40 protein-coding genes, 1 tRNA gene and 1 pseudogene are annotated in these 44,463 nt (G+C 63.4%); 27 read left to right on the plus strand and 15 right to left on the minus strand.

The window, feature by feature from the left end:
* Positions 1-194: 194 nt before the first annotated feature.
* Positions 195-815, minus strand: coding sequence for an invasion associated locus B family protein (locus AC0YKC_RS30280; RefSeq protein WP_320295623.1), 621 nt, complete (start codon positions 813-815; stop codon positions 195-197).
* A 294-nt stretch (positions 816-1,109) separates the two neighbouring features.
* On the opposite strand from AC0YKC_RS30280, the gene AC0YKC_RS30285 reads away from it, so the two are divergent.
* Both AC0YKC_RS30285 and AC0YKC_RS30290 read left to right on the plus strand, forming a co-directional pair.
* On the plus strand, positions 1,110-2,930 hold the full coding sequence (locus tag AC0YKC_RS30285) for an extracellular solute-binding protein (protein ID WP_488513698.1): 1,821 nt from the start codon (positions 1,110-1,112) through the stop codon (positions 2,928-2,930).
* Between the two features lie 107 nt (positions 2,931-3,037).
* The gene (locus tag AC0YKC_RS30290) at positions 3,038-3,718 is read left to right on the plus strand and encodes a DsbA family oxidoreductase (RefSeq protein WP_488513699.1); all 681 of its coding nucleotides are present in this window, start codon (positions 3,038-3,040) and stop codon (positions 3,716-3,718) included.
* 82 nt (positions 3,719-3,800) lie between these two features.
* On the opposite strand, the gene AC0YKC_RS30295 is transcribed toward AC0YKC_RS30290, so the two are convergent.
* The gene (locus tag AC0YKC_RS30295; RefSeq protein WP_488513700.1) at positions 3,801-4,235 is read right to left on the minus strand and encodes a hypothetical protein; all 435 of its coding nucleotides are present in this window, start codon (positions 4,233-4,235) and stop codon (positions 3,801-3,803) included.
* 157 nt (positions 4,236-4,392) lie between these two features.
* On the opposite strand from AC0YKC_RS30295, the gene AC0YKC_RS30300 reads away from it, so the two are divergent.
* The 3 genes from AC0YKC_RS30300 to mgtE all read left to right on the plus strand — a co-directional run bounded on the left by AC0YKC_RS30300 (position 4,393) and on the right by mgtE (position 8,870).
* Entirely contained in the window at positions 4,393-4,890 is a 498-nt protein-coding gene (locus AC0YKC_RS30300; RefSeq protein WP_488513701.1) for a DUF6252 domain-containing protein, read from the plus strand.
* A 356-nt stretch (positions 4,891-5,246) separates the two neighbouring features.
* Positions 5,247-7,136, plus strand: coding sequence for an ABC transporter ATP-binding protein/permease (locus AC0YKC_RS30305; RefSeq protein ID WP_488513702.1), 1,890 nt, complete (start codon positions 5,247-5,249; stop codon positions 7,134-7,136).
* Positions 7,137-7,505: 369 nt separating this feature from the next.
* The gene (mgtE, locus tag AC0YKC_RS30310) at positions 7,506-8,870 is read left to right on the plus strand and encodes a magnesium transporter (RefSeq protein ID WP_488513703.1); all 1,365 of its coding nucleotides are present in this window, start codon (positions 7,506-7,508) and stop codon (positions 8,868-8,870) included.
* Between the two features lie 53 nt (positions 8,871-8,923).
* Here the strand turns inward: mgtE and gor are convergent, their stop codons facing one another.
* The 3 genes from gor to rpiA form a co-directional block, all read right to left on the minus strand.
* Entirely contained in the window at positions 8,924-10,312 is a 1,389-nt protein-coding gene (gor, locus tag AC0YKC_RS30315) for a glutathione-disulfide reductase (protein WP_488513704.1), read from the minus strand.
* A gap of 117 nt (positions 10,313-10,429) precedes the next feature.
* The gene (locus tag AC0YKC_RS30320) at positions 10,430-11,047 is read right to left on the minus strand and encodes a DUF2059 domain-containing protein (RefSeq protein WP_488513705.1); all 618 of its coding nucleotides are present in this window, start codon (positions 11,045-11,047) and stop codon (positions 10,430-10,432) included.
* Positions 11,048-11,068: 21 nt separating this feature from the next.
* Positions 11,069-11,764, minus strand: coding sequence for a ribose-5-phosphate isomerase RpiA (rpiA, locus tag AC0YKC_RS30325; RefSeq protein WP_320295632.1), 696 nt, complete (start codon positions 11,762-11,764; stop codon positions 11,069-11,071).
* A 177-nt stretch (positions 11,765-11,941) separates the two neighbouring features.
* On the opposite strand from rpiA, the gene AC0YKC_RS30330 reads away from it, so the two are divergent.
* The gene (locus tag AC0YKC_RS30330; protein WP_488513706.1) at positions 11,942-12,622 is read left to right on the plus strand and encodes a phosphoglycolate phosphatase; all 681 of its coding nucleotides are present in this window, start codon (positions 11,942-11,944) and stop codon (positions 12,620-12,622) included.
* Between the two features lie 128 nt (positions 12,623-12,750).
* Positions 12,751-12,825, plus strand: a tRNA-Val gene (locus tag AC0YKC_RS30335).
* A 90-nt stretch (positions 12,826-12,915) separates the two neighbouring features.
* Here the strand turns inward: AC0YKC_RS30335 and AC0YKC_RS30340 are convergent.
* From AC0YKC_RS30340 to AC0YKC_RS30350, 3 genes are all read right to left on the minus strand, one after another.
* The gene (locus AC0YKC_RS30340; protein WP_320295634.1) at positions 12,916-13,086 is read right to left on the minus strand and encodes a hypothetical protein; all 171 of its coding nucleotides are present in this window, start codon (positions 13,084-13,086) and stop codon (positions 12,916-12,918) included.
* A 99-nt stretch (positions 13,087-13,185) separates the two neighbouring features.
* Positions 13,186-14,712, minus strand: coding sequence for an MBL fold metallo-hydrolase (locus tag AC0YKC_RS30345; RefSeq protein WP_488513707.1), 1,527 nt, complete (start codon positions 14,710-14,712; stop codon positions 13,186-13,188).
* Positions 14,705-18,208 (minus strand): S8 family serine peptidase, encoded by a 3,504-nt coding sequence (locus AC0YKC_RS30350; RefSeq protein ID WP_488513708.1) that lies wholly within the window; start codon positions 18,206-18,208, stop codon positions 14,705-14,707. The genes AC0YKC_RS30345 and AC0YKC_RS30350 overlap by 8 nt, the downstream gene beginning before the upstream one ends.
* Positions 18,209-18,960: 752 nt before the next feature.
* Between AC0YKC_RS30350 and AC0YKC_RS30355 the strand changes: the two genes are divergently transcribed.
* Positions 18,961-19,644 carry a Crp/Fnr family transcriptional regulator gene (locus tag AC0YKC_RS30355; RefSeq protein ID WP_320295637.1) on the plus strand — a complete coding sequence of 228 codons (684 nt, stop codon included), beginning with the start codon at positions 18,961-18,963 and terminating at the stop codon, positions 19,642-19,644.
* Between the two features lie 127 nt (positions 19,645-19,771).
* On the opposite strand, the gene AC0YKC_RS30360 is transcribed toward AC0YKC_RS30355, so the two are convergent.
* Complete coding sequence (locus AC0YKC_RS30360; RefSeq protein ID WP_488513710.1) at positions 19,772-23,998, minus strand: cytochrome P450; 4,227 nt, start codon at positions 23,996-23,998, stop codon at positions 19,772-19,774.
* Positions 23,999-24,118: 120 nt separating this feature from the next.
* Positions 24,119-25,900: an adenylate/guanylate cyclase domain-containing protein gene (locus tag AC0YKC_RS30365; RefSeq protein WP_488513711.1), complete on the minus strand. Its 1,782-nt coding sequence runs from the start codon at positions 25,898-25,900 to the stop codon at positions 24,119-24,121.
* A gap of 420 nt (positions 25,901-26,320) precedes the next feature.
* Between AC0YKC_RS30365 and AC0YKC_RS30370 the strand changes: the two genes are divergently transcribed.
* The 3 genes from AC0YKC_RS30370 (at position 26,321) to AC0YKC_RS30380 (ending at position 27,985) form a co-directional block, all read left to right on the plus strand.
* Positions 26,321-26,578 (plus strand): PepSY domain-containing protein, encoded by a 258-nt coding sequence (locus tag AC0YKC_RS30370; RefSeq protein WP_320295640.1) that lies wholly within the window; start codon positions 26,321-26,323, stop codon positions 26,576-26,578.
* 91 nt (positions 26,579-26,669) lie between these two features.
* A complete protein-coding gene (locus AC0YKC_RS30375; protein ID WP_488513712.1) occupies positions 26,670-27,398 on the plus strand; it encodes a lysozyme inhibitor LprI family protein in 729 nt (242 codons plus the stop codon).
* Between the two features lie 137 nt (positions 27,399-27,535).
* Positions 27,536-27,985 (plus strand): hypothetical protein, encoded by a 450-nt coding sequence (locus AC0YKC_RS30380; RefSeq protein ID WP_430699248.1) that lies wholly within the window; start codon positions 27,536-27,538, stop codon positions 27,983-27,985.
* Positions 27,986-28,049: 64 nt separating this feature from the next.
* On the opposite strand, the gene AC0YKC_RS30385 is transcribed toward AC0YKC_RS30380, so the two are convergent.
* Both AC0YKC_RS30385 and AC0YKC_RS30390 read right to left on the minus strand, forming a co-directional pair.
* The gene (locus AC0YKC_RS30385; protein WP_488513713.1) at positions 28,050-29,933 is read right to left on the minus strand and encodes a L,D-transpeptidase family protein; all 1,884 of its coding nucleotides are present in this window, start codon (positions 29,931-29,933) and stop codon (positions 28,050-28,052) included.
* Positions 29,934-30,154: 221 nt separating this feature from the next.
* Positions 30,155-30,440: pseudogene (locus AC0YKC_RS30390) on the minus strand (SDR family oxidoreductase); the annotation flags it as partial.
* Positions 30,441-30,672: 232 nt separating this feature from the next.
* On the opposite strand from AC0YKC_RS30390, the gene AC0YKC_RS30395 reads away from it, so the two are divergent.
* A complete protein-coding gene (locus AC0YKC_RS30395; protein WP_434722651.1) occupies positions 30,673-31,074 on the plus strand; it encodes a rhodanese-like domain-containing protein in 402 nt (133 codons plus the stop codon).
* 37 nt (positions 31,075-31,111) lie between these two features.
* Complete coding sequence (gene plsY / locus AC0YKC_RS30400) at positions 31,112-31,801, plus strand: glycerol-3-phosphate 1-O-acyltransferase PlsY (protein ID WP_488513714.1); 690 nt, start codon at positions 31,112-31,114, stop codon at positions 31,799-31,801.
* 9 nt (positions 31,802-31,810) lie between these two features.
* Here plsY and AC0YKC_RS30405 read toward each other — a convergent pair whose 3' ends face one another.
* Entirely contained in the window at positions 31,811-32,719 is a 909-nt protein-coding gene (locus AC0YKC_RS30405; RefSeq protein WP_488513715.1) for an alpha/beta hydrolase, read from the minus strand.
* A 47-nt stretch (positions 32,720-32,766) separates the two neighbouring features.
* Between AC0YKC_RS30405 and AC0YKC_RS30410 the strand changes: the two genes are divergently transcribed.
* The gene (locus tag AC0YKC_RS30410) at positions 32,767-33,219 is read left to right on the plus strand and encodes a MarR family winged helix-turn-helix transcriptional regulator (protein WP_320295647.1); all 453 of its coding nucleotides are present in this window, start codon (positions 32,767-32,769) and stop codon (positions 33,217-33,219) included.
* Positions 33,220-33,379: 160 nt separating this feature from the next.
* Here AC0YKC_RS30410 and AC0YKC_RS30415 read toward each other — a convergent pair whose 3' ends face one another.
* Together AC0YKC_RS30415 and AC0YKC_RS30420 are read right to left on the minus strand one after the other, a co-directional pair.
* A complete protein-coding gene (locus AC0YKC_RS30415) occupies positions 33,380-33,991 on the minus strand; it encodes a pyridoxamine 5'-phosphate oxidase family protein (protein ID WP_488513716.1) in 612 nt (203 codons plus the stop codon).
* A 93-nt stretch (positions 33,992-34,084) separates the two neighbouring features.
* Positions 34,085-34,438, minus strand: a complete 354-nt coding sequence (locus AC0YKC_RS30420) for a gamma-butyrobetaine hydroxylase family protein (protein WP_320295649.1) — start codon at positions 34,436-34,438, stop codon at positions 34,085-34,087.
* Positions 34,439-34,635: 197 nt separating this feature from the next.
* Between AC0YKC_RS30420 and moaA the strand changes: the two genes are divergently transcribed.
* The 13 genes from moaA (at position 34,636) to AC0YKC_RS30485 (ending at position 44,318) form a co-directional block, all read left to right on the plus strand.
* The gene (gene moaA, locus AC0YKC_RS30425) at positions 34,636-35,631 is read left to right on the plus strand and encodes a GTP 3',8-cyclase MoaA (protein ID WP_488513717.1); all 996 of its coding nucleotides are present in this window, start codon (positions 34,636-34,638) and stop codon (positions 35,629-35,631) included.
* A gap of 95 nt (positions 35,632-35,726) precedes the next feature.
* The gene (locus AC0YKC_RS30430; protein ID WP_488513718.1) at positions 35,727-36,194 is read left to right on the plus strand and encodes a hypothetical protein; all 468 of its coding nucleotides are present in this window, start codon (positions 35,727-35,729) and stop codon (positions 36,192-36,194) included.
* 88 nt (positions 36,195-36,282) lie between these two features.
* Positions 36,283-36,642 carry a hypothetical protein gene (locus AC0YKC_RS30435; RefSeq protein ID WP_434722656.1) on the plus strand — a complete coding sequence of 120 codons (360 nt, stop codon included), beginning with the start codon at positions 36,283-36,285 and terminating at the stop codon, positions 36,640-36,642.
* A 119-nt stretch (positions 36,643-36,761) separates the two neighbouring features.
* Complete coding sequence (locus AC0YKC_RS30440; RefSeq protein ID WP_488513719.1) at positions 36,762-37,682, plus strand: DMT family transporter; 921 nt, start codon at positions 36,762-36,764, stop codon at positions 37,680-37,682.
* Between the two features lie 4 nt (positions 37,683-37,686).
* On the plus strand, positions 37,687-38,319 hold the full coding sequence (mobA, locus tag AC0YKC_RS30445; RefSeq protein ID WP_488513720.1) for a molybdenum cofactor guanylyltransferase MobA: 633 nt from the start codon (positions 37,687-37,689) through the stop codon (positions 38,317-38,319).
* A complete protein-coding gene (gene mobB, locus AC0YKC_RS30450) occupies positions 38,316-38,831 on the plus strand; it encodes a molybdopterin-guanine dinucleotide biosynthesis protein B (RefSeq protein WP_320295655.1) in 516 nt (171 codons plus the stop codon). The genes mobA and mobB overlap by 4 nt, the downstream gene beginning before the upstream one ends.
* A gap of 151 nt (positions 38,832-38,982) precedes the next feature.
* A complete protein-coding gene (locus AC0YKC_RS30455; protein ID WP_320295656.1) occupies positions 38,983-39,768 on the plus strand; it encodes an ABC transporter substrate-binding protein in 786 nt (261 codons plus the stop codon).
* 77 nt (positions 39,769-39,845) lie between these two features.
* The gene (locus AC0YKC_RS30460) at positions 39,846-40,562 is read left to right on the plus strand and encodes an ABC transporter permease (protein WP_434722659.1); all 717 of its coding nucleotides are present in this window, start codon (positions 39,846-39,848) and stop codon (positions 40,560-40,562) included.
* Positions 40,559-41,383, plus strand: coding sequence for an ABC transporter permease (locus AC0YKC_RS30465; RefSeq protein WP_434722660.1), 825 nt, complete (start codon positions 40,559-40,561; stop codon positions 41,381-41,383). The genes AC0YKC_RS30460 and AC0YKC_RS30465 overlap by 4 nt, the downstream gene beginning before the upstream one ends.
* A 179-nt stretch (positions 41,384-41,562) precedes the next feature.
* Positions 41,563-42,432: an NAD(P)-dependent oxidoreductase gene (locus tag AC0YKC_RS30470; RefSeq protein ID WP_488513721.1), complete on the plus strand. Its 870-nt coding sequence runs from the start codon at positions 41,563-41,565 to the stop codon at positions 42,430-42,432.
* A gap of 6 nt (positions 42,433-42,438) precedes the next feature.
* Entirely contained in the window at positions 42,439-43,143 is a 705-nt protein-coding gene (locus tag AC0YKC_RS30475; RefSeq protein ID WP_488513722.1) for a DNA alkylation repair protein, read from the plus strand.
* On the plus strand, positions 43,103-43,681 hold the full coding sequence (locus tag AC0YKC_RS30480; RefSeq protein WP_320295661.1) for a GNAT family N-acetyltransferase: 579 nt from the start codon (positions 43,103-43,105) through the stop codon (positions 43,679-43,681). The genes AC0YKC_RS30475 and AC0YKC_RS30480 overlap by 41 nt, the downstream gene beginning before the upstream one ends.
* 64 nt (positions 43,682-43,745) lie before the next feature.
* Positions 43,746-44,318 (plus strand): DUF3299 domain-containing protein, encoded by a 573-nt coding sequence (locus AC0YKC_RS30485; RefSeq protein ID WP_434722663.1) that lies wholly within the window; start codon positions 43,746-43,748, stop codon positions 44,316-44,318.
* The last annotated feature ends 145 nt before the right edge of the window (positions 44,319-44,463 follow it).

A 44,463-nucleotide genomic window follows, 5' to 3' on the forward strand; every position in this document is an offset into this window, starting at 1 on the left:
GATCTTGCGAAGCAGATGATCAGCCGGAACCAGCTGATCCAACGTTACCATCTCAAGCGCGGTCTGTTCGGGGGCGGGTCGCTTCAACATGACCCAGGGAATCAAAAACCCCCGGCTAACGCCAGGGGTTTGTCAGCAGTCTGAAGCGGGGCATGTGCCCCGCTTTTTGTTTTCCGAGAAACGCGCTGACGCGATCAGTTCGCGGTCTTGGCCTTGTCCTGCTCGTCCTTGAGCTTCTTGGCGAAGTCCTGGTTGTTCTTGGCGACGAAGTCCTGCAGCTTCTTCTGCCGGTCCTCGATGTCCGACTGCTGCAGCGGCGGGCCGTCATAGGCGCCGCTGAAGCCGCTGAGCGCGATCTTGATTGGGTTCGGCTGGTTCTGGAAGTTGATCGAGGTGAGCGTGATGCCCTGCCCCTTCTTGAAGGAAGCGACGAGCTGGTCGCTCAGCGGCACTTCCGCCACGCAACGGTCCGGGAAGCAGATCACATAGTCGAGCTTCTGCGCCTTGCCGGCATCGATCTGCAGCGCAATGCCGGGAGGCACGAGGCGGCCGGTCGGGACCGTGACCTGGAAGACCTTGCGGTTCACCTTGCCCTTGAGCTCGATCAGGCTGACGCCGGTGACGAGCTGGCCGTTGCCGGCCGTGACGATGTTCTGCACATTGCAGATGTCGACGTCTTCCTGCTTGGTGCAGGCCTTGAACCAGCCCTGAGGAATCTGCGGCTGCTGTTGGGCCGAGGCGGTGACAAGCCCGGCGCCCAGAACGCCGACCACGCCTGCGGCCAGCACCGAAAGGCGGTACGCGTTGATCGTCATATGGTGCACTTTCCTCTCAAATGATCCCGGGGACCGGCTTCTTCGCGCCGTGTGGTCCAGCTACCTGTTGCCCAAATGAGGCAACAGGATGACTTCGGAGCGCGTGTTACACTGCCAGCGGCGCCGAATCCAGCCCGGTTTCCGCGATTTCTTCGCGGTTCCTCTCCCAATGGCGAGCGTCGGTCAGCGCGGGAGCGGCTGAACCCGATTCCCATTCAGGCACCGATTCAATCGGGTAAGGAAATGCTCTACGGTGCATGGCGAATCACAAAGCCGCCCGGCAAGGAGACGGTCATGGACCGCGTTCTCGTTCGGCTGATCGCCGCGACCTCGTTTCTGGCTCTTTCGCTCCTTCCGTCACAGTCGGAGCCGAAGCACGGCATAGCCATGCAAGGCGAGCCGGCACTGCCGCCCGACTATCAGCATTTCGACTACGTCAATCCGGACGCGCCGAAAGGCGGAAGCGTCACTTATTGCGTCGTCGGCTCGTTCGACAACCTCAACCCCTTCATCCTGAAAAGCCTGCGCACCACGGCGCGCGGCATGATCGACACCGTTTACGGCAATCTCGTCTTCGAGCCGCTGATGCAGCGCAGCTATGACGAGCCTTTCAGCCTCTATGGGCTGCTTGCCGACAGCGCCGACATGGATCCGGAGCGCAAGAGCATCGAGTTCCATCTCAACCCCAACGCAAAATGGTCGGACGGGCAGCCGGTGACGCCGGAGGACGTGCTGTTCACCTATGACGTCTTCACCGACAAGGGCCGCCCGCCCTACAGCGACCGCATGAGCATGATCGCCAAGCTGGAGAAGACCGGCGACCACAGCGTGAAATTCACCTTCAACGACAAGGCCAACCGAGAATTCCCGCTGATCGTCGCGCTGACGCCGATCGTCCCGAAGCATGCCTTCGACAAGGACACGTTCGACAAGACCACGCTGAAGCCGCTGATCGGCAGCGGGCCCTACACCGTGGACAAGGTGCTGCCGGGGCAGCGCATCGTCTTCAAGCGCAACCCGGGTTATTGGGGCAAGGACACTCCGTCGAAACGCGGCTTCGACAATTTCGACCAGATCACCATCGAGTATTTTCTGAACGCCAACGCCAAGACGGAAGCGTTCAAGAAAGGAATCTGCGCCCTCGACGACGAGACCGATCCGGTCAAGCGTGAGCGCGACATCGACTTTCCGGCCTTCCGAAGGGGCGACGTTAAGGAAGAATATTTCAACACCGGCATCCCCCCGGTGGTGACCGGCTTCCTGTTCAACACCAGGCTGCCGAAGTTCGCCAACCCGGTCGTGCGCCGCGCCCTCGGCATGCTCTACGACTTCGAATGGGCGAACAAGAACCTGTTCGGCGGCAAGTTCAACCGCACCATGAGCTACTGGCAGAATTCCGAGCTGTCCGCGCTCGGCCACCCGGCCGACGACCGCGAAAAGGCGCTGCTTGCCCCCTATCCAGGCCGCGTGCCGCCAGATGTGATGGACGGCACCTGGCACCCACCCGTGACCGATGGTTCGGGTCAGGATCGCAAGGTGCTCAAAGCCGCCTTCGAATTGTTGAGGAGCGCCGGCTTCCGTGTGCAGGACGGCAAGATGCTCGACCCGCAGGGAAACCCCTTCAACTTCGAGATCCTGACCTCGTCGCAGGATGAGGAGCGGCTGGCTTCCATCTATCAGCGCACCCTGGAGAAGATCGGCATAGGCGTCGGCATCCGCACCCTCGACGGCGACCAGATCCAGTCGCGCAAGCAACGCTATGACTTTGAGGTACTGATCGGCACCAGCGGCTTCAGCAATTCGCTGTCGCCCGGCAGCGAGCAGCTCGGCCGTTGGGGATCGGTCGCCGCGAAGACGGAAGGATCGTTCAATCTCGCTGGCGTCGCCGATCCGGCTATCGACGCCGCGATCGACGCCATGTTGAACGCCCGCACCAAGGAAGACTATGTCGCGGCGGTGCGCGTGCTCGACCGGCTGCTGATCTCAGGCAACTACATCGTGCCGATGCAATACAACACGCAGCAATGGCTCGCCTACTGGAGCTATCTGGAACATCCGCAAAAGACCCCCATATTCGGCTATCAGCTGCCGACCTGGTGGCGAAAGCCCAACTGACGCCAGAGCGTGATGCCGAAAAGTGTGAAGCGGTTTTCGGACGACATCATGCTTTATATCTCTTTGATTGAGAGCCGAGCCCAATCGGGACCGAACAGGAGACGAGCATGAGCGCCGAGAACTCCATCACCGTCGATGTCGTGTCCGATGTCGTCTGCCCCTGGTGCTTCATCGGCCAGAAGCGGCTGGACAAGGCCATTGCTTCCGCGAGCGATATCGACGTGCATGTCCGCTGGCGGCCGTTCCAGCTCGATCCGACCATCCCGCCTCAGGGTATGGATCGCCGCCAATACATGCTCGGCAAGTTCGGCAGCGAGGAACGCATCCAACAGATCCACGCGCGCATCGAGCCGCTCGGCGAGGCCGAGGGCATCCATTTTGCCTTTGGCGCCATCAAGGTCGCTGCCAACACGCTGGACGCTCATCGCGTCATCCGCTGGGCGGGCGCCGCGGGTGAAGATGTGCAGAACCGGCTGGTGCGCCGCCTCTTCCAGCTGAATTTCGAGGAAGGCGTGAACATCGGCGACCATGCCGTGCTGGTGAAGGCTGCTGGCGAGGCCGGCATGGATGCGTCGGTGGTCGAGACGCTGCTGCCGACCGATGCCGATGTCGAGGCAGTCCGCAACGAGATCGCCACCGCTTCGCGCATGGGCATCACCGGCGTGCCCTGCTTCCTGCTCGAAGGCAAATACGCGGTGATGGGCGCGCAGGATGCCGACACGCTTGCCGACGCCATCCGCCAGGTGGCCCAGGCCAAGGCGCGCGGCGAGCTGGAAACCGCGAGCTGAATGTTCAGTCAGCGCAATCGGGACGGAGGGTTACGGCGAAGCCACCGTACCTGACGCCATGCGCTTTCCTGGAATCGTGCTCCTACTTCGCGGTCGCTTTGGCCTTGCTCAGGAAGAAGCCGTGGCCACCGCCGCCCGTGCAGCTTAGCCCCTTTGTCGACGACTGGCAGGAAAACGGCCCCCTGCTCCAGCTGTTGCCGTAGCCAAGCTTGGTTACGTCGCCGCAACAGCCCTGCTCGCCGGGATTCTTGATCAGTGTCGCCGGTCCTTTAGGCCCCAATATCACGGTCACGTAGCTCGGTTCGACGCGCGAGCAGGAAAGCTCCGGCCCGCCATCCCGCGGCCGGTAGGTGCTGGTGCCGCCCTTCGGCGTATAGATGCAGCCAATATTGCCGGACGGGGTGTTGAACTCGATCTGGCCCCCGGCGCTTGCCGGAATGCTCTGGCTGGCGGCATGTGCCGCGGACACCCAGGTGAAAACGGTGAGCAGCGCGGCCGCAACTGAACGTGCAGGCATGTCATCCCCCTCCGACATAGACCAACATCTGGCAGGTTCGGCCCGCTGGGCCGCGTTGTCAAACCCCGTTCCGTCTCGAAACACGATCTGGTGAATCGCCTTCTACGCCGCGCTGAGCTAGAATCGCGTGGGTTTAGCTGATTTGAGGGGGCGCTGAATGGCCGTCAGGCGTCGCGCATTGTTGCTGCTGTGCTTGCCTTTCGCCCTCGGGCTGCCGCTGGCATTGCAGCGCGTGTCCGCCGAGGAGGCCGTCATGTCGGCCACCTTCGAAGGCAAACCCTGGACAGCGTCCTTTACCTTGGCCCAGACGATGCAGATGGGCGGCAAGCCGATGCTGAACCTGTCGGGGACGGAACAGGGCTCGCCGACCATGACCTTCAATTCTATGCTGGTCTTGAAGGATCCGAACGACCTTGCCGGCAGCTATGCGCTCAAGGCCGGCTCAGCCGCGAATAGCGCCAACTTCAACATCCTCGATTCCGGCGCCATGGTCGGCCATGTCCGTTTCGGCAGCGGCGAGATCGTCATCGACAGATACGACGCTGCCAGCAAGACCATTTCCGGCCACTTCAACGCCTCTGGAAAAGACGAATCGGGAAAACCTGAAGAGCTCAATGACGGTAAGTTTTCGGGCATTCCGGTCACCGCGCAGTAGCCATTTCGGCTGATCGGCGCCTCTTTTTCGTTCACAAACCCGTGTTTTTCGCTTCCGTAAGGGAAGCTTTTCGCCAGCTGACGCACTCACTGTTAACGCGCTGGAATAAAAGACGAAATCGGCGCGATCGATGGTCAATCGGCGTTGCCTTCCTGTTGCCATCGCGCCACGGCAGGTAACCCTGTTCACATTGCCCGGCAGAAAATTAATGGAAAATGATCAATTGGTGTTACCCTGTGTAACAAAACTAGAAAGGTTTGGGCGGGATCGTGACTGGGGTCGGTAGACCGCGACGTACAGTACCGGAGCAAACATCCAACGAGGCAAGGACCTCGTCCCTGACGCCGGTATCGTCGATGCGTACATTCTGGGGGCTGATGCGAGCCTACTGGTTCTCTGACCGGTGGAAGGAAGCCTGGACACTCACCATCGTCATCGCGCTGCTGACGGCATTGTCCAGCAAGGCTGGCGTCTGGTTTGCCGTGGCGCTGGGCGAGCTGGGCAATTCGATCGCCTTCCTCCACGACGCCGCCAACACCCATCCGTTGCAGACCATCCTGACCAATGCCGGCATATTGGTGCTGCTGGTCGTGCTGAAGGATGCCGTCTTCACCGGCGTGCGCAATCTCGTTTCAACGACCTTGCACCGCAAATGGCGGGGTTGGCTGAACAATCAGTTCAACCAGGCCCTGCTCGACGGCAACCACACCCATTTCCATGCCCAGCACGGTTCGGCCGCCGGCGGCATCGTCGCTCCGGACAACATCGACCAGCGCATCCAGGAATCGATCAAGGATATGACCGGCGGCGCGATCGGGCTTGCCATGGGTGTGCTGGGTGTCGCGACTTCGCTCTATTTCATCGGCGAAAACCTGATCGGGTCCTCGGTGGAGGTCAAGGGCCTGGAATTCCTGGGCAGCTACGGCACCGCCGTGCTGGCTTTCCTCGCCGTCGCCATCTACGTGCCGCTGAACACCTGGATCGCGGTCAAGCTCGGCCGCCTGCTCGAGCGGCTCAATGTGCGCATGCAGCAGGCCGAGGGCAGCTACCGCAGCGAGCTGACGACATTCCTGCGCCGCAGCTTCCACGTCGCCGCCTCGCATGGCGAGGGCGTGCAGAAGTCGATGCATGACCGGCTCTATGTCGACATCGACAAGACATGGGGGCGGCTCAACGTCGTCAACACCAGCTACACGTCGTTCGAGCTGATCTACAATTTCGTCGGCGCCCGCATCGTTGCCTACGCGCCGGGCCTCGTGTCGTTCATCCACAACCGCCTTGACTACAAGGGCTACATCACCGGCTCCGAAATGGTCGCCCAGTTGATCAGCCAGTGCTCGTGGTTCATCCATGTGATGCCGGCGATCGCGACGCTCAGGGCCAACAGCCAGCGCGTCACCGAACTCGCCAACGCCATCGAAAGCGTCCAGCATCCGCGCGAATTCTATCAGCAGACCGGCCGCTCGGACTTCAGCTACGCTGCCCAGAACCCGGTGTTCGGCCTGACCATCCAGAAGCTGGAGCTGGCGCATCAGGGCGAGGACGCGACGCCATTCCTCAGCGCCGCCAATTTGCGTTTCCGCCGCGGCGAATGGACCTTCCTTAAGGGCGAGTCCGGCTGTGGCAAGACTTCGCTGATCAAGGCGATCAACGGCCTGTGGCCATATGGCCGCGGCACCGTCGTCTTTCCGGAGGGCGTGGCGAGCTTCTACGCCGCGCAGGAGGTCAAGCTGCAGCAGGTTTCGCTGAAGCAGCTCGTCTGCCTGCCGGGCTCCGAGAACGACCATAGCGACATGCAGGTCGCGGCCGCCCTGCACAAGGCCGGCCTCGGCGACTTCATCGAACATCTGGCCGACGAGAGCCGCGAGGGCAAGATCTGGGATCAGGTGCTTTCGGGCGGCCAGAAGCAGAAGCTGGTGGTCGCGCGCATCATCCTGCAGCAGCCCGGACTTCTCTTCCTCGACGAGGCAACCGGCGCGCTCGATCCCGAAGGCAAGGTCGCCTTCCACCAGGCGATCAAGGACAATTGTGCGAACGTCACCGTCATCAGCGTCATGCACGAGGCTGTGGCTCCGCGCTCGCTTTCCGGCGAGGAATTCTATCACAGCGTGGTTTCGATCGCCGACGGCGTCGCCACCAAGAAACCGCTTGCGCCCAGCCTGCCGCGCGAGCTCACCACCATTCTCGCGCAGCCGCGGCCTGTCGAGGACAAGTGGCTTCGCTTCCGCCGGCTGAAGCAGAAATAGCAATCATACCAAGTCTTTGGGCGAGACGATGTCTACGCCGATCACAGTCTCGCGATCCAGCGCTATCCGCGTGCGTTTTCCAATGTTCCGCGATTGACTCGGCAAAAACCGCTCCTATGTTGCGCCCGCTTGCAGAATTCAACCTACAGCCCCGCGCGTCACTTGGACGCGCAAAGGACGCTGTAGAAACTTAGAATTTGCGCATGATCCTTTCCGAAAATCGAAAGCCGATTTTCGGGATCATGCGCGAAGCCGGCGAGCAGAAAGGTCAACCCGCCATGCCTGGCGACAGTCACAGTCGAACGCAACCGCCGTCCGCCCTGACGTGACCTGACGGCTCACGTCCTGCCGGACGGCAAGGAGTGAGCCATGAACGAATTCGCACCCGTACTGGACGACGAAGCCGTCGCCGTCGCCCGTGTTCTTGCCAACGATCACGTCGCCGACGTCGTCGAAGCCCTCAACCGTGAGCCCCGCGAGACAGCCATCGAGCTGCTCTGCGCCGTGCCGTTCGAGCGGCTGGTCGAGATTTTCGACCAGCCGGAGCTCGAAGCAGCGCCGGAACTCGCCGAAGCCCTGCCCCGCCCGAAGGCAAGCAAGCTTCTGACCGCGATGTCGGTCGACCGTGCCGCCGACATTCTGCGCGAGCTGGACGAGCCGGCCCGCTCGGAACTGCTCGGCGCCTTGGCGCCGCCGCTGCGCGCGACGCTGCTGTCCATCCTGGGATATCCCGAAGGCAGCGCCGCCTCGATCATGACGACGGAATTCGTCAGCGTGCCTTCGGACTGGACGGTCGGGCGCACGCTCGACTACATCCGCAAGGTCGAGCGCACGCGCGAAACCATCTACGCCATCTACATCGTCGATCCGGAGACGCAGCTCCTGCTGCGGGCGACCGGATTGCGCCGGTTGATCACCGGCAATCCGGAAGATCCGATCCTGTCGGTGGCGCCCGATCGCGTGCCGGTGACGGTGACGCCGCTCACCGATCGCGAGAACCTGGCGCAGACCATCTCGAAATACGACCTGCTCGCCTTGCCGGTGGTCGACCATGGCAGGATCCTCGGCATCGTCACCGTCGACGACATCATCGATACGATGATCGAGGAGACGACCGAGGACGTGCATCGTTTCGGCGGCATGGAGGCGCTCGACGAGCCCTATATGAAGATGAGCTTCCTCGCCATGATCCAGAAACGCGCCGGCTGGCTCTGCGCGTTGTTCCTCAGCGAGATGCTGACCGCCAACGCCATGCAGAGCTATGAGGGCGAACTGGAGAAGGCGATCGTGCTGACGCTTTTCATCCCGCTGATCATGAGCTCCGGCGGCAATTCCGGCTCGCAGGCGACGTCGCTCGTCATCCGCGCGCTGGCGCTGCGCGAGATCGGGCCGCGCGACTGGTGGCGGGTGGCCTTGCGCGAGTTGCCGACCGGGGTGGTGCTCGGCTCGATCCTCGGCGTGGTCGGCATCTGCCGCATCGCGCTTTGGCAGTATTTCGGCTTCTACGACTACGGTCCGCACTGGATGCTGATTGCGGCGACGGTGGGGGCTGCTCTGATCGGCATCGTCACCTTCGGCTCGCTATCGGGATCGATGCTGCCCTTCGCGCTGAAGCGGATCGGCTTCGACCCGGCGAGCGCCTCGGCGCCGTTCGTCGCCACGCTGGTCGATGTCACCGGGCTGGTGATCTACTTCTCGGTGGCGCTGGTGATCCTGCGCGGCACGCTGCTGTAGACTTGGGACTTATCGCCGCCGGCCATGCCGGCGGCGCTCCTCCAATCCGTGGCTCAGACCCGTTCGCCGTTCTTCACGCGATAGGTCGGCTTGTACATCGTCACCAGTTCCTCGGCCGCCGTCGGATGCACGGCCATGGTGCGGTCGAAATCGTCCTTGGTCAGACCCGCCTTCAGCGGAATGCCGAGAAGCTGCGCCATCTCGCCGGCATCGGGACCCAGAATATGGGCGCCGATCACTTTCCTGGACGCACTGTCGACCACCAGCTTCATCAGCATCTTCTCGTCGCGGCCGGACAGCGTGTGCCGCATCGGACGGAACGATGCGCGATAGATCTCGACATCGGGGTAGCGCTTGATCGCGTCGTCCTCCGAGAGGCCGACGGTGCCGATCTCCGGCTGCGAGAACACCGCCGTCGGAATGGTATCGTGGTCCGGCGCGGTCGGATTGTTCTTGAAGGCGGTCTCGATGAAGCACATCGCCTCATGAATCGCGACCGGCGTCAGTTGCACGCGATGGGTGACGTCGCCGATCGCCCAGATGTTGTCGACATTGGTGCGCGAATATTTGTCGACCACGATCGCGCCCGTCTTGCTGAGTTCGATGCCAACGCCCTCCAGGCCCATGTTCTCGGTGTTGGGAATACGGCCGATCGCCAGCATGACCTGGTCGACCGTCAGCGTCTGGCCGCTCGACAGCAGCACATCCAGCCTGCCTTCGGGGTTCTTGCGCACCCATTCCGAAACCGCGGGGCAGAGGATCTTGATGCCCTTCTTCTCCATGGTCTCGTGCAGCGAACGGCGCAGATCCATGTCGAAGCGGCTCAGGATCTCCTGGCCGCGATAGACCAGCGTGGTGTCGACGCCCAGGCCATGGAAGATGTTGGCGAATTCGACGGCGATGTAGCCGCCGCCCTCGATCATGATCGCTTTCGGCAATTGCTTCAGATCGAAGGCCTCGTTGGAGAAGATGCAGTATTCATGGCCTGACAGCGCCGGATGCGGCGCCGGACGTCCGCCGGTCGCGATCAGGATCTGGTCGGCGCTGACCGTGCGGTCCTCGGCAACCAGATAGATGCTGTGCTGGTCGACGAGCACGGCGCGCGAGTGAAACGTCTCGCCGCCGGAGCCCTCGACATTTCTCTTGTAGATCGCCTCGAGCCGCGCGATCTCCTTGTCCTTGTTGGTGACCAGCGTTTGCCAGTCGAAGCTCGCCTCGGGCACCGTCCAGCCATAGCCGGCAGCGTCGGCAAAATGCTCGGGAAACTGCGAGGCATAGACATAGAGCTTCTTCGGCACGCAGCCGCGGATGACGCAGGTGCCGCCGAAGCGGTATTCCTCCGCGATGGCGACGCGCTTGCCGAGAGCGGCCGCCACCCGGGCCGCCCTTACCCCGCCGGACCCGCCGCCGATGACGAACAGATCATAGTCATAACCAGCCATCGTGTGGGCTCCTGCGGATGAGAAAGACGGGTCACAGGTAGGCTGCAAAGCGGCAAAAGAAAAGCCCGGGCAAGCCCGGGCTTTGTGGTCCAGCAGCCGTCGGCCGGCAGACGCGGATCAGTTCTGCGAATCGTCGGCAGGGGCAGAATTGTCGGCGGGCGCCGAATTGTCCGCCGGAGCGGAACCGTCGGCGGGCGCAGTGGCGTCCGAAGCCGGCGCTGCCGGCGCCGCGGCCTTGGCTGCCGCGGCAAGCGTCTCTCCGACCTGCTGCGCAAGATCGCGGGCAACGCCATTCTGCCAGATGTCGGCCGCCTTCACGAGATCACGCGTCACCGCGGGGCCGCTGTCCAGCAGCTTCTTGCCGGCATCGGAACTATAGAAGGTGGCGATATCGTTGAGGTCCTTCTCGGAGAACACCTTGGCATAGGCGAGCGCCGCCTCCTTTTCGAGGTCGGCACGCCGCGAAGCCATGCCGAGCGCCTTCTCGGTCACGGTCTTGCCGATCAGCTCCTGCATGTCGGGGTTCTTCTGGATGAGCTGCGATTCCAGCGCAGCAGCCGCCTGCGGCAGGATATTGTCGAACGAGTCCGTAGCGTGGATCGCGGCGACAGCCGCGCGGGCGGCCTTCAGATGCGATTCGCTGACGTCCTGCGCAAACACCGGCGAGGACAGCGCAAGGACGGCCGAGGCCGCCAGAAGTGTCGAAAGGCGGCGAACTCGTTTAGGCAACATCATAGTCGGTAGAACTCCCTGGTTTCAGGCTGCATGGACGGTTTCGATACCGTCGCCGCCGGCGATGATGGCCGTTGACGCCAGCCCGATGAATAGACCGTGCTCGACAACGCCAGGAATGGCGAAGAGAGCATTCGAAAGCGCTCTTGTATCCGGAATGCGGCCAAAAGATGCATCGAGGATAAAGTGGCCGCCGTCTGTAACAAATGGCTGGCCCCCCGTCATCCTCAATGTAACCGGGCCGGAAAGCCCGAGCTCTGCCGCCGCAGCGCCGATCGCGATCTCGGTGGCGCGCAGGCCGAATTTGTTGACCTCGATCGGCAGCGGGAACCGGCCGAGGGTTGCGACCATCTTGGACTTGTCGGCAATGACGATCATGCGCTCGGACGCCGCCGCGACGATCTTCTCGCGCAGCAGCGCGCCGCCGCCGCCCTTGATCAGTGTCAGGTCCGGATCGACCTCGTCGGCGCCGTCGATGGTAAGGTCGAGTTCCGGCGTGTCCTCTAGCGTGGACAGCGGCACGCCGAGCTCGCGGCAGAGTGCCGCGGTTCGCTCCGAAGTCGGCACGCCGATGACCTTGAGACCGGTCGCAACCTTCTCGGCCAAGAGCCGCACGAATTCTTCCGCCGTGGTGCCGGTGCCAATGCCGAGCCGCATGCCGCTGCCGACATGGGCCAGCGCTGCCCGCGCGGCTTCGACCTTCAACTGCCTTGCATCCATTGGGAGGCCCCGATTTTGCCGGTTTCGCGCGCCTCCTAGCATTTTTGCCTGTCGCGTCAAAGGTTCGCCCTCAAAGGCCCCCATCAAATGCCGCGCTGTGGACCGATCGAGGCTTCTTGCTTGAACCCGGCCCAACCTGTATCGGCTCCGGCAATTCAATCGCTACAGGAACTACCCATGCCGCGCCCGATCATCGTGTTCGACCTCGACGGTACTCTGGTCGACACGGCGCCGGATCTGCTCGACAGCCTCAACCACAGCCTGGCGGCAAGCGACCTCGCCGCTGTCGACGAGACCGGTTTCAGGCGCTTCGTCGGCCATGGCGGACGCGTCATGATCGAACGCGCGCATGCCGCGCAGAACAAGGCGCTTGTGGCGGAGGAGCACGACCGGCTGCTGACGCTGTTTCTTGACCATTACACGCTGAACATTCCAGGCAAATCCCAGCCCTACCCTGGCGTCGTTGCCGCGCTCGACCGTTTACAGGCCGCCGGCTACCTGATGGCGGTCTGCACCAACAAATACGAAGCCAATTCCGTGGCGCTGATCGGCGCGCTCGGCCTGTCGAACTATTTTGCCGCGATCTGCGGCCAGGACACGTTCGCCTTCCGCAAGCCCGATCCGCGCCATCTCACCGAGACGATCCGCCTGGCCGGCGGCGATCCGCGCAGCGCCGTGATGGTCGGCGATTCGCAGACCGACATCGACACCGCCAAGGCGGCCGGCATTCCCGTGGTCGCGGTCGATTTCGGCTACACCGATCGCCATGTGCGCGAATTCGAACCCACGCTGGTGATCTCGCATTTCGACACGCTGACGCCGGACCTGGCGGAGCGGTTGATCGCGGCGGCACGCTGAGCCGGCGCTAAATCGCACCGGCAGAAAGTCGGGCAAATCAAACCGAGGAATAACCTCGGCGCATCGCCTTGACTTCGCGCATCCGCCTACCTTATATCGCGGCTCGCTTCGGCCTTCGGACCGCAGGCGGGCGATTAGCTCAGCGGGAGAGCACACCCTTCACACGGGTGGGGTCGCAGGTTCAATCCCTGCATCGCCCACCATCCAACTCCCTGTATATGTTGGATGATCCGGCCCAAAGAGTTTCTCAAGCATTGCTGCATACATGCTTGGGCATGGATGCATGCCAACGCCTAAATCAGCCCTCTCCGCACATTCATACTCGTCACGGCCGTCACCAGAACGGCGCCGGTCATGAAATAGAGCGTGGCTATGATGTGGCCTTGGTGGAAATGCAGCCCGGCAAATAGCAGGGCGGTGACCACGGCAAGGAAGGCGATGACGCGCGAGAATGCATCGGGCATGGGACGACCTTGTGCAATGTGTTGAGTGGCCGCCCTCATTCAGCCGCATGCTCCATAGAGCGGTTTTCGATTTTTCGCAATCGGCTCGCTGGCGAGCACTCAAACCAGGTCCACCTCGACCCACAACCCGCCCGGCCCCCGGGCAGCATCGCGCGGTGCGCTGCGCACCGCCTGGATCGAGCCGGACGGCGCGGCAAAGGCCGGTTTGCCGTTCTTGTCGGCCAGCCATGGATCATCGGCGCGGATGACGCGGCCCTTTGTCTTCGTCTCCAGCGCGGTCAGGATGCCGTCATAGGGCATCTCGCCCCAATGCACTTTCACCGCATCGACCTTGTTGGTCGGGATGAAAGCCGAAAGGTCCGCGCTCGTCAGCAGATCGAAACCCTGTTTCTGCGGTGTCGCGTTCTGGCTGCCGTGATGGGCCACCTTGAGATAGATGGTGCGCGCCAGAAGATCGGCCGATGTGACGGTGCCTTGCCCCACCGGCCATTTCAGCTCCTTCCAGCTCAGCCAGTTGCCGATCTGGGCGTCGCCCGGGAACAGCAGCACGCGGCCACTGTCGATGAACTCGAAGGCAAGCACCAGGCTGGTGTTGTTGACGCCGCGGTCGAGCTGCAGGGCAAGGTCGGCGGCGATCCCCATCCAGTCGGCGTCGATGCGCCGCCAGGACTGGTCGCGGTCTTCCATGGCCGCCACGCCCGGGACCGGCCCGGAATAATGCTTGCGGACAAAGGTGGCGATATCGACGGCCGGGTCGCTGCCCTTGTCGCCGTTGAGCGCGGCGGAAAGCGGTGTACCGACATTGCGTTCGAACGGACTGAGCTCGTCGACGTAATTGGCGTCGGCCGCCTCGTTCATCTTGAGGCCGCTCACCAGCGCCCGCGCAAACGGTCCGCCGCTGGCCAGTGGAAACATCTCGCTCGCCTTCTCCTCCAGCCGCAGCGCCGCCTTGTCGCGCGGCGGGCCCAACACATAGACGCGCAGGTTGGGCAACCCGTCGATCGACACCGGCGGCCCGCCGGGCTCGAAATAGGTCGGTGACGGTTTTTGCGACAGCCGCGCCGCCGCGTCGCGGGCCGAGCGCACCCGCTCACCAGCGGCGCCGAACTGGAAGCCGAGCACGGACTGCAGGCCGTCACGAACGCCGGCCATGTAGGAACTGAGCCCCTGCATTCCATCGAGCTTCTGGCCCACGCCCTGCAGCGCGGCGATCGCCTGGCCCTTGAACTTGTCCAGCTCCGCGGCCTCGGCGTCCGCGGGATTCTCGGTCCATGCCATCCAGACATCGGCGACAACAAAGTCTTTGAAGAGGTCTTTTGCCGTCAGGAAGCCTGAGACATGGTCCCAATGCTCGTGCGTGACCACCAGGATGTCGATCTTGCCGCCGGTCTCCTTCCTCATGTCGGCGACGATATCGTTGACCAGCGCCGGGCCGCCTGTGATCGAAACGTGGATGCCGCAATCGATGAGCATGCAGAACGGCGTACCGTCCGCCTTTTTGAAGGTAAGCAGATGGCAATCGCCGATACCTTGGCAGTAGTGCCGCACAGTGACGCCCGCAGCCTGCTGCGTCGCTGTGGGCGCTGTTCTTGCCGGCCTTGTCCTCGTCGCTGGCGTTCTAGACATGGTCGTCGTCTCCATCGCTGGCATGCAGCAAGGCAAACGGTTCCGACACCTCGCCGCCGAAATAGAGCGCTCGCAGCGGCGACAGGTAATTGGCCGCCATTGTGCCGGCCTGACGCTTCTGCCGGTCCACGCTGCCGGTGTTCTTGATGATCGCGTAGCGGATCTCCTCGAAACCCTCGCGCGGGTCGATGATGATCGTCGCGCCGCCGCGGAACCAGAAGAAGCCGTCGCCCTTGGTCATGCCCTGCGGCATCGCCGTGCCGTCGAGCCCGACCGGAATGCGCTGCTGGATGACCGCCACCACCTCGACGCGGAACGAGCCATCCGGCTCGACGCGGCGCGTCGGGCGCACGCTGTAGATGTCGAAGGTTGTCTCGCCTTTCTTCGGCGCGCGCATGACCGTCCCGTCCTCATTGTAGCGCGGCAGGTCGGGCAACAGGCCGAACTGCTTGTAGAGGTCCGGATTGGAGGCGAAGGCCTTGTGCATCGCCTTCCACAGCGCGTAGCGGTTCTTGTCGTTGAGCGCGAAGATCTCGGCCCGCTTCAATTTCTGGTTCCAGCCTAGGTCGATCTTGCCGAGCAGGCCCTTCAGCCAGGTCGGCGATGGATCCTCCGGCGCGCTCCAGGCGAGCGTCTCCTCCGAGATGGTGCGCACGTCGCGCGGCAGAAGCTTCCATTTGCGGAACGATTCCAGGAAGGCCAGGCGGTAGTGCAGCGGGTCGTCGGGATAGGCGTCGCGGTCGGCGGTGATCAGCGCGCGCAGATATTCGCCGAAGGTGATGTCGACGGAAGGGCAATAGTCGAGTGCGCGGATGCACATGGTCAGCATCTGCCTGGCGGTCTTGGCGACCTCGTCGGTCAGGCGTTCGACCAGGCTCGGATGCAGGGTTCCCGCCGGCAGGATGCCGGAGCCGCCAGTGGCCAGCTGGATCAGGTCGTCGGTCCGCCGATCGGCTATCGCCAGGAAGGCCTGGTAGACGGCAAAGACCAGGATCGAGCCGCGGTCATGCGCCTCGAAAGTCTTGTCGTAGTCGAGATCGGCCATGCCGGCGCTGCCATATTCGCGCAACGGCCCGGCCCTGCCGCTGCCTTCGCCGAACTGCTTGGCGATACCGGAAAGCAGCGAGGCGGCAGACAATTCGCCCCTCGCCTTGCCGATTTCGAAGCTGACCAGTTCCTCCAGCGTGAAATGCTGGAACAGCGCGACGATGTCGGCGAAAGCCTCGTGGAAGGCCGGCGCGTCCGGGTTGGACGCCTCCTGGAAGCGGCGATGCAGCCCGTCGAGCAATGCGTGCGACATCTCATGCGCGACGATATCGCTGGAAAGGCATGAGAACACCGTCGTTCCGGGCGTGGTGACGTCGCCCTCACTGCTGGTCGCCGGGAAATAGCCGAACAGCAGCGCCTTCTTTTCCGGGCTGTAATAGGCGTTCTCGGCGCGCAACGCATGCGGATAGATGCGCAGGCGCGGCACGTAGTGCGCCTTCACGGTCATGTCGCCGGTCCGGCCGGGAGCCTCGGCATAGTGCGGCGCCCACAACGCCCGCCGGCCGAGCGCGCGCTCGAAATGGCCGATCGTGGTCATGGCGACGGCGTAGGCCATCTGCTGGTGGAATTTCGGATTGCCCTCAGAAGGCGGCAGGCCGTCCTGCGCCAGAAGCACCTTGTCGTTGAGGTCGACCGGATCGTAGACGCGGTCGGACGCGGGGTCGACATCGACCACCTCGAGATATTCGCCGATCGGGCCCGGCAGCAGCGGCCTGTCGGTCGACGGCTCGTCGTCCCACGGCACCGAAAGCGTCGCCTGGTAGACCGAAACCGAGTCCAGCCGTTTCGCCACGGAAGGATCGAGCGCGTAGATGCGCAGGCGCCGTTGCGGCGGCGGCAGCGGCCGCGGCTTGCGCCTGATGGCTGGCGCGGGGCCCATGACCGGCACGGGAACCGCCGCGCTGGCGCCTGGACGGCCGAGCAAACCTTCCAGAAAGGCCTTCAGCGGCTTTGATGGATTGCCCTGGTCGAGCGCCGCTTCGAGATAGCGGTTGCGCGCCGCGGCCGAAATATTGCCGGGATCGCCGTCCGGGTCGGCGATCGCCTGTTCGACTGCCGCGGCGCCTTGCGCCATCTGCGTCAATTCAAGCGCAAACATCATCCGCTGCCGAAGCGTCGCCGGCGGGGGCGCCGCCAAAGAGTTGCCACCGGTCAAAACGTCCAGCCAACTCCATGTGTAGGTGGCTCGAGCGAGCTTCGTCAGGCTGTTCGCCGCCGGCGGCGGGACGTCCAGCGCATCGAAGGCCCGCAAGACGCCCTGCCCGATCTTCTGCTTCGTCTCGGTCGCATTCATCTTCGCCGTCGATTTCGAGGCCTTCGCGAACAGCGCCTTGCGTACCGCCTCGATCCGCATCCACGGCTCGGGATAATCCTTCACCACGTCCCAATGCTCAGCCAGCCACAGAGCGGCCGCGGCAGCGACCTGCGGCGTCGCGGCCGAGGTGCCGCTGCCGTCCATGTCGACCACCTTGCGGCAATCGATCTCGGCCCAGGGCACGTTCGGCGTGTAGGCGCCGAGCGCCGTATCCATCTTCGAAGGCGGCCCGTAATTGCCCTGCATGGTGCCGAGGGCGAGCCCGGCATAGGCGCGCCCGTCGCCCATCACGCCGCAAGCCGCGAGCACCCGGTTGTAGCGCGCGGGATAGACGATGCTGCTGGGCGTGACGGTGAAATTGTTGCCGGCCGCCGTGACCATGACAAGGCCGTGGTCGTAGGCAAGGTTGACTGCATCGACCAGAGCCTGCGAGGCGAGGCCGCCCATACTCATCGACAACACTTGCGCGCCCTGCTGGCGCGCATAGTCGATGCCTTGCACCATGGTGCCGGTGGTCAGCCGCACCACCCAGTCGGCGATGCGCACCGGCAGGATCTTCGCCAGCGGTGCGCCGCCGACGAAATCGGTGAAGCCTGGCCAGTGCGGCGACGTGCCGTCGAGCTTGTTGCCGGCGAGCAGGCTGAGCGTGCCGGTTCCGTGGCCGCGATTGCTGGTCAGCGTGCCGGCTGGCGCGCGGTCCGTCGCATCGTTCGGACGGGTTTTATCAACGAAATTGCGCTGCTGTGCCGTGAGAAGCTCGGGCGGAAGGGTCTGGTGCCTGGGGTCGAAGCCGGTGTCCAGATGGGCGATGGTGATGTTGGCCTGCTTGGCGCCGACCCTTTCGCGCGCCGCCTTGAACTGGCTGAAGTCCGGCGCGGCATTCCAGGCGATCCGGCCCGACACCGTCGCCTGTCCACCGCTCGGATCCTGGTCGTCGAAAGCGCATGTCGGAGCCGCGCTCGCCGCCATGCCGCGATCGCCGGCGCTGTCCTTGTAGTCCCATTGCTGCAGGATATCGGGCTCGACCGCGAGCACCTCGGCGCCTGCGGCCGCCAGCGCCGGAGTCCGTGCGACAAGGTCGTGGGCGTGGTCCCAGGGATTGTCGCTATCGGCGGCATCCGTGGCCAACCGCAACCAGGTGGCGCCGCGATCCGCGGCCGCGGCCGTACCGGCGCTTAGAGGGCTGGGTGGGAGAGTAAGGATCGGCTCGGCTTCGATCCCGCCAATCCGCGGTGGCCCGCCTCGCACCGAGAGTCCCGCGCCGTCGCCACGAACCTTTACAAGGAGTCCCTTCGCGGCTGCCACGGCGTGCCCTCCCCCAAAATGAACCATGGCGCCCGACCGTCCGCTGCGGTCAAGCCAAGGTTCCAGCCACGCTTCGACTGATCTTTTTGCCGACTAGGCAACCATGCCGGCTGCGACGAAAAGATCGGTCGAGGCGTGGGCCATGCATTTCTAAAATAACCATCGGTCCACCCGACGCGCATATCTGTGAGCACCTTCACATACGTCGAACACCGCTTGCGCTCAGATGTTGTAACGGTGGCGTCGACGACTCCTACCAAGTACGGCGTCCGAAGCTGCTGCCGGATATGCGGTTCTCGAGGAGAAATTTCGATCACCTAGCCATTTTCAGGTTTGCTGTCTGCGCGCTGGGCACCTCCCACCCAAGCGCGCGGACGGCGTCCAAGGATCGGCCCGCAACCGCCAGTGCGCCCGGTCTCCTTACAGTTTGCCGGCTTGTCCGTTTTCGGCGTGTCGAGCGTGACATTGAAACTCTGTCCGCCGCCTGCCGAGTTCGTTCAGCCACCATAGAAGGAGACGACGCTTTGATCGAGCACGCACTTATCCTACAATTTCCGTCTAACGAGAGGCGGAATCGTATCATGGCTACAAACGGCGCGGACGACAGGAACCTGCCGCGCCTGGCGCGCATCGACCCGCGCCAGTTCGACCTGCTGTTCGGCGGCTGCAAGCTGGAGCGCTATGCCGCCGGCCAGCATTTGTTCGTCCAGGAAGATACATCAGACCGCATCTATGGCGTGATGAGCGGCACCGTCGAGATTTCGATCTACTCGCCCGGCGGGCAGAAGCTGGTGGCCAATATCGAGCTGTCGCGCAGTCTCGTCGGAGAGATCGGAGCGCTGGATGGACGCCCACGCACGGCGACAGCCATCTGCCTCACGGCATGCGAGCTGGTGTCGCTGAGCCGGTCGCAACTCTTTGACCGCATTGAGAAAAATCCGCCTCTGGCACGCGGGATGATCGAATTGCTATGCGCGCGGCTGCGCTGGGTCAGCGGCGAGCTGGGCGACCAGGCCTTTTTCGGCATCGAGGCCAGGCTGGCAAAGCGGCTGGTGTTCCTGAGCGGCGTCATGGCCGACAGCGCCGGCTGGATTCCGATTTCGCAGTCGGAGCTCGGCGAATTCCTCGGCGCGACGCGTGAATCCGTCAACAAGACGCTGAACGACTGGCGCAGCCGGCAGATGATCGCCATCCGGCGCGGTGGCCTGCGCATCACCAACGCCGCTGCGCTGAACCAGATCGCCGAATCGCAGGACGACGACTGAGCAGTCAGGCTCGGCGTTTTCGCCGTAGCCGGCTCGGCGATTCGGCCGTAGCCTTCTCGGCAGTTTCGCCGCAGCTCCGTCGGCTCACCGCATCCGGAAAGCGACGAACGGCTTTTAGCGCACCCCGTCAGAGCCGCGAGATCAGGTAGCGCAGCGCCGCGCGGCTTGGCATGAAGAAGTAGCCGCCGCCCTTGGTGGAGACGAATTGCGGCACATCCTTGAGCACGGTGACCTTTTCCCAGGAAGGGATCGAGAACCGGCCGCCGCCGCCTCGCGCGCCGATCGTCGGGTCCGTCTCGCCGACCAGACCCTGGAACGAGTTCGATGAGACCCAGGTCTGCTGGATGAACTCGTATTGGCGTTCGATATCCGCGTTGAGGCACATGAAGAGCAGGCCCTTCTCGGTCTTGCCGCCCTTATCCTTCTTCTCGTAGGTGCGGCCGACGCGCAGGATGCGGTGGCGCTTGCCGATCCTGATCTGCGTCTCGCGGTCCTCGCCAAGCGAATCGCGCGGGTTGGACCGGCGTATGTGCGAGCCGAGCGGACAGGCATGCCCCTGCGGGTCCTCGGCGCCGAGCGCGAAATCATTGTCGATGCCGCGGCCCGGGCGTCCGTTCGGATTGCGCACCAGCGAGCTGCCGTCCTGCCAACGGCCCAGCATCTTTGCCGCCACCCAGCGTTGATCGATGGCGGCGTCGCCAGTCTCCTCGGCTGCCTGCGTCGCGGCTTTCCTGCAGTAATCGTCGAACAATTCGACATGCTGCTCGAACTGGCGCACGACGAGGAAGGTGCCGTTGCGGCCGAAATCGCGCGGCGGAGGCGGCTGCCCCGGTATCTGGCGGTTGCGCCGCACCTGCGAAAGGATGCCGGTCCGATCCAGCGCCGCGTCCACCGACGGCGAAGCCGGGTAGAAGCCATGCTCGTCGCGATAGCCGAACAGGAACTCGCCCGGTGCCAGCAAATGCATGGGCGCGGCTCCCTTGGCGGCGCGCTGCGTGCCCCGGACGATCGGCTGCGAGACGCCGTCGACGAAGCCGAAATGCTCGACCGCCCGCTTGCCGTCGCGCCGCACCATCAGCGGCAGCTCGGCGGCCACGGACATGCCGGCGCCCGTCGTCTGTCGCTTCATGGCCGAGATCTCGGCCTTCAACCTGGCCGGTGTCTCGGCGTAGCAGACGATGACGATGTCGACGGGCTTGTCGGCCGAACCCCACTGCCATTTGTCGGGCGCGTCGGGGCCGGTGTCGTTGAGGATGCGGCTGCGCTCGGGCGTTCCCATGCCTTGCCGGAAGGCGACGGGAAACGTGTCCAGCGGCTCGTCGTCGACGCCGCCTTCCAGCCCAAGCCGGCGCAGTCCGTTGGGGCCGAACGCCACGGTCATGGCGCGGCCGGCAGGCACGCCGTCGCCGAAGCTGGTTTTGTCGATGACGGAATCGAGCCAGGCCTTGCGCCTCGCCGCCGTCAACCCTTCCGGCACCTGGATCGCAAGCATATGCGCATAGCCGAGCGCGCCGAAGGGTCCGAAGAAAATGGACTGGATTTCCCCGGATTCCAGCTCCTCGAGCGGCGCAGCCGGCGGTTCGGGCAGGCTGGTAGCGTCCGCCGGCTGTGCTTGCGGCCGCGGCAGCGAACCGAACAGGCTCAGCCAGTCGCGCGCCTCGTTGCCGGTGGCCGAGGCGATGCCGCGCCTGATCCTGGAGTTGATGCGGATGCGCGGTGTATTGAGGTGCGGATAGGCACTGTACCAGAACAGCGTCGGCACCTGCTGGCGTCGCGCCCAGCGCTTGAAACGATCGCCGTCGCGCGCGCCGTCCAGGAACAGCCAGCGCGTGCGCGGATAGCCTTCGGTGTTGCTCCATACGCCAGTCAGGCCGGCCGAGGCCTTGGCAATGAAATCCTCCAGATAGCTTTCCCAGCTGCCGCCATAGTTGGAGAAGAACACCAGCCTATCGGTGCCGGGCAAAAGCACCCAGCGGGCGAAATGAATGGTGTTGATGGTGGCGAGAAAGCCCGGCCTGAAAACTTTCTGCGCCGATATCGAGATCAGGTAGAAGGACAACCTTAGCGCCAGGCGTCGCAAGATGCCCGCCTTCATGGTCGAGATCGCCGTCAGGTTGTTCTGTGCGGCGTGGTCCTCATTGGCGAGGATCTTTTCCAGAGCACCGATGTCGACGGGCGTGTTCGCCGGCTGGTCCTTGTCCTCGAGCCGTCGCAACGCCAGGAAGCAAAGGCCCACGAACAGGGCGAGAATGGCCAGCAGACCGAGCACCGTAAGCAGGAGCGCGGCACCGGCGATCGCGATGTTGGCGAAGGTGACGCCATGCGGGTTGCCGAACACGAGCACATAAGTCAGGCGCCAAAAGGCAAGAACGACGATCGCGACAGTGGCGAACATCGCCGGCGTCAGCAGCGTCGTGGTCAGCGCGCTCGACCAGTGGCCAGGCGGCTTTTCCAGCAGGCTTTCGGCGGGCTCGAACGCCCAGCCGAATTGCCCGAGGCAGCGGACATGACGGCGCGCCTCGGCCAGCACGTCCATCGCGTTGCCGGCCCCAGCGCGCGGCTTTTCGGCGATCTCGCGCACGCTGTCGGCAAGCTTGGCCTCTGCAAGGATGCGGCGCACAGAATGGCCGGGCGTGCCAGCGAAAACCAGCCCGGCGGCGCTGCCGAAGGACGGCGATATCTCGATATGGTTCTTCTTCAGGAAGTCCTCCAGCGAGCCGCCGTCCGGCAGGCCGCAGACATGCCTGAAGATCGGCCGCAGCCGGTGCCCGATCGATTGCGCGATGGCGGTTATGACATCGTCGGTGCTGCCGTCGCCGGAGATTTCGAACACCAGCGCGCCGGTCTCGATCCCCGTTTTTTCATCCTTGCCGGTCGGAGCGACGGCCAGGCTGGTGAAATGTATGGTGCCGACCTTGTCGAGCGCGGCGCTGAGCTCGCCGATCGCGGGATTGCCGAGATCGGCGACCTTGTCGCGCACCGCATCGAGCGGCAAGGAGCGGGTGATCGGGCAGACCACCGTCACCATCGACTGGTCGGCTGTGCGGCAAAGCGGCGAGCGCTCGAAATCGACCTTGAGGCTTGCCGGATAGGCGCCGACATTGACCATCTTGCCGGCCCTGCCCCGCGCGCGGCCAAGCTTCGGTTTGCTGAACAGGGCGCGGATGCATTCGCCGATCTGGATGCGGGCGATCTCGGCGCCGATGCAAAGATGGATGCCGTAGCCGAAAACCATGTAGTCGCGATGCGGGCGCGACGTATCGAACTCGTTCGGCCGCTGCACGATCTCCGGATCGAACATCGCCGAAAGCGTCGCCGGCATCACCACGGTTCCGGCCTTCACCAGCCGCTCGCGGCGCGTGCCCTTACCGATGACCGCGTCACGCCTTGTATAGCGCCAGGGTCCGATCCAGATCGGCTTGAACCGCATGGCTTCCATGATGGCCCGGTCGAGTTTGCCGGTATCGCCGGCGGCAATTGCCTGATCGACGGCTTGCCGTGCATCTGTTCGCGACAGGATCACATCCAGGCAATTGCTGCCGGCAAGCACATTGGTCGGCACAAAGCCGGCGACCATGCCGAGCATGATGGAATGAATGTCGGGCAGCGACAGGCGCCCCTGGTCCATCAACGCGACGAGGCGGGCAAGCGGCCGGTCGTCCTTGCCCGCCTTTTCCCTTATCGCCGTGATCGAGCGGTCTATGATTTTGATCAGCCGGTCGCCGCCGACCACGGCGAGCTGACGCGTGGTGGGACTTGCCGTCGGGTCGGAAAAGAACAGCGCGCTGAGCGCGATCGACCAGTCGGCGAACTCGCTTTCATCGTCGATCTCGAGGCCGAAATAATCGCGGCAGATGCGCACCGGCACGATCTTCATCAATCCGGCGATGGCATCGAAGCCAGGGCTGGCGCGGGTCATGATGTCACGCGAATGGCGCTCGGCGATCGGCCTGACGGTGGCTTCGACCTCCGCCGGCGGGAAAGCGCTCAGCACCGCCGATTTCATCTGCCGGTACGCGGCGCCGTCCTGCATGCCGAGAATGAAATTCGAGCCCCGGGCGAGCTCGGTCATCTCCGGCCCGTAGGGCGTCTCGAACTCGTCGCCCCGCTCCAATATGTCACGAACATCCGCGCCCTTGGTGACGAGCAGGAAATTGCCGAAGCCGAGATTCGGCCAGAAACGGCGCAGAAGCGCCAGCAGCCAGCGCGGATCGCCAAGAAGAAAACCGGCGATGCGCGAAGCAACGCTGCTCTTGGAACGCAGCCGGTCGATGTCGAACGGCGGCATTTCCGCAACCGGACGCTGGCTCTTCTGAGCGGCTCGGACTGCGGCAAAGTACTTCAACATGATCATGCGCGTTCAAGCCCCCCGGCTGTCCACGTCAATGCGATGCCGGCATCCTGTTTGGCCTAGGTTTGCATCGATCCGGCGTATGTGAATTCGGTCACAGTCATTTGCTGTCGGCCCCGGCGATCATGCTGCGGACTTGGCCAGATCAAAATTGCCGATCAGGAAATTGTTCTTGGCCGGATCGACGAACGGTATCCAGCGTATCCTCTGCTCCGAAAAGTCGGGGTGCCTGGTCATGAAGATCGCAAGCTCGCGCGCCGCCTCGTCGCATCGGCCACTTCTCATCAGGGCGCCTATCTTCAGGAATCTCGCGTAAAAGTAACCTGGCGAAAGGTTGAGCGAGCGCTCGGCGGTCGCGATCGCGGCCGGCCAGTCTTCGACGAAGCAATAGGCGGCGGCCAGTTCCCCCAGATTGTGGAAGCGATAGAGGTCGAACGGGCTCAACCGCTCGGTGTCGAGGAAGAACGATATCGCGCCCTTGGCATCGCCAAGCAAAAGGTGCGCGCTGCCCATGGCCGAGCGGGCGAAGGCGAAGCTCGGATTGATGTGGATCGCCTCGGCAAGATGCTCGGCGGCCAATGCCGGAAGGCCGCGCATGATGTCGGCCGCGCCGAGATAGGCATGCGGACGCGCATCGAGGCTGTCCATCAGAAGCGCCTTGCGCGCAAGCGTCTCGACTTTCTCCAGATCGTCACTGTCGCCGAAACGCAGCCAGGCCCGCCAGAAGTACCACCACGCGAGTTCGTTGAGCACGGCGCTCGAATTCGGATCTTCCCGGTAGCCCTTGTCGAAGAAGTCGAGGGCGATTTCGGTGTCGCGCCGCGTGCGCCTGTTCATATGCCAACGGCCGCGCCTGACCAATTGCCAGGTTTCGAGGCTTTCCCACGGCACCTGGAACGTGCGCGCCTGCTCGGCGCGATCGACCTCCTTGTCGAGGATGGAAACGATCTCGCTGCCGATCTGGTCGCGCAGGCTGAAGATATCGACGAGATCGCGGTCGAAGCGTTGCGACCAGACCAGGCGTCCGTTCGAGGTGTCGGTGAGCGATGCGTTGAGGCGAATCTGCCTATCGGAGCGCGCCAACGTGCCGCTGACGATGTAGCGGGCGCCCAGCGCGTTGCCGATCAGCCTTGTGCCGAGGCTGTCGTCGCGAAACTGGAAGCTCGAGCCCTTGGCGATGACCGAAAGCCAGCGCGTGTTGGAAAGGCCGTAGATGATGTCCTCGGCGATACCGTCGGCCATATAGCCGACATCGGGTTCGCTTCCGTTGCCCTGGAACGGCAGCACGGCGATTGCCGGTGGACCTTTGGTGATCGGCCTATAGTGACCGGACGCGGCGGGGATAGAGGCGAACGAAGCCGCCGCGATGGGGCCGTTGCCGCCACGACCGGCGATCAGGACGTGCACCGGCAGGGCGATGTTCTTCAGGCTGAATTCGCCGAGATCGGTGAAGACCGCCGCCGTCTTGTCCCTCACATGGTGCCATGTCGTCGCCGAGATGGCGACGCCGTCATGCGGCGCGAATTCCTGAAGCCTGGCGGCGATATTCACGTCGTCGCCGTAGAGCCGACCCTCCCGGACGATGACGTCGCCCGTGTTGATCCCGGCGCGAAACTGCATGCGCATGTTCTCGGTGACCGCCGCATTCAGCGCCACGATCCGGGCCTGGAAGTCGAAGGCCGCCCGCAAGGCTTCGATCGGATTGCCGAATTCGGCCATGATGCTGTCGCCGGCATCGCCGAACGTGCGCCCGCCAAATGCGCCGCAACTGCCGGCGATGATGTCGCGCCTTTCCTCGAAGGCGGCGACAGCCAACTCGTCGTCGATGCCCATAAGCCTCGAGAACCCTACGGCGTCGATCGAAATGATTGTCGCAAGCTGACGGGTATAGTTCCGTTCAGCCATGGTCGAGCCCCCAGTCCCCTGCTTCCAGTCCAGAACAGGCGACCTGCGCTCAAAAGAAACGCGTCGCCGTCTGCCGACGGATATCCCGGCAGGTCCGGCGCGCGGTTGCCACCCTGTTATGACCAGAATTCTATCAGGGTCTTGCCGAAAGCTCTACCACGAACAGCTAATATGACGAACTCTCCATCCGGCGCATGGTTAGTCGCTCGTTACGTCGGGTGACACACTCGCATCGCGTCGTTACAATCTGAAATTATTAGCTTTTTCACCCGCAACTAATGCTCCCCTTGCTCCTCTTGCCAAGGATCCATCGCATCGACGCAAGTGCTGCAAAAATGCGTTATTGCGGCCTTTGCGGAACCAACCCGCCTGGGTACGAGTTTCTGACGGCACTTACGCCGACGAGATTTGAGGGCTCTCATGCGCACGTTCGTTTTGGCAACCGGTATCGCTTTATTCCTGATCAGTGGACAAGCCTTCGCGGCGGACAACCAGACGCTGCCGCCGCAAAATGCCAAGAAACTCTCGGAGATCGTCGCCAAGGTCGAGCACCGCGCCGACTTCCACTATGTGAAGGAGGTCGCCTGGGATAGCGACGGCTACACCATCACCTACTACACGACGGACAAGGCCAAGGTCCAAATCACTTACGATCCCGTGACCGGCGAACCCAAATAGACCTCGGTCGGTTGCTTGGCTCCGCCATTCCCCGGGGCCTGCGTTCGGCATAGACTCGATCGCCGAAACAGGCCGGACCGGGAGGACAGACATGCGGCTTCACATCTGCGCAACCGCCTTGCTGCTAGCCGCATCGATGCTTGGGACATCGGGCCAGGCACGCGCGGATGGCCCCTCCTTCGATTGCCGAAAGGCGCGGTTGCCCGCCGAGAAGGCGATCTGCGCCGATCCGCAAATGTCGGCCATCGATGCTTTGGTCACCAAGGCCTATGCCGGTTTTGAGCCCGCCTTCGGCGGCGACAAACGCGGGATCGCCCGCGGACTGGTCGCCGATCGGAATGCCTGCAAGACGGACGCAGCCTGCATCGTCAGCGCGCAGAACAATGCACTGCAGACTTACGGCAATGCACCGCCTTGGGTGCAGGACTACAATATAGCGCTGATCGGCAAGAAGGCGCTCGACCTTGCGGCAAGGACGCCGAAGCCGGCAGATCAGCCCCTGCCCGCGTCGATCGGACAATGCGGCTTCACCCATATCAAGGCGCTGACGACGAGGCTGGGCGACGACCCGCTGGAAACCGCCAGCCCGGAAGCCGGCAGCGCGGCGAGATTTACCAATGGCGGCACGGCGGTTTCCTATGACCGCGAGCCGGGACTGGCGAGTTCCAAGGTCGGTGATCCGGTCGTCATGTGCCTGATCGCGATCCCGCGCGACTGTCCGAAAGACGATCTGCGCGGCAGGGTCTACTACGCCGTCGACCTCGCCGCCAAAGGCACATGGGCCCTGCCCGACTCCCAGCATCTGTGCGGCGGCGCCTGAAGACCCTGACCACTCGTTGCGGAACCGGCGCGACGGACCGCCCTTGCATCGTCACAACTTTGGTGGCTGACTGCCCGCCATGATTGCGGGCACGGGGGTGCATGGCAATGATTAGCTACGTCCTGAAGCGCATCCTGATGGTGCTCGTCGGCTATCTGGTCGCGGTGCTTGTCGGGTTGATCGCGGTGGTGGTGATCTACGCGATATTGAGCGCGCTGCCCAACGCGCCGGGCTACTTCGAGCTCATGGAGTTCACGCCCGTCGCCGTGTTGGTGGTGCCGCCGCTCGCCATGTTCGTCTACTTCCTGACGATCATCCTGACCGGAATGCAGACGCTGGTTTTCGCCCTGATCGCCGAGTTCTTTTCGTTGCGAAGCTTTTGGCTGCACATGCTGTTCGGCGCTGCTGCCGCCGCTGCCGGTTTCATGCTGATCTGGCCCGACGCGGCCGATGACCCGGAACGTTGGGCCGACACAGGCATCATCGCCGCCGCCGGCCTCGTGGCCGGCCTGGTCTACTGGCTTATCGCCGGGCGCGACGCCGGCTTCCGCCGACCGCTTATCAAAGCACTTCCAAGAAACGTGTGAAGCGGTCAGGTTCGTCGGCTTCGCCGTGGCCTTCCGTCAGGAATCGCTTGAAACCAGACCGCCCTCAGCTTGACGGCGTGCGCACCGCTTCGGTCGCGTCGAGCGCCTGCATCAACTTGGAATCGCGGTCATAGACGTCATCGAAATACTCGACCTTGCCCGACGTGTCCGGCCAAGCGGTGAAATAGGCGACATAGACCGGGATGACACGCGTGACATTCTCCGTCGAATGGCCGTGCTTCAACTTTTCGGCGACATCGTCGACCGTGGTGCCGAGCACAGCGGCGGCCATGCCGCGCGGATCCTGCAACCGCACGCAGCCATGGCTGAGCGCGCGCATGTCGCGGGCGAAGAACGACTTCTGCGGCGTGTCGTGCATGTAGATGGCGTGCTTGTTGGGGAAGAGGATCTTCAATTCGCCCAAGGCATTGGCCTCGCTCGGCTGCTGCCGCACGCTGAAGGGGATATTGGCGCCATACGCACCCCAATCGACCGCCGAGGACGGGATCTTCTTGCCGCGCGAATCCGTCACCTCGTAGCCGGCGCGGTCGAGATAGCCTGGATCGCTGCGCAGCCGCGGCAGCATCTCGTTGACGATGATCGACTGCGGCACACCCCAATAGGGATGGAAGTCGACCTGCTTGATCTGGTTGTAGAAGAAGGCGGTCTGATTGGTGACCCGACCGATGACGACGCGGGTCTTCAGCTTCTCCGCGCCATTGTCGATATAGCTCGCGGTAAAGGCCGGCTGGTTGATGAAGACGCGCGGGCTGCCGAGATCCGACGGCATCCAGCGCAGTTCCTCGAGCGCCACCTTGACCTTCTCGACCTTGTCGGCCTTCGACGTGCCGGCCAGCGAAGCCACCGTGCGCGGGCCGATGACGCCGTCGCCCTTCATCCCGGCGCGCTGCTGCACGGCCTTGATCACCGGCACCAGCTCGGGGTCGTAGAGTTCGCTCTTGCCCAGCCTGCCGAGCACCTCGCCGTAGCTGCCGCCCATCTCGTCATCGAGATTGCGGGAAATCAGCGTCAGCAACTTCGGCAGCTCCGGGCTGCTTTCGCCGGGCTTGAGCAGGAGCTTGGGATCGACGACGATCTCGTTTTCCTCGCTCGCCTCGAGCGCTTCCAGTTCGACGCGCAGCGCCTGGTACTCGGGATTCTGCGGGTGGCGCGATTCGAGATAGGTGCGCACCTCCTGGGTATGCGCCAGGGTCTTCAGCGCGCCTTCGAGATCGAACGGCTTGGCGGGGAAATCATAGTAACCGGTCATCCGGTTGGGATCGACGCGGCCGTTCTGGGCATCCTGCGCATAGCGCAGCACGCGTGCCGACAGCGCCATCTCGAAGCGAACCAGTTCCTTCGTCCGCTCTTCCGGCGTAGCGGCAGTCGCGGCGGCCGGAATATCGACAGAATAGTCGGCCGGCATCAGGCCGTAGCTCGCCGCCTCGCCCAACACGCGGACCGCATCCTGCGCCCGGCTGTTGGCGGCGTTGTCGCTCACCCAGATGAAATCCGGATTGGCCGAATAATAGGCGATCAGCGCCTTGGCGATATCGGGCTCCGCAAACAGCTCGTAATCGCTCAAGCCTGCGACGGCATCGCGGAAGCTGTTGCCCGTCACCGACGGGACAAAGGCGGCGTCCTGCGCGGTCGCCGGTTGCGGTGCCGGCAGAAGCGACTTGAAATCGACACGCACGAGCTTATCGGCCCTGTAGGTGTTGTAGGTTGGGCTGCTGATCCTGACACTGCCGCCACCCTCTCCGTCAGGCGAGGGTCGTATCTTGCGTGGCTTGGGCGGTGGCGGAAATTCGCCTTGCGGATTGTGCCGGATGCCGCCGCCGAACAGCATGTCGAACAGCCCTTGCGCGCGTGCCGGCTGCTGTCCGAAGGCCAGTGTCGCCGCGATGGCGATCGGCAGGACGGTTTTCTTGTTCACAAGGATTTTCATGCTTCACCCGCACCGGTTGTAACCGGTTCCCGTTCCGCGCCGCTGGACGGTCCCGCCCTCCGCATGGCGGATGTATGACGTGACTATACCGATTCATACCGATTTCGTTAAGCTTCCATAAATTTTCGCGGCCGTGTTGCAGAACAGTTTCACATCGTTGTGAGGCCCGGAGCAGCGATTTGCTCCGGGCCTCACGCGCCCGCCAAGGCGCGGAAAAACAATCAGGCGTTGGCGCCGCCATCTATGGTCAACGAGGCTCCCGTGACGAAACGGCCCTGCGGGCTCGCCAGCCAGGCCACCATTCCCGCGATCTCCTCGGCCTCGCCCGAAACGCGGCGTCGCCATCTTCCGACGCTGGTGCTCCGCATGCGGCCCGTTGGCGGGGTTCATGTCGGTGTCGGTGGAGCCTGGATGCACGATGTTGGCGGTGATGCCGCGTGGGCCGAGGTCGCGCGCCAGCGCCTTCGTCAGCCCGAACAGCGCCGCCTTGCTGGTCGAATAGGCGCTGGCGACCGTTGCCGGCGCCATGGCAGCGTGGGCGACGATGGCCGGCGCTAGAGCACGATCCCGAAAAGCGGGAAACGGTCTTCGGAGAAAGATCATGCTCCAACAAAGAGTTAGGTCGTGATGGCGATTCAACGAAACGCCATCACGATCTAGCGCCCGCCCCCGTGACAAACGCCGGGCTTTGTGATCGAAATTTCGGCGGCCGCAGCAAGCGCGGCCGGGAGGATTTGCCGTGAAGAAAGGTTATCGCCAGCTTCTCGACGAGGCGAACGCCGAGATCGAAGTGGTTTCGCCGGAGGAGGCAGCGGGGCTGCTGGAGCACGACGACACCATCTTCGTCGATCTGCGCGATCCGCGCGAGGTCGAGCGCGATGGCAAGATCCCCGGCGCCAAGCATGTGACGCGCGGCATGCTGGAATTCTGGATCGATCCCGAAAGCCCGTATCACAAACCGTTCTTCGCCAGCGGAAAGACCTTCGTGTTCTTCTGCGCCGGCGGCTGGCGCTCGGCTTTGGCCACCAAGACGGCGCAGGACATGGGCCTGACGCCGGTCAAGCACATCCTCGGCGGCTACACCGCCTGGAAAGCGGCCGGCCTGCCGATCGAGCCCGGCCAGAAGAAAAAGGCCGACTGACAAAGGTTTTCCGCAACGTCCGGGATCGATCGACCCAATGGTTTTCTGGATAGCGAGTGCGTTTGGATTTGCGGTCGCCTATCTGCTCGGTTCCACGCCCACCGGCTACGTGGCCGGCAGACTGCTCAAGGGCATCGACATCCGCGAGCACGGCTCCAAATCGACCGGCGCGACCAACGTACTCAGAACCTTGGGCAAATGGCCGGCATTGGCGGTGCTGATTGCCGATGTGCTGAAAGGCGTGGCGGCGATCGTCTTTGTTCACTGGTTTTATCCCTGGTGCTACGCGATATCGTCCGCCAAGCCGCCGACGACGCTTGAACTACAGACCTTGGTGCCCTGGCTCGTTTGCCTGGCCGGACTTGCCGTGCTGCTGGGGCATGGCCGGTCGATCTGGCTGAATTTCACGGGCGGAAAATCCGCCGCGACGGGACTTGGCGTGCTGCTGGCGATGTCATGGCCGGCAGGGTTGGGCGCCGCCACGGCATTTGCCGTCACGCTGTCTCTTTTCCGGATCGTTTCCCTCAGCTCGATGCTGGCGGCGCTGACGGCGGTCGCGCTTGTCTGCGGGCTGGAGCAGCCATTGCCCTATCGGTTGCTGGTGATCGCGGGCAGCCTCTACGTGATCCTGCGCCACCGCGCCAACATTCAGCGGCTGGTGGCGGGAACGGAGCCACGCCTTGGCCACGGCGGCCCGGGGCCGAACGCAGGCCCGCAAATCTCCTAGAGCAGGGTTCTAGTGTAGGGTCGCTTCGCGCTGCCCGGTCACGAAACCGACCGCGCGCGCGATGACATCCCTGTCGGCGAGAATTCGGCGGTGGCCAAGTCCGTCGGCCCAGTGCAGGTGGACATGCTCGCCGGCGCCCGCATAGCGCTTGGCATGGTCGGCATGGACTTCGCGATCGTCGGGCGCGTGGATGATCAGCGTCGGCACCGGCGCCTCCGCAAGTTGGCGATCGCCGGTGAATTCATTGAGCGGCCGCCCCGAAAGGTGTTTCACCCTGTCCGCCATGGCGACGCGGGAGCGCGGCCCGACATTCATCATGCGACTGAAATCGTCGAAGATCGCCGGAAGCGAGCTCGGCGCGGCAATCAGCACCAGCTTCTGCGCCTTAAGCGGCGGCATGCCCCTGACCGACGCCGCGACGGCATTGGCGGCAATCGCGCCGCCGAAGGAATGGCCGACGACGGCGGCAAAGGGACCGAACCATTCGCCCGCGACCCGCGCCGCGTCCACTGCATTCACCATGTTGAGATGGCGGCCGAGCGAATGGCCATGCCCGGGCAGGTCGAGCGAGACGACCTTGTAGCCGCCACCGCGAAACCCTTCGATCAGGGCGCGCATATATTCGGTGCGCGAGCGCCAGCCATGGATGACGAGCACCGTCCCACGCGATTCCCTGCCCGGCTCCGGGCGGAATTCATGCACCGCCACGCAGTCTGTCCTGGTCTTCAGCCGGTGGTGGCGCGCCTCGGCCATGAAGTCGGCGGCCCGCTCGACCGCGCGGCGCTCGCCGTCACTCAAGGATTTGACATTGGGTGTGCGGCAAAACAATTCGAATGCGGCGCGGCCGCCGAGACGTGGCATGACATGCTCGGCCGCGCCAAAGACGCCGCGGATGACCTTCAATCCAAATGATGCCATATTGGCGATCCATTCATTCGTTCAAGCATGAACATAATAGTTCAAACATGAACATTAAACAAGAGCTGCCCTGGGACAATCCTCGCTTTCGCAACTGGGTTGCGGTGGCGCGCGCCTGCCATGTGCTGGAGCGCACCCTGGCGGTAAAGCTCGCCCCGCTCGACCTCAAGCCGGCGCAGCTCGACGTGCTGATGAACCTCTATCGCCACCCCGGCATGTCGCAGCACGATCTTGCCCGCAAACTCTTGGTCGGCCGCTCCAACATCACCATGCTGTTGCCGCAGCTCGAGGCACGCGGCCTGCTGCGCCGCGAGGGCGACGAGAAGGACAAGCGTGTGCTGCGGCTGAACCTCACCGAGGCCGGCGAGGCCCTGCTCATGAAGGCGCTGAAGGTGCACATGGCGCTGATCGAGAAGGCGATGAGCCAGTCGACGCCGGAACAGTGCGACTTGATCGGCGAGCAGATGCGCAAGATCTACGACGTGCTGAAGGAAGCCTGAGGCGGGAACCCGCGTCGCCAGGCGTATTGAGATTCAGGTCAGGCCGAGACGAAAACGATGGCTTCCGAGAACCGGAGCGGAGCGTACTTAAAGTACGTGAGCACCGGAAGCGCAGGAAGCCGCCATTTGCAGACCGGCATCACCTGAATATCGACCCGTCTCACCACATGGTCTTCTTCGCCCGCTCCGGCCATTCCTTGTCGTACTTCTGGCCATCGATGTTCTTGCGGCTGGTTATCTCGAGGATCTGGCCGGGCGTCGGCAGCGACTTCGGATCGACATGCTTGGCCGGGTTCCACAATTCCGAGCGCACGATGGCGCGGGCGCATTGGAAATAGACCGTGTCGACATCGACAACGGTAACCGAGCGAGCCGGCTTGCCGTCGACCATGAAGGATGCGCAAAGCCCGGCATCGGTCCTGATATGAGCGCGGCCGTTGACGCGCAGCGTGGTGCCGGAGCCTGGCACCAGAAAGAGCAACCCGACGCGCGGATCGCGAATGATGTTCTTCAGCGAATCGGCGCGGTTGTTGCCGCGCCTGTCCGGCATCATCAGCGTCCTGTCGTCGACGATGCGCACGAAGCCGGCGAGATCGCCGCGGGGCGAGCAGTCGAGCCCCTCGGGTCCGCTGGTCGCCAGCGCCACGAAGGGCGAGGCCTCGATGAAGGCGGCATATTCGGGAATCACATGGTCGAGTTCCTTGACGACCGAGGCCTCGCCCGGCAGCCCGTAAAGCGCCTCGATCTGTTCGACGGATGTGATGAGCGACATCTTTTTCGCCTCCTGACCTTTTGCCGGCGCTACTCCATCTCGGTGACGTCTTGACGACAGCCGGCTGCCGAAATTGGATTGCAACGCGCCAGGCTAACGGTCCCGGCTCAGTCCCTTCTCGGCCAACTCGGCGAGATAGGCGTTCCAGCGCTCCTCTCGCTCATGGCCGAGCGTATGCAGGTAGTTCCAGGTGAAGATGCCGGTGTCGTGGAAATCGTCGAAGGTGATGCGCACCGCATAATTGCCGACCGGCTCGATCTTGAGGATCGCGACATTGCGCTTGCCGGGGACCGTCACTCGCTGTTCCGGCGAATGGCCCTGCACTTCCGCCGATGGCGAGGCCACACGCAGCAACTCCGCCGGCAATTCGAACGGTTGGTGGCCGGGGAAGGTCACGGTCAAGAGCTTGCGGTCCTTCGAGACCCTGAGTTCCTTTGGCGCGGTCATGGCTGTCCTGTCTGGGTTGCGCCCTTCCCTACGCCGCTTCGCGCGATCCGAAAAGGACCATTAGGAAGCAGCCGACACGCGATGTCGGTCGGGGAATGTTACCAAAGATCAAGACCCTCTATCTTGAATGCGGCATTGGATCGTATCACATAGCTGTATATAACGAAGCCGCTCAGGCCATGGGAAACGCTTTGCAAATGGACATGATCGACCCCTTCGGTCGCACCATCAGCTACCTGCGCGTGTCGGTCACCGACCGCTGCGATTTCCGCTGCACCTATTGCATGGCCGAGGACATGACCTTCCTGCCGAAGAAGGATCTGCTGTCGTTGGAAGAGCTTGACCGGCTCTGCACCGTTTTCATCGAAAAGGGCGTGAAGAAGCTGCGGCTGACCGGCGGCGAGCCGCTGGTGCGCAAGAACATCATGCATCTGGTGCGCCAGCTCTCCCGGCATCTGGAAAGCGGCGCCCTGGAAGAGCTGACGCTGACCACCAATGGCTCGCAGCTTTCACGCTTCGCCTCGGAGCTCGCCGATTGCGGCGTCAAGCGCATCAACGTCTCGCTCGATACGCTCGATGCCGAAAAATTCCACCAGATCACGCGCTGGGGCAATCTCGGCAAGGTGATGGAAGGCATCGATGCCGCGCAAAAGGCCGGGCTGAAGATCAAGCTCAATGCGGTTGCGCTGCGCGACTTCAACGATGCCGAGATCCCCGAGCTGATGCGCTGGGCGCATGGCCGCGGCATGGACCTCACCCTCATCGAGACAATGCCGATGGGCGAGATCGAGGTCGACCGCACCGACCAGTATTTGCCGTTGTCGCTGCTGCGCGCCTCGCTGGAGCGCCAGTTCACGCTCTCCGACATTCCTTACAAGACCGGCGGCCCCGCCCGTTATGTCCATGTCGCCGAGACCGGCGGCCGGCTCGGCTTCATCACGCCGATGACGCATAATTTCTGCGAAAGCTGCAACCGCGTGCGCCTGACCTGTACCGGCACGCTCTATATGTGCCTTGGCCAGGAGGACGCAGCCGATCTGAGGGCACCGTTGCGCGCCTCCGAGGGCAACGAACTGCTCGACGCGGCAATTGACGAGGCCATCGGCCGCAAGCCGAAGGGCCATGACTTCATCATCGACCGCCGCACCAGCCGTCCTTCGGTATCGCGGCATATGAGCGTCACTGGCGGCTGATTTTTTCTTCGGCTTGATGCATGATCATCTCCGGCCCAGCGGCCGCGGGGGGTATCATGCAACGTCTCATTCAAGTGTCCTCTGCGGCGATTTCATTGTCTGCGCTGTTGGTCGTGATTGCACCGGCGACGGCCAAGCCATTCACCTACGTCAACGCGCGCTTCAGCACGGTGTGCACTTTCCCGGATCAGATCTTCACGGAACGCATGCCCGAGCCGGAGAACGGCGACGGCCTGGAGTGGCACAGCGCTGACGGCGCCAGCGTGGCCTGTTACGGCAGCTACAATGCGCTCGACGACACGCCCAAGAGCCTCGTCGAGAACGAAAAGTCGAGCCTCGAGCCAGGCGAGAAAGTGACCTACAGCAGGACCGGCAAGAACTGGGCGGTGCTGTCGGGCACGAAGGGCGACAAGATCTTTTATCGACGAAGCGTGTTCGGCAAGGAGGACGTGATCCACAGCGTCTTCATCGAGTATCCCGCGGCGCTCAAGGCGAAATACGACCCGCTGGTCGGCGCCATTGCCGCCAGCCTTCACGAGGCGTCCGGGCAACACTCGAAATAAACCCTTTTGCGCCGCCTTCCGCCCGATTTACCACCAGCCTTTTCCGGCCTAGCCTTCGAAGCGCGATTTTCGCTCTAGGGGGAGTGCCATGCGAACATTCATGCTTTCACTTGCAATGCTTGGGGTTGCCTCGATACCTGCGGCGGCTCAATCGATTGGCGGCACCTACACCGTCGCCGGCACCAACTTCGACGGCTCGAAATATGACGGCGAAGCGACCATCACGCTGACCAGCGAGACGACCTGCACCATCCATTGGGAAACCGGTGGCTCATCCTCCGACGGTATCTGCATGCGCAACGACAACGCCTTTTCCGCCGGCTACGTGATGGGCAAGGAGATCGGCCTTGTCGTCTACAAGGTGGAAGAAGACGGCACGCTGAGCGGGTTGTGGACCATCGCCGGCAAGGACGGCAGCGGCACCGAGACGCTCACACCGAAAAAATAACCTTGAAACACTGGTCGGTTGACAAATGGGCCGCGGAAAGATCCGTGGCCCATTTCTTTGGCGTTGCTGTTTCCCGGTCACCTGTTAGAGGCTTGATCTAAGTAAATCCGGAAACGCCTTTGCCCCTCTCGCCAAATCTGCGCGGCGCGCTGTTCATGATCGTGGCCATGGTCGGCTTCACCTTGAACGACGCCATCACCAAATTCTCTTCCGAATCGATGAACATGGCGCAGGTCATGCTGGTGCGCGGCGCCTTCGCGTCCCTGTTCGTCGGCCTGCTCGCATGGAAGCGCGGCGCGCTCGCCCATCCGGCGGCCATGCTGCAGCCGATGGTGGCCATGCGCGTCGCCGGCGAAGCCGGCGCCACGGTGTCGTTCCTGATCGCGCTTGCGCATCTGCCGATCGGCAATGTCTCCGCCGTCATGCAGGCGCTGCCGCTGGCGGTGACCATGGGCGCTGCCTTGGTATTCGGCGAAGGCGTCGGCTGGCGACGCTGGACTGCGATTGCCGCCGGTTTCGTCGGCGTGCTCATCATCGTGCGACCGGGTTTCGAGGGGTTCAGCGTCTATTCGCTGGTGGCATTGGCCAGTGTTGCCTGCTGCGCGGTGCGCGACCTCTCCACCAAGCGCATCCCCGAGGCGATCCCTACCATGCTGGTGTCGACGGCGACCGCGCTTGCCATGACCGTGCTGGGCGCGCTACTTTTGTCGCCGATGGGCGGCTGGACGCCGATCAGCGGCCGGGCGACAGCGCTGCTGGCGCTCGCGGCGGTGCTGGTGCTCATCGGCTATCAGTTCATCATCATGGCGATGCGCTCGGGCGACATCTCCTTCATCGCGCCTTTCCGCTACACCGCCCTGCTCTGGTCGATCCTGCTCGGCCTCGTCATCTTCGGCGACGTCCCCGACCTGCCCATGACCGTCGGTGCCACCATCATCATCGGCTCCGGCCTCTATGCGCTCTACCGCGAACGCGTCGTCGGCAGGCGGCAACCTGCCGCCGAAAGCGCTGGACCCGACATGGCGCCGGACGGCATATAGGCCGATGGACCGAGATGTTGCGGGGATCATCCTGGCGGGAGGCCAGTCGCGCCGGATGGGCGGCGGCGACAAACCGTTGCTTTCATTGGGCAAAGACAGGTTGATCGATCGTGTCGCCGCGCGATTGAATCCGCAGGTCGCCACACTGGGGCTCAGCGCGAACGGCGATCCAGCGCGATTTGCCGCCATGGGCCTGCCGGTGCTCGAAGATACGGTGCCGGGCCATGCCGGGCCACTGGCGGGCATTCTGACCGGCCTCGAATGGGCGGCAAGCCAGACAAGCTGCCGGTGGCTGATGAGCGCCGCCGGCGACACGCCGTTCTTCCCCGACGATCTCGTCGAACGCCTGGTCGCGGCGGTTCACGACCGGCCAGGCGCGATCGCCGTCGCCAGTTCGGACGGCAGATGGCACCCGACCTTCGCGCTCTGGCCGCTCGGCCTGCGCGACGCCTTGCGTCATTTCCTTATCGACGAGGACAACCGACGGGTTTCCGCCTTTATGGAGCGCCAAGGCCATGTCGAGGTCGAGTTCCCCATGATCGAGGCCGGCAATCAGAAGATCGATCCGTTCTTCAACGTCAATACGCCGGACGATCTTGCGGCGGCGGAGCGTCTGTTGCAAAGCCTCGGGTCATGAGACGCGTATTCGGCATCACCGGCTGGAAGAACTCCGGCAAGACGACCCTGACGGAAAAGCTCGTCACCGAACTGGTGGCGCGCGGCTGGACGGTTTCGACGGTGAAGCACGCCCACCATGACTTCGACATCGACAAGCCGGGCGCCGACAGCTTCCGCCACCGTCAGGCGGGCGCCACCGAGGTCGCAATCGTCTCCGACCGGCGCTGGGCGCTGATGCACGAATTGCGCGGCGAGAACGAACCGACGCTGGACGACATCCTGGCGCGCCTGGCGCCCTCGGACATCGTGCTGGTCGAAGGCTACAAGCGCGAAGCGCACAAGAAGATCGAAGCAAGGCGGATCGAGGCCAAGGACAGGACCCCGCTTTCGGCCAACGATCCCAACATTGTCGCGGTCGCCGCCGACTTTACAGTCGAAGGCGAAGACCTGCCGGTTTTCGACCTCAACGACACCAAATCGATCGCCGACTTTGTCGAGCGCAGCACAGGTCTCGTGGCTCAAGCCAAGTAACGCAGCGGCACATCCCGATTGTCGTTTGCCGTTGATTTGCAGTTGCTTTTTTCTTGGAAAGAGTGGGAGTATCCGCCTCAGCGGGCGGTAAAGAAGCACCGCCCACAAGAGCCGCATGGGACAGCGGCCATGACAATATGAGAGGATTATCATGCGTATTGCACTGCGTATCGCGCTTGCCGCTTCGGCCGCGCTGCTGACACTTGGCGTCGCCCAGGCTCAGGAGAAGACCCTGAGGATCGGCACCGAAGGCGCGTACCCGCCCTTCAACAACCTGACCTCGGACGGCCAGCTGGTCGGCTTTGACATCGATATCGCCAAGGCTCTCTGCGACGAAATGAAGGTGAAGTGCACCTTCGTCGCGCAGGATTGGGATGGTATCATCCCGGCGCTCCAGGCCGGCAAGTTCGACGCCATCGTCGCCTCGATGTCGATCACGCCGGAGCGCCAGGAAAAGGTCGACTTCACCCACAAATACTACAACACCCCGTCGGCGATCGCCGTGCCGAAGGATTCGCCGCTCAAGGGCGTGACCAAGGAAGACCTCGCCGGCAAGAACATCGGCGTCGCCACCACGACCACGCACTACAACTACGCGTCGAAGACCTTCACCGACAGCACCATCAAGGGCTATCCGAGCAGCCCCGAGGAACAGGCTGACCTCGCCAATGGCCGTCTCGACGCCATCGAGGACGACATCGTCGTGCTGCAGCAGTGGCTGGATTCGCCGGACGGCGCCTGCTGCAAGATCCTCGGTCAGCCTTCGCCGCAGCCGGTCGAGATCTTCGGACCGGGCGCCGGCATTGCTGTGCGCAAGGGCGAGACCGATCTGGTCAACAAGCTGAATGCCGCGATCGACGCCATCCGCAAGAACGGGAAGTACAAGGAAATCAACGACAAGTACTTCAAGTTCGACGTCTACGGCGCCGAATCCTGACAGCTACGCCAGGGCGGTGAGGTACCCCTCGCCGCCCTCCCCTTCTTCCGGGATCGCCACGGAGACACGACCCGTCAATGCCGGCCCAAAGCATTTGGACACTTCTCAGCTGGGGACCGGACGGCTGGAGTGACGACATTGCGTCTGGCGTTCTGGTCACCATTGCGTTGGCGCTCGCCACATTGCCGATCGGCCTGGTGATCGGCTTCTTCGTCGCCTTCGCCAAGCAGCATGAAGAGCCGTCGCTGCGCCTGGCCGGCAACATCTACACCACGGTCTTTCGCGGCCTGCCGGAACTGGTGACGCTGTTCCTGTTCTTCTTCGGCATGCCGCTTCTGCTGCAATACCTTGTCCGGCTGTTCAATCCGGACGCGACGATCGACGTCAACAGCTTCGTCGCCGGCATGATCGTGCTGGCGCTGATCTTCTCTTCCTACGCCAGCGAGGTCTTCCTCTCCGCGTTCCGTGCCATTCCGAAAGGCCAATATGAGGGCGGCTACGCCATTGGCCTGTCGAAATGGCAGACGATGCGGCTGGTGATCCTGCCGCAACTGCTACGCATCGCCTTTCCGGGCCTCGAGAATTGCTGGCTGAGCCTGCTCAAGGACACCTCGCTGGTTTCAGTGGTCAATCTCGCCGAGACCTTGCGCCAGTCCGGCGTCGCGGCGCGCGTCACCAAGCATTCCTTCCTCTTCTACAGCGTCGCGGCGCTGATCTTCCTGGCGCTCGCCGTCCTGTCGTCGATCGCTACCAGCTACATCCTCCGTCATCTCGGGCGGAGGGCGATACGATGAGCGTCAGCCAGGCTATCGCCATCGACAAGCCGCCGCCGCAAGCGCGCGGCTGGCCGCGAGCCCGCGTCCTCGGCTATGCGCTGGTCGGCATCTGGATTCTCTTCGGCGCCGGCATCGTGGCCTATCTGGTCTATGCGTGGAACGCCGAGTTCTTCGCCAGATACGCCCCGGCCTATCTGCAGGGCCTGGGAACCACCCTGTCGCTGGTGAGCATTTCAATGGTCCTCGGCGCGATCCTCTCGCTGCCGGTCGCCTATGGCCGTATGTCGAAGAACCCGATCTTGTCCGCGCTTGCCTATTGCTATGTCTATTTCTTCCGCGGCACGCCGCTGCTCGTGCAGACCTACCTGGTCTATTACGGCGTCGGCTCTTTCCGGCCAGAGCTTGAAACGGTCGGGCTGTGGTGGTTCTTCCGCGAAGCCTTCTATTGCGGCGTCTTTGCCTTTTCGCTCAACACCGCCGCCTATCAGGCGGAAATCCTGCGCGGCGCCATCGAAAGCGTGCCGCGCGGCCAATGGGAAGGTGCGGCCTCGCTCGGCCTGCACACATTGCAGACGCTACGCAAAGTGGTCCTGCCGCAGGCGATCATCGTCGCGCTCAGACCGTACGGCAACGAGCTGATCCTGATGATCAAGGCCTCGGCGATCGTCGCCATCATCACGGTCTACGACCTGATGGGCAATGCCAAGCTCGCCTATGCGAAATCCTTCGACATCCAGGCCTATATCTGGGTGGCGATCGTCTATCTGGTGATGGTCGAGATCCTGCGCCACGGCGTAGAATGGATCGAGCGGCGTATCACCATCCACCTGCATCGATAATGCATGTCGCCTTAAAGTGCGCAGCGGTTTTAGGGAAACGACATGCATAAAACAAAGACTTGGATCGCCGCGCTCCGGCCGCCTGCACCAGTCGATGCGGCGCTGCGTGCCTTGACGAATTTTTCGCATGGCCTAGACCTTCCGCCACTGAAATCTCTGTTTTGTTGGAAGGCAGGCTTATGGCATCGGTTGCATTTCTCGGTCTTGGCGTCATGGGCTATCCGATGGCCGGGCACCTCAGAAACAAGGGCGGCCATGACGTCACCGTCTATAACCGCACCAAGGCAAAGGCTGAGCAGTGGGTGGCCCAGCATGGCGGCAAGCTGGCGCTGACGCCGGCCGAGGCTGCCGAAGGCAAGGACTTCGTCTTCTCCTGCGTCGGCAATGACGATGATCTGCGCTCGGTCACCACCGGTGCCAACGGCGCCTTCGCCGCGATGAAGAAGGGTTCCGTCTTCATCGACAACACCACCGCCTCGGCCGAGGTCGCGCGCGAGCTGGACGAAGCTGCGCGCAAGGCGGGCTTCTCCTTCCTCGACGCGCCGGTGTCCGGCGGCCAGGCCGGCGCCGAGAACGGCGTGCTGACCGTCATGGTCGGCGGCGATCAGGCCGCCTTCGACAAGGCGCGGCCCGTCATCGACGCCTACGCCCGCATGGTCGGCCTGATGGGCTCGGCCGGCGCCGGCCAGCTGACGAAAATGATCAACCAGATCGCCATTGCCGGCCTCGTCCAGGGGCTGGCCGAGGGCATCCATTTCGGCAAGAAGGCGGGGCTCGACATCGAGAAGGTGATCGAGGTGATCTCCAAGGGTGCGGCCGGCTCCTGGCAGATGGAAAATCGCCACAAGACGATGAATGCCGGCAAATACGATTTCGGCTTCGCTGTCGACTGGATGCGCAAGGATCTCGGCATCTGCCTGGCGGAGGCCAACCGCAACGGCGCCAAGCTGCCGGTGACGGCGCTTGTCGACCAGTTCTACAAGGACGTGCAGGACATGGGCGGCAAGCGCTGGGATACGTCCTCGCTGCTTGCGCGCCTGGAAAAATAGGCGACGATGACCCTGCCCGATCCAAGCTGGACCGCCGACGACATCGTCGCTCATTTGCGCGCGATCGGCATTGAGGAAAACCGGGCCGGCATGGCGCGCTTCGGCATCAACACGGCGACCGCGCTTGGCATCGGCAATTCCGACTTGCGACCGCTGGCGCGCAAGCTGAAGAAGAACCACGAGCGATCGCTTCTGCTGTGGGACAGCGGCATCCGGGAGGCGCGGCTGATGGCGGCCTTCACCCGCGAGCCAAAGAAGGTCGGCATCGATCAATGCCGGCGCTGGGCCGCCGATTTCGACAGCTGGGAGATCGTCGACACCGTTGCCGACCTGTTTGCGGAAACGCCGTTCTGGCGCGAACTGGTCGACGAGTTTGCCGAAGACGAACGCGAATTCGTCCGCCGCACCGCCTTCGCCATGCTGGCCTGGAGCGCGGTGCACCTCAAGAAGGAGCCGGACGCGACCTTCCTTGCCTATCTGCCGCTGATCGAAAAACATGCCGGCGACCCGCGTAATTTCGTCCGCAAGGCGGTCAATTGGGCGCTGCGGCAGATCGGCAAGCGGTCGATGAGCTTGCACGCCCCTGCCCTTGCGCTGGCGGAAAAACTGGCCGCATCGCCGGACAAGACGGCACGCTGGATCGGCAAGGATGCGGTGAAGGAACTGACGGATGCCAGACAGCTCGAACGCCTCGCAGCCGCAAAAGCCTGACCTTGCAGGCATCCGCTTTGTCGAGGTGACGCCGAAGACACGCGCCGACTTCGAAAACCTGTTCGAGCAGCCGGGCGCGCCGAAATATTGCTGGTGCATGGCATGGCGCCATTCCAGCCGCGAGCACATCCAGAACGACGAGAAAAAGCGCATGATGATGGCGCTTATCGATGCCGGCACCCCGGTCGGCATCGTCGCCGAGTTGGACGGCAGGACAGTCGGCTGGTGCTCGGTCGCGCCGCGCGAGACCTATCGAAAACTGTCAAAGCAGCAGGACGACGCTGAAACCCGCATATGGTCGATCGTCTGCTTCTATGTGCCGAGGGCCTTGCGCGGCGGCGGGCTGGCCTCCGCTTTGCTCGATGCCGCGATCGACCATGCCTTCAGCAAGGGTGCGCATATAATCGAGGCCTATCCCGTCGACGAGGCAGCACCCAGCTATCGCTTCATGGGTTTTCGCGACATGTTCGTCGCGCGAGGCTTCGATGAGGTCGGCACCGCCGGCACGCGCCGGCATGTGATGCGGCTGAACCGTTGAGCATGCATCGGTCACGACGCTTTTACTCGATTCCGCGAATGGACAGGCGGAGGATGGAGCGACCATGAGCAAACGTTTCAAATCATGCGCGACGCTGGCGGCCGGGTTCCTGTTCGTTGCCTCGGGAGCCGATGCCGCGGCCGATGTGGCGCATATCTTCTGGAAGGATCTGCGCCCCACGACGCAGGCCGTTGCCGAGGACGCAAACCTGCCGATGATCGCGGCAAAACTGCCCGACCACGGCGAGACCTTGTCACTCAATCTGCAGGACAAGACGATACAATTAGCCGGCTACGCATTGCCGGTCGATCGTGACGGCGAGACCGTCTACCAGTTTCTGCTGGTGCCATGGACGGGCGCCTGCAGCCACATGCCGACGCCGCCGCCGAACCAGATCGTGCTGGTGACGCCGGTTCATCCCTACAAGATGAAAGAGACCTACGAGCCGGTCGCCGTCACCGGCGTGCTGAAGCCCGGCATGGAAAAGAGCCAGCTCTTCATCCTCGACGGCGTCTCGATCGTCCAGTCGGGCTACACGGTGCGCAAGGCCGAGGTAGCGAGCGTCGACAGCGTGCCGGACACGGTCACGCTGCCGGTCAACTCGCCGTGGAGTTTCCTCAAAAAGAAGAAGAACTAGAGCGGGATGGGATTACCACCGGTCATATCCAGAGTTTGCGAAGTAGTTTGAGCACTCGATCGGTGTGACACCGTTGAGGATCTGTCCGATCGCCTGGCAGACGGTTTCGACCGTGCGACTTGCGGCCTTTCTGAGCCAGTGCTTG

The organism is Mesorhizobium sp. CNPSo 4661 (genome assembly GCF_057784215.1).

Coding starts and splice junctions, on each gene's coding strand:
- AC0YKC_RS30280 (WP_320295623.1), bottom strand. CDS start 815: ATGACGATCAACGCGTACCGCCTTTCGGTGCTGGCCGCAGGCGTGGTC.
- AC0YKC_RS30285 (WP_488513698.1), top strand. CDS start 1,110: ATGGACCGCGTTCTCGTTCGGCTGATCGCCGCGACCTCGTTTCTGGCT.
- AC0YKC_RS30290 (WP_488513699.1), top strand. CDS start 3,038: ATGAGCGCCGAGAACTCCATCACCGTCGATGTCGTGTCCGATGTCGTC.
- AC0YKC_RS30295 (WP_488513700.1), bottom strand. CDS start 4,235: ATGCCTGCACGTTCAGTTGCGGCCGCGCTGCTCACCGTTTTCACCTGG.
- AC0YKC_RS30300 (WP_488513701.1), top strand. CDS start 4,393: ATGGCCGTCAGGCGTCGCGCATTGTTGCTGCTGTGCTTGCCTTTCGCC.
- AC0YKC_RS30305 (WP_488513702.1), top strand. CDS start 5,247: ATGCGTACATTCTGGGGGCTGATGCGAGCCTACTGGTTCTCTGACCGG.
- mgtE (WP_488513703.1), top strand. CDS start 7,506: ATGAACGAATTCGCACCCGTACTGGACGACGAAGCCGTCGCCGTCGCC.
- gor (WP_488513704.1), bottom strand. CDS start 10,312: ATGGCTGGTTATGACTATGATCTGTTCGTCATCGGCGGCGGGTCCGGC.
- AC0YKC_RS30320 (WP_488513705.1), bottom strand. CDS start 11,047: ATGATGTTGCCTAAACGAGTTCGCCGCCTTTCGACACTTCTGGCGGCC.
- rpiA (WP_320295632.1), bottom strand. CDS start 11,764: ATGGATGCAAGGCAGTTGAAGGTCGAAGCCGCGCGGGCAGCGCTGGCC.
- AC0YKC_RS30330 (WP_488513706.1), top strand. CDS start 11,942: ATGCCGCGCCCGATCATCGTGTTCGACCTCGACGGTACTCTGGTCGAC.
- AC0YKC_RS30340 (WP_320295634.1), bottom strand. CDS start 13,086: ATGCCCGATGCATTCTCGCGCGTCATCGCCTTCCTTGCCGTGGTCACC.
- AC0YKC_RS30345 (WP_488513707.1), bottom strand. CDS start 14,712: ATGTCTAGAACGCCAGCGACGAGGACAAGGCCGGCAAGAACAGCGCCC.
- AC0YKC_RS30355 (WP_320295637.1), top strand. CDS start 18,961: ATGGCTACAAACGGCGCGGACGACAGGAACCTGCCGCGCCTGGCGCGC.
- AC0YKC_RS30360 (WP_488513710.1), bottom strand. CDS start 23,998: ATGATCATGTTGAAGTACTTTGCCGCAGTCCGAGCCGCTCAGAAGAGC.
- AC0YKC_RS30365 (WP_488513711.1), bottom strand. CDS start 25,900: ATGGCTGAACGGAACTATACCCGTCAGCTTGCGACAATCATTTCGATC.
- AC0YKC_RS30370 (WP_320295640.1), top strand. CDS start 26,321: ATGCGCACGTTCGTTTTGGCAACCGGTATCGCTTTATTCCTGATCAGT.
- AC0YKC_RS30375 (WP_488513712.1), top strand. CDS start 26,670: ATGCGGCTTCACATCTGCGCAACCGCCTTGCTGCTAGCCGCATCGATG.
- AC0YKC_RS30380 (WP_430699248.1), top strand. CDS start 27,536: ATGGTGCTCGTCGGCTATCTGGTCGCGGTGCTTGTCGGGTTGATCGCG.
- AC0YKC_RS30385 (WP_488513713.1), bottom strand. CDS start 29,933: ATGAAAATCCTTGTGAACAAGAAAACCGTCCTGCCGATCGCCATCGCG.
- plsY (WP_488513714.1), top strand. CDS start 31,112: ATGGTTTTCTGGATAGCGAGTGCGTTTGGATTTGCGGTCGCCTATCTG.
- AC0YKC_RS30405 (WP_488513715.1), bottom strand. CDS start 32,719: ATGGCATCATTTGGATTGAAGGTCATCCGCGGCGTCTTTGGCGCGGCC.
- AC0YKC_RS30410 (WP_320295647.1), top strand. CDS start 32,767: ATGAACATTAAACAAGAGCTGCCCTGGGACAATCCTCGCTTTCGCAAC.
- AC0YKC_RS30415 (WP_488513716.1), bottom strand. CDS start 33,991: ATGTCGCTCATCACATCCGTCGAACAGATCGAGGCGCTTTACGGGCTG.
- AC0YKC_RS30420 (WP_320295649.1), bottom strand. CDS start 34,438: ATGACCGCGCCAAAGGAACTCAGGGTCTCGAAGGACCGCAAGCTCTTG.
- moaA (WP_488513717.1), top strand. CDS start 34,636: ATGGACATGATCGACCCCTTCGGTCGCACCATCAGCTACCTGCGCGTG.
- AC0YKC_RS30435 (WP_434722656.1), top strand. CDS start 36,283: ATGCGAACATTCATGCTTTCACTTGCAATGCTTGGGGTTGCCTCGATA.
- mobA (WP_488513720.1), top strand. CDS start 37,687: ATGGACCGAGATGTTGCGGGGATCATCCTGGCGGGAGGCCAGTCGCGC.
- mobB (WP_320295655.1), top strand. CDS start 38,316: ATGAGACGCGTATTCGGCATCACCGGCTGGAAGAACTCCGGCAAGACG.
- AC0YKC_RS30455 (WP_320295656.1), top strand. CDS start 38,983: ATGCGTATTGCACTGCGTATCGCGCTTGCCGCTTCGGCCGCGCTGCTG.
- AC0YKC_RS30460 (WP_434722659.1), top strand. CDS start 39,846: ATGCCGGCCCAAAGCATTTGGACACTTCTCAGCTGGGGACCGGACGGC.
- AC0YKC_RS30465 (WP_434722660.1), top strand. CDS start 40,559: ATGAGCGTCAGCCAGGCTATCGCCATCGACAAGCCGCCGCCGCAAGCG.
- AC0YKC_RS30470 (WP_488513721.1), top strand. CDS start 41,563: ATGGCATCGGTTGCATTTCTCGGTCTTGGCGTCATGGGCTATCCGATG.
- AC0YKC_RS30475 (WP_488513722.1), top strand. CDS start 42,439: ATGACCCTGCCCGATCCAAGCTGGACCGCCGACGACATCGTCGCTCAT.
- AC0YKC_RS30480 (WP_320295661.1), top strand. CDS start 43,103: ATGCCAGACAGCTCGAACGCCTCGCAGCCGCAAAAGCCTGACCTTGCA.
- AC0YKC_RS30485 (WP_434722663.1), top strand. CDS start 43,746: ATGAGCAAACGTTTCAAATCATGCGCGACGCTGGCGGCCGGGTTCCTG.